Source organism: Streptosporangium sp. NPDC003464, from assembly GCF_053588315.1.
Window position 1 is genome coordinate 1 of the sequence record NZ_JBSFPS010000045.1, and the last position, 44,635, is coordinate 44,635.

The 44,635-nt window shown below is 71.8% G+C and carries 44 protein-coding genes and 1 pseudogene; 25 read left to right on the plus strand and 20 right to left on the minus strand.

The features are described 5' to 3' along the window. The first annotated feature begins 88 nt into the window (after positions 1 to 88). Complete coding sequence (locus ACWDS7_RS12895; protein WP_451929418.1) at positions 89 to 1,336, plus strand: PucR family transcriptional regulator; 1,248 nt, start codon at positions 89 to 91, stop codon at positions 1,334 to 1,336. A gap of 93 nt (positions 1,337 to 1,429) precedes the next feature. Here ACWDS7_RS12895 and ACWDS7_RS12900 read toward each other — a convergent pair whose 3' ends face one another. From ACWDS7_RS12900 to ACWDS7_RS12930, 7 genes are all read right to left on the minus strand, one after another. After that, positions 1,430 to 2,431: an adenosine deaminase gene (locus ACWDS7_RS12900; protein WP_451929419.1), complete on the minus strand. Its 1,002-nt coding sequence runs from the start codon at positions 2,429 to 2,431 to the stop codon at positions 1,430 to 1,432. A 2-nt stretch (positions 2,432 to 2,433) separates the two neighbouring features. Continuing rightward, positions 2,434 to 4,182 (minus strand): adenine deaminase, encoded by a 1,749-nt coding sequence (locus ACWDS7_RS12905; RefSeq protein ID WP_306856945.1) that lies wholly within the window; start codon positions 4,180 to 4,182, stop codon positions 2,434 to 2,436. A gap of 32 nt (positions 4,183 to 4,214) precedes the next feature. After that, on the minus strand, positions 4,215 to 5,576 hold the full coding sequence (locus ACWDS7_RS12910; protein WP_451929420.1) for a purine-cytosine permease family protein: 1,362 nt from the start codon (positions 5,574 to 5,576) through the stop codon (positions 4,215 to 4,217). Between the two features lie 122 nt (positions 5,577 to 5,698). Then, positions 5,699 to 6,577: a 1,4-dihydroxy-2-naphthoate polyprenyltransferase gene (locus tag ACWDS7_RS12915; protein WP_451929421.1), complete on the minus strand. Its 879-nt coding sequence runs from the start codon at positions 6,575 to 6,577 to the stop codon at positions 5,699 to 5,701. Positions 6,578 to 6,657: 80 nt separating this feature from the next. After that, the gene (locus ACWDS7_RS12920; RefSeq protein ID WP_306856950.1) at positions 6,658 to 7,269 is read right to left on the minus strand and encodes a GNAT family N-acetyltransferase; all 612 of its coding nucleotides are present in this window, start codon (positions 7,267 to 7,269) and stop codon (positions 6,658 to 6,660) included. Between the two features lie 132 nt (positions 7,270 to 7,401). Continuing rightward, the gene (locus ACWDS7_RS12925) at positions 7,402 to 7,995 is read right to left on the minus strand and encodes a CGNR zinc finger domain-containing protein (RefSeq protein ID WP_451929422.1); all 594 of its coding nucleotides are present in this window, start codon (positions 7,993 to 7,995) and stop codon (positions 7,402 to 7,404) included. Positions 7,996 to 8,058: 63 nt separating this feature from the next. Continuing rightward, entirely contained in the window at positions 8,059 to 9,471 is a 1,413-nt protein-coding gene (locus ACWDS7_RS12930) for an aminotransferase-like domain-containing protein (RefSeq protein ID WP_451929423.1), read from the minus strand. A gap of 1 nt (position 9,472) precedes the next feature. Between ACWDS7_RS12930 and ACWDS7_RS12935 the strand changes: the two genes are divergently transcribed. The 3 genes from ACWDS7_RS12935 to ACWDS7_RS12945 are packed head-to-tail and all read left to right on the plus strand — an operon-like array spanning position 9,473 to position 12,226. After that, complete coding sequence (locus ACWDS7_RS12935; RefSeq protein ID WP_451929448.1) at positions 9,473 to 10,423, plus strand: DMT family transporter; 951 nt, start codon at positions 9,473 to 9,475, stop codon at positions 10,421 to 10,423. Positions 10,424 to 10,481: 58 nt separating this feature from the next. Continuing rightward, positions 10,482 to 11,504, plus strand: coding sequence for a hypothetical protein (locus ACWDS7_RS12940; protein WP_306856955.1), 1,023 nt, complete (start codon positions 10,482 to 10,484; stop codon positions 11,502 to 11,504). Positions 11,505 to 11,509: 5 nt separating this feature from the next. After that, positions 11,510 to 12,226 (plus strand): YoaK family protein, encoded by a 717-nt coding sequence (locus ACWDS7_RS12945; RefSeq protein WP_306856956.1) that lies wholly within the window; start codon positions 11,510 to 11,512, stop codon positions 12,224 to 12,226. On the opposite strand, the gene ACWDS7_RS12950 is transcribed toward ACWDS7_RS12945, so the two are convergent. Beyond that, a complete protein-coding gene (locus tag ACWDS7_RS12950) occupies positions 12,188 to 12,997 on the minus strand; it encodes an SGNH/GDSL hydrolase family protein (RefSeq protein ID WP_451929424.1) in 810 nt (269 codons plus the stop codon). The two genes, ACWDS7_RS12945 and ACWDS7_RS12950, sit on opposite strands and share 39 nt — an antisense overlap. Positions 12,998 to 13,488: 491 nt before the next feature. Here ACWDS7_RS12950 and ACWDS7_RS12955 point away from each other — a divergent pair, with 491 nt between their 5' ends. The 3 genes from ACWDS7_RS12955 to ACWDS7_RS12965 all read left to right on the plus strand — a co-directional run bounded on the left by ACWDS7_RS12955 (position 13,489) and on the right by ACWDS7_RS12965 (position 15,052). Further along, complete coding sequence (locus ACWDS7_RS12955) at positions 13,489 to 13,917, plus strand: hypothetical protein (protein WP_306856958.1); 429 nt, start codon at positions 13,489 to 13,491, stop codon at positions 13,915 to 13,917. A gap of 229 nt (positions 13,918 to 14,146) precedes the next feature. Next, positions 14,147 to 14,623, plus strand: coding sequence for a peroxiredoxin (locus ACWDS7_RS12960; RefSeq protein WP_451929425.1), 477 nt, complete (start codon positions 14,147 to 14,149; stop codon positions 14,621 to 14,623). Between the two features lie 126 nt (positions 14,624 to 14,749). After that, positions 14,750 to 15,052 carry a putative quinol monooxygenase gene (locus ACWDS7_RS12965; RefSeq protein WP_306856963.1) on the plus strand — a complete coding sequence of 101 codons (303 nt, stop codon included), beginning with the start codon at positions 14,750 to 14,752 and terminating at the stop codon, positions 15,050 to 15,052. A gap of 81 nt (positions 15,053 to 15,133) precedes the next feature. Here ACWDS7_RS12965 and ACWDS7_RS12970 read toward each other — a convergent pair whose 3' ends face one another. Beyond that, positions 15,134 to 15,580 carry a type II toxin-antitoxin system VapC family toxin gene (locus tag ACWDS7_RS12970; protein ID WP_451929426.1) on the minus strand — a complete coding sequence of 149 codons (447 nt, stop codon included), beginning with the start codon at positions 15,578 to 15,580 and terminating at the stop codon, positions 15,134 to 15,136. Positions 15,581 to 15,585: 5 nt separating this feature from the next. Beyond that, positions 15,586 to 15,888: a hypothetical protein gene (locus tag ACWDS7_RS12975; RefSeq protein WP_451929427.1), complete on the minus strand. Its 303-nt coding sequence runs from the start codon at positions 15,886 to 15,888 to the stop codon at positions 15,586 to 15,588. Between the two features lie 223 nt (positions 15,889 to 16,111). Here ACWDS7_RS12975 and ACWDS7_RS12980 point away from each other — a divergent pair, with 223 nt between their 5' ends. From ACWDS7_RS12980 to ACWDS7_RS12990, 3 genes are read left to right on the plus strand one after another with little or no spacing between them, the layout of a single operon-like run. After that, positions 16,112 to 16,471, plus strand: coding sequence for a type II toxin-antitoxin system RelE/ParE family toxin (locus ACWDS7_RS12980; RefSeq protein ID WP_451929428.1), 360 nt, complete (start codon positions 16,112 to 16,114; stop codon positions 16,469 to 16,471). A 27-nt stretch (positions 16,472 to 16,498) separates the two neighbouring features. Beyond that, positions 16,499 to 16,909, plus strand: a complete 411-nt coding sequence (locus ACWDS7_RS12985; RefSeq protein WP_451929429.1) for a helix-turn-helix domain-containing protein — start codon at positions 16,499 to 16,501, stop codon at positions 16,907 to 16,909. Then, positions 16,909 to 17,349: a DUF6941 family protein gene (locus tag ACWDS7_RS12990; protein WP_451929430.1), complete on the plus strand. Its 441-nt coding sequence runs from the start codon at positions 16,909 to 16,911 to the stop codon at positions 17,347 to 17,349. Before ACWDS7_RS12985 ends, ACWDS7_RS12990 begins: the two co-directional genes overlap by 1 nt. Positions 17,350 to 17,561: 212 nt before the next feature. Here the strand turns inward: ACWDS7_RS12990 and ACWDS7_RS12995 are convergent, their stop codons facing one another. Next, complete coding sequence (locus ACWDS7_RS12995) at positions 17,562 to 18,710, minus strand: epoxide hydrolase family protein (protein WP_451929431.1); 1,149 nt, start codon at positions 18,708 to 18,710, stop codon at positions 17,562 to 17,564. Between the two features lie 62 nt (positions 18,711 to 18,772). Between ACWDS7_RS12995 and ACWDS7_RS13000 the strand changes: the two are divergent. Further along, a pseudogene (locus ACWDS7_RS13000) lies at positions 18,773 to 19,725 on the plus strand (helix-turn-helix transcriptional regulator). Positions 19,726 to 19,747: 22 nt separating this feature from the next. Here ACWDS7_RS13000 and ACWDS7_RS13005 read toward each other — a convergent pair. Continuing rightward, a complete protein-coding gene (locus ACWDS7_RS13005; RefSeq protein ID WP_451929432.1) occupies positions 19,748 to 20,236 on the minus strand; it encodes a GntR family transcriptional regulator in 489 nt (162 codons plus the stop codon). A gap of 97 nt (positions 20,237 to 20,333) precedes the next feature. Further along, positions 20,334 to 20,819, minus strand: coding sequence for a GntR family transcriptional regulator (locus ACWDS7_RS13010; RefSeq protein ID WP_451929433.1), 486 nt, complete (start codon positions 20,817 to 20,819; stop codon positions 20,334 to 20,336). A gap of 131 nt (positions 20,820 to 20,950) precedes the next feature. Between ACWDS7_RS13010 and ACWDS7_RS13015 the strand changes: the two genes are divergently transcribed. Further along, complete coding sequence (locus tag ACWDS7_RS13015; RefSeq protein ID WP_451929434.1) at positions 20,951 to 21,253, plus strand: hypothetical protein; 303 nt, start codon at positions 20,951 to 20,953, stop codon at positions 21,251 to 21,253. A gap of 394 nt (positions 21,254 to 21,647) precedes the next feature. Here the strand turns inward: ACWDS7_RS13015 and ACWDS7_RS13020 are convergent, their stop codons facing one another. Continuing rightward, positions 21,648 to 22,289, minus strand: coding sequence for a JAB domain-containing protein (locus ACWDS7_RS13020; protein ID WP_306856971.1), 642 nt, complete (start codon positions 22,287 to 22,289; stop codon positions 21,648 to 21,650). A 103-nt stretch (positions 22,290 to 22,392) separates the two neighbouring features. After that, complete coding sequence (locus ACWDS7_RS13025; RefSeq protein ID WP_451929435.1) at positions 22,393 to 23,022, minus strand: TetR/AcrR family transcriptional regulator; 630 nt, start codon at positions 23,020 to 23,022, stop codon at positions 22,393 to 22,395. A gap of 77 nt (positions 23,023 to 23,099) precedes the next feature. Between ACWDS7_RS13025 and ACWDS7_RS13030 the strand changes: the two genes are divergently transcribed. Beyond that, positions 23,100 to 24,650, plus strand: coding sequence for an FAD-dependent monooxygenase (locus ACWDS7_RS13030; protein WP_451929436.1), 1,551 nt, complete (start codon positions 23,100 to 23,102; stop codon positions 24,648 to 24,650). A 50-nt stretch (positions 24,651 to 24,700) separates the two neighbouring features. Here ACWDS7_RS13030 and ACWDS7_RS13035 read toward each other — a convergent pair whose 3' ends face one another. Further along, positions 24,701 to 25,426 (minus strand): GntR family transcriptional regulator, encoded by a 726-nt coding sequence (locus ACWDS7_RS13035; protein ID WP_306856974.1) that lies wholly within the window; start codon positions 25,424 to 25,426, stop codon positions 24,701 to 24,703. Between the two features lie 492 nt (positions 25,427 to 25,918). On the opposite strand from ACWDS7_RS13035, the gene dapA reads away from it, so the two are divergent. The 8 genes from dapA (at position 25,919) to ACWDS7_RS13075 (ending at position 35,608) form a co-directional block, all read left to right on the plus strand. Beyond that, positions 25,919 to 26,845: a 4-hydroxy-tetrahydrodipicolinate synthase gene (dapA, locus tag ACWDS7_RS13040; RefSeq protein ID WP_451929437.1), complete on the plus strand. Its 927-nt coding sequence runs from the start codon at positions 25,919 to 25,921 to the stop codon at positions 26,843 to 26,845. A gap of 165 nt (positions 26,846 to 27,010) precedes the next feature. After that, on the plus strand, positions 27,011 to 28,699 hold the full coding sequence (locus ACWDS7_RS13045) for a ribonuclease J (protein ID WP_451929438.1): 1,689 nt from the start codon (positions 27,011 to 27,013) through the stop codon (positions 28,697 to 28,699). Positions 28,700 to 28,959: 260 nt separating this feature from the next. Further along, complete coding sequence (locus tag ACWDS7_RS13050) at positions 28,960 to 31,515, plus strand: DNA translocase FtsK (RefSeq protein ID WP_451929439.1); 2,556 nt, start codon at positions 28,960 to 28,962, stop codon at positions 31,513 to 31,515. A 111-nt stretch (positions 31,516 to 31,626) separates the two neighbouring features. Then, the gene (locus tag ACWDS7_RS13055) at positions 31,627 to 32,382 is read left to right on the plus strand and encodes a helix-turn-helix domain-containing protein (protein WP_451929440.1); all 756 of its coding nucleotides are present in this window, start codon (positions 31,627 to 31,629) and stop codon (positions 32,380 to 32,382) included. Between the two features lie 115 nt (positions 32,383 to 32,497). Beyond that, positions 32,498 to 33,907, plus strand: coding sequence for a 30S ribosomal protein S12 methylthiotransferase RimO (rimO, locus tag ACWDS7_RS13060; protein ID WP_306856980.1), 1,410 nt, complete (start codon positions 32,498 to 32,500; stop codon positions 33,905 to 33,907). Positions 33,908 to 33,932: 25 nt separating this feature from the next. Next, positions 33,933 to 34,535: a CDP-diacylglycerol--glycerol-3-phosphate 3-phosphatidyltransferase gene (gene pgsA / locus ACWDS7_RS13065; RefSeq protein ID WP_306856982.1), complete on the plus strand. Its 603-nt coding sequence runs from the start codon at positions 33,933 to 33,935 to the stop codon at positions 34,533 to 34,535. Next, a complete protein-coding gene (locus ACWDS7_RS13070) occupies positions 34,535 to 35,038 on the plus strand; it encodes a CinA family protein (RefSeq protein ID WP_451929441.1) in 504 nt (167 codons plus the stop codon). The genes pgsA and ACWDS7_RS13070 overlap by 1 nt, the downstream gene beginning before the upstream one ends. A gap of 207 nt (positions 35,039 to 35,245) precedes the next feature. Continuing rightward, positions 35,246 to 35,608, plus strand: a complete 363-nt coding sequence (locus ACWDS7_RS13075; RefSeq protein ID WP_306856984.1) for a helix-turn-helix domain-containing protein — start codon at positions 35,246 to 35,248, stop codon at positions 35,606 to 35,608. On the opposite strand, the gene ACWDS7_RS13080 is transcribed toward ACWDS7_RS13075, so the two are convergent. The 3 genes from ACWDS7_RS13080 to ACWDS7_RS13090 are packed head-to-tail and all read right to left on the minus strand — an operon-like array spanning position 35,605 to position 38,553. Beyond that, a complete protein-coding gene (locus tag ACWDS7_RS13080; RefSeq protein WP_451929442.1) occupies positions 35,605 to 36,396 on the minus strand; it encodes an Fpg/Nei family DNA glycosylase in 792 nt (263 codons plus the stop codon). The two genes, ACWDS7_RS13075 and ACWDS7_RS13080, sit on opposite strands and share 4 nt — an antisense overlap. A 10-nt stretch (positions 36,397 to 36,406) precedes the next feature. Beyond that, positions 36,407 to 36,856, minus strand: coding sequence for an RrF2 family transcriptional regulator (locus ACWDS7_RS13085; protein WP_306856987.1), 450 nt, complete (start codon positions 36,854 to 36,856; stop codon positions 36,407 to 36,409). Positions 36,857 to 36,876: 20 nt separating this feature from the next. Continuing rightward, positions 36,877 to 38,553, minus strand: coding sequence for a condensation domain-containing protein (locus ACWDS7_RS13090; RefSeq protein WP_451929443.1), 1,677 nt, complete (start codon positions 38,551 to 38,553; stop codon positions 36,877 to 36,879). A gap of 327 nt (positions 38,554 to 38,880) precedes the next feature. Between ACWDS7_RS13090 and ACWDS7_RS13095 the strand changes: the two genes are divergently transcribed. The 3 genes from ACWDS7_RS13095 to ACWDS7_RS13105 all read left to right on the plus strand — a co-directional run bounded on the left by ACWDS7_RS13095 (position 38,881) and on the right by ACWDS7_RS13105 (position 42,289). Beyond that, positions 38,881 to 40,059 carry an ROK family transcriptional regulator gene (locus ACWDS7_RS13095; protein WP_306856990.1) on the plus strand — a complete coding sequence of 393 codons (1,179 nt, stop codon included), beginning with the start codon at positions 38,881 to 38,883 and terminating at the stop codon, positions 40,057 to 40,059. Positions 40,060 to 40,181: 122 nt separating this feature from the next. After that, on the plus strand, positions 40,182 to 41,591 hold the full coding sequence (locus ACWDS7_RS13100) for a hypothetical protein (RefSeq protein ID WP_451929444.1): 1,410 nt from the start codon (positions 40,182 to 40,184) through the stop codon (positions 41,589 to 41,591). Next, positions 41,588 to 42,289, plus strand: coding sequence for a PIG-L deacetylase family protein (locus tag ACWDS7_RS13105; protein ID WP_451929445.1), 702 nt, complete (start codon positions 41,588 to 41,590; stop codon positions 42,287 to 42,289). Before ACWDS7_RS13100 ends, ACWDS7_RS13105 begins: the two co-directional genes overlap by 4 nt. Before the next feature lie 172 nt (positions 42,290 to 42,461). Here the strand turns inward: ACWDS7_RS13105 and ACWDS7_RS13110 are convergent, their stop codons facing one another. Next, entirely contained in the window at positions 42,462 to 43,976 is a 1,515-nt protein-coding gene (locus ACWDS7_RS13110) for a glycoside hydrolase family 3 N-terminal domain-containing protein (protein WP_451929446.1), read from the minus strand. Between the two features lie 172 nt (positions 43,977 to 44,148). On the opposite strand from ACWDS7_RS13110, the gene ACWDS7_RS13115 reads away from it, so the two are divergent. Beyond that, positions 44,149 to 44,604 carry a condensation domain-containing protein gene (locus ACWDS7_RS13115; RefSeq protein WP_451929447.1) on the plus strand — a complete coding sequence of 152 codons (456 nt, stop codon included), beginning with the start codon at positions 44,149 to 44,151 and terminating at the stop codon, positions 44,602 to 44,604. The last annotated feature ends 31 nt before the right edge of the window (positions 44,605 to 44,635 follow it).

Genomic DNA, 44,635 nt, shown 5'->3' on the forward strand with positions numbered 1-44,635 from the left:
GGGTAGGCAATCCGGCCGCGCAGGGCCATCGTGCATGGGTCGACAAGCCAGTGGCGGGGGTCGTCCGCGTGGTACTCGGGGGCTGCCGATGCTGGCGCTCGGCGTCGACGTCTCCTTCAGCGCGCTCACCGAATACGTGCTGCGCGCCCTGATCGACGAGTTCGGCTCCGCCCCGAGCCGGCCGTACGGCTCCCGCAGGAGGCTGGCCAGCACGCTCGTGGACGGCGGGAGCCTGAGCAAGGTCGTCACCACGGTGGCGGGGGAGCTGGACGTGCCCTGCTGGGTGATGTCGGCGACCGGCCGGGTGGTCGTGGGCTCGCAGCCGCTGCCGGCCGGGGCGGGCGGGCGGCTGGCGCACGCGTTCCTGTCGGCGCGCTTCCTGCCCGGTACGGCGGCGCAGGCCGACGGCACGGTGCTGTCGGTGTTCCCGGTCAGCAAGGGGGCGCCGCACCGGATCGCCAACTGGTTCCTGGCCTACGCCGGGGAGCAGGTGCGGGCGGGCGGCGAGCACGAGGACCTGATCGTGGAGCTGGCCGCGCTGGTGGCCCTGGAGCGCTCCCGGCTGGAGGCGGCGCAGCGGATCGAGCGGCGGGTGCTGGACCAGCTCCTGGGACTGCTCGCCTCCGGCGACGCGAACCTGCCGGGCGTGGTCTCCCGGCTGCACACCCTGCACATCGAGACCGAGCACGGCCTGCTGGCCGTGGCGCTCGCGGTCGAGGGGGCCGACCGGGCCGAGGAGGTGGGCGTCGCCGTGCTCGACGAGCTGCTGCGCCCGCTGGCGCCGGGGGTGGCGACGGCGGTGGGCCGGGAGGCGGTCGCGCTCGTCCCGCTGGCGGGCAACACCGCCGCCGAGCTGACCGCCCACATGCTGGCCGGGGCGGCCACGCTGGAGGCCGGGCTGGGCCAGGCCCGGATCACGATCGGCGTCAGCAGCGTCACCACGGGACCGGCCGCGCTGAGCAGCCTGATCGAGGAGGCCCGGCACGCCCGCACGCTGGCCGAGCTGGGCGAGGGCCGGGTGTCGGCGATCACCGGCGCCGACGTCAGCTCCCACCGCTCGCTGATCGCGGCGATCCCGGGGGAGCTGCGCCGCTCGTTCCGGACGCGGCTGCTGGGGCCGCTGGAGGAGTATGACGCGGCCCACCAGACGGACCTGGTCGAGACGCTGGAGACGTTCCTGGAGGAGTCGGGTTCGTGGGCGGCGACCGCCGACCGGCTCCACGTCCATGTCAACACGTTGCGCTACCGGTTGAAGCGGATCGAGGAGCTGACCGGACGCTCGCTCAACGCCCTGGACGAGCGGGTCGACTTCCTGCTGGCGCTCAGGATGCGCTAGCCGTTCACGGCACGTCCTGAGCGCCCTGAGCGCCCTGAGCGGCGGCGCTCAGGGCGCGGGGGCGGGGAGGTCCCGGGACGTGGGGCCGGAGCCTCAGGGAGCGGCGTAGGCGTCGAGTTCGGCGAGGTAGGCGTCCTTCAGGTGGCGGGGGAGCCAGGTGATCTCGAAGGCGTTCCGCTCCAGCTGGACGAGGTCCTCCCGGGAGAGGTCGAGCGCGTCGGCGAGGGCGATGAGGTTCTCCTGGACGTAGCCGGTGAAGTAGGCCGGGTCGTCGGAGTTGACCGTGACGCGCAGGCCGAGGTCGAGCATCCGGCGGATGGCGTCGGCCTTCATCGAGTCGGTCACGTAGCCGTTGGAGATCGGGCACACGGTCAGGCCGAGGCCCCTGGCCTTGATCGCCTCGACGAGCGCGGGGTCCTCCAGGGCGTTGACGCCGTGGTCGATGCGGTTGACGCCGATCTCCTCGATGGCCTGGCGGATGTGCTCGGTGGAGTTCTCCTGGTCGACGTCGCAGTGCATCGTCAGCAGGTAGCCCTCCTGCCGGGCCCGCTCGTAGACGGCCTTGAACTTGACCGGGGGGTTGCCCTTCTCGTCGGAGTCGAGGCCGACGCCCACGATCCACTCGCGGTAGGGAAGGGACTCCAGCAGCGTCGCCATGGCGTACTCCGCCTGGAAGTCGCGCAGGAAGCACATGATGAGCTGCGCCCTCACCCCGAGCTGGGTCTCGGCGTCGATCAGCGCCCGGCGCAGGCCGCGGATCACGAGGTCGAACGGCACGCCGCGCGAGGTGTGGGCCTGCGGGTCGAAGAAGATCTCCGCGTAGCGGACGTTCTGCGAGGCGGCCTTGCGCAGGTAGGCCATGGCCAGGTCGTAGAAGTCGGGCTCGGTGCGGAGCACGTCCATGCCCTCGTAGTAGATCTTCAGGAACGACGGCAGGTCGTCGAAGGAGTAGGCCGCCTTGATCTCCTCGACGGAGGCGTAGGGGAGCTCGATGCCGTTGCGCCCGGCGAGCTCGAACTTGAGCTCCGGCTCCAGGGTGCCCTCGATGTGCAGGTGGAGCTCACACTTGGGCAGGCCCTCGATGAAATCCGTCATTGTCAGCTCCAGGAGAGGATCGGGTCGATGACCTCAAGTTTGACGCAGTCCACCAGGCCGAGGTCGGTGATGGCGTAGTCGGGGATCGCGGTGATCGACAGGAAGAACAGATACATGAGCGGGGAGGGCAGCGCGCAGCCCAGCTCGCGGGCGAGGTCGTCCAGTCGGCTCTCGGCCTCGGCCATCTCCCCGGCCGGCAGGTCGGAGACGATGCCGCCGACCGGCAGCGGCAGCAACTGCCGGACCTCGCCGTCCACGACGACGGCCTGACCGCCGCCGGCCCCGGCGACCGTGTTGACGGCCAGGGCCATGTCGGAGCGGGAGGCGCCGACGCAGATGATGTTGTTGTCGTCGGGGGCGGCGCTGGTCGCGATGGCGCCCCTGGTGATGCCGTAGCCGCTGACCAGGGCGACCGGCCGGTTGGCGGTCTTGCCGTACCGCTCGACGACCGTGATGTAGAGCGCGTCCTGCTCCACGGACGGCTCCACGATCCCGCCGGAGACCGGGAGCGTGACGTCGTGCCGCTTGCGCACGAACACCTGCTCGGGGGTCATCCTCATGGTCAGCGCGGTGACCTCGGTGGCGCCCTCGGGGGCGCGCAGCACGATGTCGCCGGCGGTCAGCTCGGGGACGGGGAAGGGCCGCACCTCGCCACGGGAGGGGGGCGTGGAGGGAGTGATCATCGCGCCGTCCCTGGCGACCAGGGCGCCGCCCGCCACGACCTCGCGCACCCGGAAGTCCGCCAGGTCGTCCACGATCAGCACGTCGGCGTACCGGCCGGGGGCGATGCTGCCGACCAGGTGGTCGATCCGGTACATCTCCGCGCAGTTGACCGTGGCCATCTGGATCGCGGTCACCGGGTCCACGCCCGCCTTGACCGCCATCCGGACCAGCTTGTCCAGGTGGCCCCCGGCGAGCACGTCGGCGGCGTGCACGTCGTCGGTGCAGAAGGCCACCCGGCGCGCGCCGACCTGGGAGACGACCTTGATGTTCTCCTCCAGGAAGTGGGCGACGCTCGACTCGCGCACGATGGCGTAGATGCCCCGGCGGAGCTTGTCGAGCGTCTCCTCGGCGGAGTAGGACTCGTGGTCCAGGCGGATCCCGGCGGCGGCCAGGCCGCTGATGCGGCGCGGGTCCGACAGCGGGGCGCAGCCGAAGACCGGCAGCCGGTGCCGCTCGGCCAGGTCGAGCGCCTCCATGACGGCCTCGTCGCCGTGCTCGACGAACTCCTGCACGGTCTCCCAGATGCCGACGCACTCGGGCCATTCGTGGGCCTGGCGGTGCTCGGCCGGGCCGAAGGTGTGCCCGACGGTCGACTCCGGGACGGTGTAGGGGGCCTTGGCGGGCGCGCCCCACCAGACGCGCATGCCGGTCCGGGCGGCCTCGTCCAGGAAGCCCCGCACGCCGGGCAGGCCGTCCACCACGAGGATCTGGTCCAGGCCGGAGACGACGCTGGTGGTGCCGTAGGGGACGACCAGGTCGGCGAAGCTCGTCACCGAGAGCTTGCTGCACTCGATGTGCAGGTGGCCGTCGATCAGGCCGGGGACGAGATAGCCGCCCGCGGCGTCGATGATCTCCGTCTCCGGGCCCCGGGGGAGGTCGGGGCCGACGGCGGCGACGCGGGTGCCGCTGATGCCGATCTCGGCGGGGTAGGTCTCGCCGGTCAGCACGTTGACGAGGACGCCGTTGGTGATGATCGTGTCGGCGGGACGCCGCCCGTAGGCGACGTCGAGCAGGGTGCGGTCGACCATTTTCGCGGTGATGCCTTTCGGATCGGATCGGGTCAGGCGGCGACGGGGACGGGGACGGGGCGGCGGTCGAGCGCGGCGTACACCAGGCCCGCCACGAGGAAGCCCGCGAAGATGCTGAAGTCGGAGCCGCCGGTGGCCTGGGAGAGCGGCCCGGTGAAGGCCGTGGAGTTGATCCAGAGCGCCGCCGCGACCATGCCCGTGACCTGCGCGGCGATGCCGTTCCAGCGGATGCCGCCGCTGCCGTGGTACGGCCCGCCGTCGGCGAACAGGCCCTCGGCGTCGTAGCGGCCCCGGCGCCGCAGCCAGTCGGTCAGGTAGATGCCCGCCCAGGGGGCCAGCCAGATGATCAGCAGGCCGAGGAAGGTGTTGAGCATCGTGTTGAAGGAGTCGGAGAACACCGCCACGCAGGTGATCGCGACACAGATCACCAGGTCGAGCACGACCGCGACGGACCGGCTCAGCCTGATCCCGGAGGCCTGCAGGTTCAGGCCGGAGGAGTAGAGGTCGGTGGTGTTGACCGCGAACAGCGTGACGATCGCCAGCAGCAGGTAGGGCACCACGAACCAGGACGGCAGCGCGCCGGGCAGGCCGGAGACCGGGTCGCCGGCGTCCTTGACCACGGTGGCGACGGCCGCGCCGAGCGTCATCAGCAGGATGTACGGCACGAGCCCGCCGAGCGTCGCGTAGCCGAAGACGGCCTTCTTGCTGGAGCCCGCCGGCAGGTAGCGCGAGTAGTCGCTGCCCAGCGGGGCCCACGACAGCCCGCCGGCCGACATCACCAGCGCCACCGCGATGGTGAACGTGGCGAAGTCGGCGCCGTCGCCCGGGGCGACCTGCACCTTCGGCGCGATGAGCACGCCCATGACGGCGAACATCGCGACGAACACCCAGGTGAAGTATTTCTGCGCCTTCATCACGGCGGCGTGCCCGATGAGCGGCAGCACGAGCTGGATCAGCGCCGCGACGACGATCACGGCGATCTTCAGGGCGGCGCTCTGGTCGGTGATCCCGGCCTGGTCGAGCAGGGCCAGGGAGGCGAAGGTGATCAGCACCATGCCGCCGGCCTCGAAGCCGACCATGTTGATCCAGCCGAAGAAGCTGAGCGCCCGGGCGCCCTTGGGGCCGAACGCGGCCCGGGAGACCGCCATCGTGGAGGTGCCGACCTCCGGGCCCTGCAGGCTGGTCAGGCCGACCAGCGGGAAGGCCAGCAGGTTGCCGATCACGATGGCCATGACGGCCTGCGGGAAGCTCAGGCCCAGGGAGACGACGACCGTGCCGTAGACCAGGGTGAAGATGCCGAGCGTGGTGCCGCTCCAGAGGAAGAGCAGATCACGCGGCCGGCCGTACCTCTCCGACGGCGAGACCAGCTCGATCCCGCGTTGCTCGACGGCCACGGAGCCTCCAACTTTGTCATTGAACATTCACGTTCAGTGAACCAAAGGGGAGGCCGTGCTCCTGTTGTCGAAGAGCACGAGTCTGGGGGAGCCCGCCTGTAGCGGTCTCCAAGGTGATCGTTCTACAGGGCCTGGAGCGCCAGGCCGGCGGTGAACAGCAGGCCGTAGACGAGCTGGAAGCGGCCGGTCTGCTGGAGCGTGGCGATCAGGGCGGGGCCGGTGGCGCCCTGCCTGACGGCCCGCACCGGGGCGATCGCGAGCGGCGCGGCGAGCACGGCCAGCGCCGCGAACGGCTGCCACGGCGTCATGGCCGCCGCGATGACCAGGGGCAGGACCAGGCAGAGGGTGTAGAGCGTCCGGGTGCGGCTGTCGCCGAGCACCACGGCCATGGTGCGCTTGCCGGCCGGGCCGTCGGTGACGATGTCGCGCAGGTTGTTGACCACCAGCATCGCGCAGGCCAGCAGGCCCACCGGGACCGCGGCCACCAGGGCCGTCCAGGGCAGCCGTTCGAGCTGCACGAACGCGGTGCCCGCCACCGCGACCAGGCCGAAGAAGACGAACACCGAGATCTCGCCGAGCGCGCGGTAGCCGTAGGGCCTGGAGCCGCCGGTGTAGAACCAGGCCGCCGCGATCGACACCGCGCCGACCAGCAGCAGCCACCACGCGCCGGTGGCCACGACCAGCACCAGCCCAGCCACCGCGGCGGCCAGGAAGCAGCCGAGGGCCGCGGCCAGGACCTCCCGGGGCGCGGCCGCCCCCGAGCCGACCAGGCGCATCGGGCCGACCCGCTCGTCGTCGGTGCCGCGCACGCCGTCGCTGTAGTCGTTGGCGTAGTTGACGCCGACCTGCAGGGCGAGCGCCACGAACAGGGCGAGCAGGGCCCGCCACCAGACCGCCCCGCCGTATCCGGCCGCGAGGCCGGTGCCGACGGCGACGGGGACGACGGCGGCGGGGAGGGTGCGCGGACGGGCTCCGGCGATCCACTGGCTCGGGGTGGCCATGGTGTTGCGGGTTCCTCTCGGACGGCCGCCGCCGGGCCGGGGCCAGCCGATGGCGCTGGCTCCGGCCGGCGGCCGCGGTGCTAGCTGATGTCGGTGGCCAGGCGGATCATCCGCACCGGCCGGCCCATGTTGAGGACCCGTTCGGCTCCGTCCTCGCCCCAACCCGCCGACTCCAGGAACCCGAGCGGGCCGTGGTTGTCGGCGAACACCCACGTCACGATGGTGTGGTAGCCGTCGTCGCGGAGGTAGTCGACCGTCGCGTTGAGCAGGCGGCTGCCGTGCCCGCGCCGGATGTGGTCGGGGTCCACCAGGAAGGTGAGCATCTCGGCGGTGGTGGTCGGGTCGAGGTCGGGATCCTCGGCGGGGGCGTGCGAGGCGAGGCCCACCACGCGTTCGGCGCCCCGCATCGCCGCGGCGGCCTCGATCCCGCCGGGGCCGAGGGCGGGGAAGGCGTCGGTGTCGAGGACGACCTGCTCCACCGCGACCAGCACACGGTGCCGCGAGGACGGCGGGGTGATGATCGCCTCGTCCCACTGGCGCCGCCACATCTCCTCGGCGGCCGGGCCGGTCATCTGCTCCAGCGGCCCCTCGGGCAGGAAGTCCCGATAGCCGTATTTCCAGGCGCGGATCTGGGTGCTCGTCACCGCGGCGACATCATCGTGCCGAGCCGCCCGCACGCCTACGTCTGCCATCTCGGCCCGCTCCTTCTCTGCCGTCTGCCGTCGCCTCAGGAAGCACTGTCTCGCGGGTCTCGTGCCACGCGAGCGGGCATCAGGCGGGTGGATCCCCGAGACAGGCTCCTACACCGTATCGGGGAATCCGACTCAGAGATGACGCGAGCCTGTCTCGGTCTGTCGACGAGCCCGATATGCCCGAGTCTTGGTGCGGTTGCCGCAGACCCTCATGGAACACCAGGACCGCGAGCGGTTCTTGGAGGAGTCGACGAACGCCCACTGGCAGGTGCTCTCGGTGCACACCTTCAGCCTCGGCCACATCCCGTCGGCGTGCGCGCCCATCACCGCGGCCGCGATCCTGGCCAGCCCGCCGGGGACCCCGGCCGAGACCGGTTCGAGGACGGGGCCGGCGGCCGTCAGGGTGACCCGCAGGGGGAGGGCGGCGAAGGAGGGGGGCTGCTCGGGCTCGCGGGCGCGGCCGCCGTGGTCGTGGTCTCCGGAGCCCTCGTGGTCGCGGCCGTCGCGGGCGCGGCCGTCGTGGTTGCGGCGCAATGCCTCGCGCAGGGCCTCGCGCAGGTCGACGGCCAGGGCGAGGTCGGCGTCGTCGGCCGTCTCTCCCGGTCCGATCAGATCCCGCCGGCCGAGCCAGGCGGCCAGCGCGGCGGGGGACGGGATCGCGTCGGCCCCGCTCTCGACGTCGTAGCTGTTGACGAAGTCGCACACCAGGTCGGAAGGGCTGTTCATCTGTTCGGTCACCTCTCCGTAACCACTGTATGTCATTAGGGGGTGGTGTTCAGTGAGACGCCGTCATAATGCTTTGAGCGGTGTCTGTTCGACCGCCGTCGCCAGCCGCCGGACCCCCTCCGTCAGCTCCGCCAGGTGGACGGCCGAGGAGTGGGTCACCCGGATGTGGGGGCCCGGAGGCTCGGCCGGGTAGTAGATGCGTCCCGGGCTCACCAGCACGCCCACCCGCCGGGCCGTCTCCACCACGGCGTCCTCGTCACGGTCGGGCGGCAGCCGTACCCACAGGTGCAGGCCGCCCCTGGGGACGAGATGGATCTCGGCGGCGGGCAGCCGGGCGGCCAGCGCGGCGGCGAGCGCGTCCCTGCGGACCGCCAGCTCGGCGCCCACCGCGGCCAGGTGGCGCCGCCAGGCGGGCGAGCCGACGAACTCCAGCGCCGTCTCCTGCAGCGGCCTGGCCACGAAGAACGACTCCACCACCTGGCTCGCCCGCAGCCGCCGCGCCGCCGGGCCCCGGGCGACGACCCCGGCGACCCGCATGCTGGGCGACAGGACCTTGCTGAGCGAGTTGACGTGCACGACCGTGCCGTGGGCGTCCAGCGTGACCATCGGCGGCGGGGCGGGGGCGGTGGTGAAGTATCGGGCGTAGTCGTCCTCGACGACGAACGCCCCCGCCGCCCGGGCGATCGCGAGCACCTGCCGGCGCCGTTCGAGCGTGAGGGTCGCGCCGGTGGGGTTGTGCAGGGTCGGCTGGCAGAAGAAGACCCGCGCGCCCGTGACGGCGAACGCCTCCGCCAGCAGCTCGGGCCGGACCCCGTCGCGGTCCGTCGGCACGGCCGTCGCCCGCAGTCCGGCCGCCCGGGCGGCGGCGAGTGCGCCCGGGTAGGTCGGGGTCTCGACGAGGACGGGGGTGTCCGGGGCGGCCAGGGCGCGGAAGGCGTGGGTGAGGGCGGACTGGCCGCCGCTGACGACGAGGACGTCCGAGGCGGTGACGCCGCCGCCCACCTCCCGGGCGAACCACCCGCGCAGCTCGGCCAGGCCGGTCAGCGGCGGCAGCTCCCAGGCGCCGGGGCGGCGCAGCGCGCGGGAGGCGGCCGCGGACAGGGCCCTGGCGGGGCGCAGGGCCGGGGTGAGGTAGCCGCCGGTGAGCGGGATGACGCCGTCCGGCGGGGAAGCCAGCAGGCCGCTCACCGTGGCGTCGTCCACCACCCGGTCGCCCAGCGCCACCGTCTGCCAGGACAGGTCCGCCGTGTCGCCGGAGCGGGGGGTCGCGGGGGCGACGTAGGTGCCGCTGCCGGGCCTGATGACCACCCGTCCCTCGGCGGCGAGCTGGCCGAGCGCCCGTGAGACCGTGACCGGGCTCACGCCGTGCAGCCGCATGAGCTCCCGGCTCGACGGCAGCCTGTCCCCGGGCCGCAGGCGCTCTGTCACCTCCCGGATGATGGCCGCCAGACGGACGATACTGCTATCGTCATTCATGATGGATAAGAGTAGCGCTATTGTCCCGAATCGAGTAGCGGTCGCCCCGGTTGCGGGCGTCGGGACCGGTCCGTCCGCCTCTCCGGGCACGGCGTGGCGCGGGACCCTGCTGGCCGGCCTCGGTGTGCTGTCGTTCTCGGGATCATTCCCGGCGACGGTCTTCGCGATGGAGGGGTTCGACCCCTATCTCGTGGCGATCGGCCGCGCCGCGCTGGCCGCGGCGGCGGCGCTGGCCTTCCTGCTGGTGGCCCGGGGGCCGCTGCTGCCGCCCAGGTCCCACCTGCGGTCCTATCTCGTCATCGCGGCCGGCGTGGTGTTCGGCTTCCCCGTCTTCAGCGGGCTGGCGCTCGACGCCGGGGCCAGCACCTCCCACGCCGCGGTGGTCATCGGGCTCCTGCCCGCCGCCACCGCCGCCTGCGCCGTGCTGCGGGGCGGGGAGCGGCCCAGGCCGCTGTTCTGGGTGGCCTGCGGCCTGGGGGCCGTGGCGATCACGGCCTTCACCGTCAGCCGCGGCGGCGGCCACGTCACCGGGGCCGACCTGCTCCTGGTGGGCGCGCTGCTGTCGGCCGCGGTCGGCTACACCGAGGGCGGCCGCCTGGCCCGCGAGACCCCCGGCTGGCGGGTGATCTCCTACGCCCTCGTCGTCGCCGCGCCGCTCACCGTCCCCCTGACGGTCGCGCTGGCGCTGACCACGGACCCGCGGCCCAGTGCGGTGTCGCTGGCCGGATCCGCCTATGTGGGGCTGGTCTCGATGTTCCTCGGCTTCATCCCCTGGTACGCGGGCCTGGCCGCGGGCGGGATCGCCCGGGCCGGGCAGACCCAGCTCGTGCAGCCGCTGCTGACGCTGCTGTGGGCGTGGCTCCTGCTGGACGAGCGGTTCGGCCCGGTGACGGTCGCGGCCGCGCTGGCCGTGCTCGTGTGTGTCGCCATGAGCCAGCGGGCACGTTCTTGAAGGATGTGACATCCAGGCGCAGGATGTGAGCTGTAGCTGTCACAAAAGGGGTGAAAGCATGGCGGACCTATCGATTCCCGAAGGTGGCTTCTGGCCCGCTCCGGAGATCCCCCAGCCGAACATCTACCCGATGGAGTGGCGGGTCGAGACGGACAAGCTGGCGGCCATCTACGAGAAGTCCAAGCGCATGGTCTGGAACCCCGCCGACCTGCCCTGGGACGGCCTCGACCCGGACGACTTCACCCCCGAACAGCGCCTGGGGATCATGTACTGGTTCGCCGTGCTGGCCAACTTCGACGCCTCGGGCCCGGCCGTCTTCGCCCGGGCCACCATCCAGGCGTTCGAGAAGCACGAGGAGGATCCGGTCCGCAAGTGCTTCTTCTCGATCACACGTGACGAGATGAACCACGAGGAGTGCTGCCAGCGCACCATCGCCAAACTCTGGCCGGGCGGGCCGCTCGACTGGAGCCCCGCCACCGACCTGGAGAGGGCCGCCCACAACAACATCGGCTGGCTCTACCACAACGGCGGCCGCTACTGGACGGGCTACAGCGGCGCGGTCGGCAAATACACCCTGCCGGTGCTGTTCACCAGCTTCATGATGGGCGAGATGGCCGCCTCCACCCTGTTCCGCGGGATGGCCACCGGCACCACCCACCCGGTCTTCGGCGAGATGTTCCAGCGCATCGGCCGTGACGAGTCGCGCCATCTCCAGATCTGCATGACCATCCTGGAGAACGAGTGGCCCGGCCTCACCGACGACACCCGCACGCTGATCACCCGCCAGCTCCGCGCCGGGTTCGTCTTCCTCTCCATGATCCTCTGGGAGCCGCCGGGCGGCTTCTGGGAGCTGCCCCCCTACTTCCTGCACAACCACCGCGTCCTGATGGACCACGCCCGCGACGCCGGACTCGGCGTGCTCTCCTACGAGGAGCAGGCCGACAACTGGCGCGTGGCGATGGCCCGGATCCGCGCCATCGTGGAGCGCTGGGGCATCGAGTTCCCCGCCATCCCCGAGCTCGACATCGAAGGCGTCGAGGTCGACTTCCTCGACCCCGAGGACATCATCCCGGTCTTCTGACCCCGGTGACCACCATCGGCGGCGGAGCGGCCGCGGCGGCGCGGCGGTGGAGCTACGCCGTCCTGGTCCTGCTGACCCTGGCGGCGGGCGCGATGGACGCGGTCGCCTTCCTGGCGCTCGGAGGCGTCTTCACCGCCAACATGACCGGCAACCTGATCCTCGTGGCCCTCGTCGGCGGCGAGGACTGGCAGCTCCGCGCGGTGCGTTCGGGCACCGCGTGCGTGATCTTCTGTGTCGGGCTCCTCGCCGGTTTCGCGGCGCCCGGACGCGGCCGGCCGGGCGAGGCGTGGCCGCCGGCCGTCACCGGCCTGCTCCGGGCCTGCCTCGCGCTCCACGCCGTCTTCCTCGCCGGCTGGATGCTCTGCGACGCCGTACCCGGAGCGGCTTGGACGCTCCCGCTGATCGCGGTGGCCTCCTGCGCCATGGGCCTGCAGGCGGCCGCGGCCCGGCGCGTCGACGTCGCCGGCATCACCGCCACCTTCGTCACCGGCACCCTCACCTCGCTGATGCGCTCGCTGGCCGGGCGCAGCACCGTCGACGCCGCGCACCGCGCGGTGGTCGTCCTGGCCCTCGTCGCCGGCGCGCTCTGCGCCGCGCTCCTGCTGCGCCTCGCGCCGCTCTGCGCGGGCGCGCTGCCGCTGCTGTTCACGCTCCTCGCGCTCGCCACGGTCGCGGCGGGCCGGTCAGCCCGCCGCGGAGGCGACGGCCGGCAGGTAGCCTGAGGACTGCCCGCGCTTGTTCGGGTGGTAGGACTGCCAGGCGTCGTCCGGCGTGATGCGGGTGACCCACTCCCGGCCGATCCCGCCGAGGGCGCACACCCCGTGCCCGGCGAAGGCCTCACGCACGTCGACGTAGTGGAAGCCGGCGCTGCCGGCCTGCTCCCGGATGACCGCGTTGACGCGGTCGGCGAGCTGGTTCACGCCCCTGCGCCGCCACTCGGCGACGGCGCAGTCAGGGGTGTGGTCCGGCTCGAACAGCCGCGGGTAGCCGACGACGAGGACCTCCGCCTCCGCGGCGGCCGCACGGACGGCCCGGTAGGTCCAGGCGAGTTTGCCGGGGAGCTCCTGCTCGGTGAACCGGCCGGCGTCGCCGAGGGCGCGCTCGCAGTCCCCGGCGTCGCCGTCGGCCACGACGCAGTCGACGACGGCCGCCTCGAAGCCGGCGTCGTCGCCGCCGATCGTGAGGGTGACCAGAGTGGTGTCATCGCTCAGGGCGTCGGGGATCTGCCTGTACACCACGTCGTCGGTGACCGCGCCGCCGCAGGCGCCGTACTCGAAGGTGTCGGGGCGTTGGGCGCGGGCCCACAGGACCGGGTAGGAGTTGGCGCTGCGACGGCACAGCCCGCTGTCGGGGTCGTAGTCCCCGGCGCCGGAACCGGAGGAGAAGGAATCTCCCAGAGCCGCGTAGTGCTCCGCCGCGACGGGTCCGGCGGAGGCGGCTCCGGAGGCGATCAGAGGGGTGGTGGCAAGGACTGCGAGAAACTGGTGACGCACGGGATTCTCCTGTGACCAATGCGAGTGATCATAACGATCATCAATGTATTCGTCACTTTGCGCCGCGTCGCCTGGGCGCGCGGGCGGAGCGGCGGCCCGCCGCCGCGGAGAACGGATCCGCCGGATCGGGTGCCGTGCGAGAACCGGGGCGGCGTCGATCATCCGACGGGCGGAACCGGTTTTATCTGATTAATTTTCCGGCAAATTCATCGTCAAATATCTTCCGCCCCGACGGCGTGCCGGGTGATCGGTCGAAGTACCTTCCAGGCCAGTTGAGAGGCCTGATCGGGCGATGTCCGGCTCCATCGGAGGTTTCCGCGGCCCGCGGCCGTGCGCCGACGGCCGCTCGGCCCGCCGGACATGGGTGTCGGCGGAAACTCAAGAACACGCAAAAGGCAGTTATGCTTTCGCGTATTAGGAAATCCTGACATGTCAACCGAATCGGGGCAAATCAAAACAGGTGACAGTGCCTGCCATCGAAAGGTCGATCAATGAACAACGACGCCGTGTGGGTACGGGGCGTAACGGGCATACAACTGCACCACACCACAGACCTCCAGGACGCCGGCCGGTTTCTCGGCAATGCGGTGATGGCACTGCGGGCCGCGCACGTACGGACCGGTGACGACCGGTACTCCGGCCTCGCCGCTCAGATCAAGACCATGGTGGCGGAGGCGCGGGTGCTGGAGAGCCAGGCCCGGACGAGCATGGAGGGACTGCACTCGGCGGACCCCGAGCGGTTCGTCCGCTGCCGCGACGGCGAGGAGCCCTGGCCCGACGAGATCCAGCCGGGATTCGTCCCGCGCCACACCTGCAGGGACCAGTGCCTGTACCACGACCACGATGTCCTCGACGCCATCTTGCAGTGCATCTGCGGGCGGCCCCCGTGCCGGGCGTGCGCCATCGACGGCCCGGCCTGAGCCGGACCCGCGCCGGGTCCGGCGGCGGGCGCGGCGCGCCCCCGGCCGCCGTTCACCGCGATGCCCGCCTACGGCCTGACCGGACAGGTCCGCTGCGATGAGAACGCCGGGGAACTGTTCCTGGAGTGACGATCTCTCCCACAATGGGGGGTCGGGACACCAGCCCCGGTCCCGCCGCCCGCGGAGTTTCCGGGTGGGGAGGCTCTTCGGTGACACAGGAGGAAATGTCGTGAGTGGAAGTCCCGCGGTCGGAGACGTGGTCGAGGATTTCGAGCTTCTCGACCAGACCGGGACCCCGCGCAGGCTCACCGATCTCCTGGCGGACGGCCCGGTGGTGCTGTTCTTCTACCCGGCCGCCATGACGTCGGGGTGCACGGCCGAGAGCTGCCACTTCCGGGACCTGGCCGACGAGTTCGCCGCGGTGGGGGCGGTCCGGGTCGGGATCAGCCGCGACGCGGTCGACCGGCAGCGGCGCTTCGCCGAGACCTACGAGCTGGGCTTCCCCCTGCTGTCGGACCCCGACGGCACCGTCGCCCGGCAGTTCGGCGCCCGGCGCAGCATCGCGGTGGGCCCCTTCCTCACCCGCCGCATGACCTTCGTCGTCGACGTGGACCGCCGTCTCCTCGAAGTGATCCACAGTGAGACCGGCATGCAGGCCCACGCCGACCGGGCCCTGGAAGTCTTGCGATCACGGGCCGGAGCGTGACCTGGCGGGGACGGTCACGCCTTTTTGCGTAGAGGTCCCAGGACAGCGCGCGGTGTAGCCGTGACCCAGCGCCGGAGACGCTCAGGGGAGACAGCCGAACCTTCCCTGGATCCGGCAGGAGGATGCATGGTCAGCCTGGGATTTCTCGTTCCGCTCGAAGCCAAGCCCGGCAAGGAGGCGGAGGTGGAGCGCTTCCTCGACGAGGCGCTCCATCTCGCCGAGGCGGAGCCCGAGACCGTCGCCTGGTTCGCGATCCGCCTGAGCCCGTCGCTCTACGCCATCGTCGACTTCTTCCCCGACGAGTCCGGCCGTGAGACCCACCTGTCCGGCGAGGTCGCCAAGGCCCTCATGGAGAAGGCTCCGGACCTCTTCGAGAAGGCGCCGAACATCATCAGGACCAACGTCATCGCCGCCAAACTGCCGGGGTAGCCCCCGGCGGAAGCCCCACCGTCGGTGACCGACCCGGTGCCGCCGTGCCCCGCGTCATGCCACGTGCGGACGCGGGTGGCCTCACACCGGGGTGAAACCGAGCGCGGCGGCCGCCTGGGCCTGAGCGGTGTCCCGGCCGGCGAAGCCGAGCTTGTCTCCCGGATCTTCCAGAAGCGGCACGGCCGCCAGTTCGGCCATGGCGAGATGGATTCCGTCGAGCGCGCGTAGTCCGTGAGCGTAGACGATTTCGACGGCCCTGCGTTCCACGGAATCACGCGGGGCCGCCAGCAGCGTGACCGGACCGTCTTCTCCGAGGTCGGCGGCCATGACGGCGAGAACGGCGTCCAGGTCGATCAGGCGGTGGGAACGGGCGGCGCGCACGAGCACGCCGGTGACCTCCACCACGGTCAAGGTGCCCGTGACGAGAAGGTGGTCGCTGCTCTCGATGAGGTCGCGTGCTCTGGCGTGCCCCGGTTCGGCCCGGAGGTAGGCACAGGCCAGAACGGAAGAGTCGACGTAGGTGAGCACGCTGGTCAGCGTCCTTCTGCCCAGAGTCCGTCGAGGATGGGCCCGATGCCCTCGGTGCCGGCCAGCGCACGCTCTCGCCGTGCTTCGCTCACAGGAGGAGAGCTCACAGGAGAAGAGGGGGATTCGGCGAGAAGGTTGAGGCGCCGCGCACGGGCGCGTAGTTCCGCCCGGGCGTCCAGAGCCTCGTCCGAAACGCCGCGGGCGAGGATCTCCCCGGCGGTGACATTGATCGAGCGGCCGGTGCGACGGGCCCTGCGCGTTATGCGTTGGTGCAGGTCGTCGTCGATGCGGAGCAGCAGCTGCTTCATGTCCCAAATGCTATCAATAGGCTTCGGTAAAGTGATAGCAGTTCCTGTTGCGTCTCCGGTCCCGTCCTTGGGTGGCATCCGGGCCGAGTTTTGCGGTGTCGCCGTTCCTGTTGCCGTGCCGGCCTGCCGGGCCGCGGCCGCGTCGATGCGTGCCGGGGCCGGGGCGGAGCGTTACATTCGGCACCTCGGTCTCGATCGGCGCGGCCATGGGACGGGGGCGGGTGTGGACAAGCCGGAGGCCACCTGGCTGCTGTACGTGTCCGCCTCCGGCGAGCCCGTGGTCAGCAAGGAGGTCCGCAAGGTCCTGGGGGGCGGTCCTCCGCTGAAGGAGCTCGGCGCGTTGATGACGCGGATCCAGCTCGGGAAGGCGCTGCCCCGCGACACCGGTTCCCTGGGCGGGGGGCTGTACGAGGCCCGGCTGAGCCACGAGGGGACGGAATACCGGCTCTACTACGCCCTCGGCCCGCAGCGGGAGCACGTGCTGCTCGGGCTCGCCTTCCACAAGAAGGGCGGGCGGGGCGCTCAGGAGCGGGTCAAGGAGCTTGCCGGGAGGCGGCTGGCCGACTGGTTGCGGAGGATATAAGGTTGAACCGATACGAGGAGGCGGACCGTGACCGACCCGCAGGTCGCCGAACTGCTCGGCATCGATCTGGACGATCCCGAGGTGCGGCGCGAGAACGAGGCCATCGAGCGTGACATGCGCCTCATCGAGACCCTGGTACGGCTCCGCAAGGCACAGGGGCTCACCCAGGCGCAGGTCGCCGAGCGCATGGGCCGCAGCCAGCCGGCGGTCTCGGACTTCGAGCGTCTGGGGGGAGACCCCCACCTGTCCACGGTCCGCCGCTACGCACTGGCCGTCGGCGCCGACATCGCCCACCTCGTCCGGACCTCGGGTGGTCCGCGGGCGCAGACTCAGGCCGCCCCCGCCCGGATCCACCTCGACGGCGCGGGCGGCACCACGGCCGCCCGGGGCGCGACGGGCGGGGTCGTCAGCCTGGACCTCACGCAGGCGGCCGGCTGATGCAGGGGTTCCTGGTGCTCTGCGACTCGGCGAGCACCGACCGGGCGACCGGGAAGATCAGCATGCTGGGCGCCGGATGGTCGCTGACCGGGCCGGAGCTGCCTTCCACGGCCATCGCGGGCTTCCTCCGGGTGCCCTGGGAGGAGGCCAGGGGGGACCTCGACTTCACGCTCGGCCTGGTCGACGAGGGCGGAGAGCCGGTCATGGTGCCCGCGGCCGAGGAGGAGCGGCCGCTGCGCTTCAGCGGGCAGCTCGCGGTCGACCCGGCCGACGCCGAGCTCGACGGGCTGGCCAGGAGCCTCGACATCCACTCCAGCTTCGCCATCAACGTGCACTCGCTCTCGCTCGGGCCCGGCCGCTACACCTGGACCCTGGAGGTCGACGGCCAGGAGCTCGCCTCGGTCACCTTCGGCGTCCGCCCCGACCCGGCCGCCGGATAACCACCCCGCCCCCGCACCCCCGCCTGGCGCGAGTCACGCCGGAGGCGGGCTGCGCTCCGTTCATGGCGTACATCGGGCGCACCCGCGCGGCGATGAGCCGGTGGGCCGTGATCAGCGGATCCCGGCCCGTCCCGGCGCCCGTGTCCTGGACTTCGGCCGCCAACTCCAGGATCCGGGGATGCCCCCGGTCGATGGGCATGGCCGCCTGGGCGCTACCGGGGGCGCACCGTCCGGAAGAACTGCCGGATGTCCGAGACCAGCAGGTCCGGAGCCTGGAGTGACGCGAAGTGCCCGCCGTGGGAGAACCGCGACCAGTGGATGATCGTGTTCGACAGCTCCGCCAGCCCGCGGATCGCCCGGTCGCCGAGGAAGTTCGCCACACCCGTGGGGACCGGTGAGGGCGCGGGACGCCGGCCCCACGCCTCCGATCCGGCCTCCAGGTAGAGTCGCGCGGCCGAGCCCGCGGTCGCGGTCAGCCAGAAGATCGTGACGTTGGTCAGGACGGTGTCCCGGTCAACGGGGGGCCGCTCCGTCCGGGTGGGATCCCAGTCCACGAACCATTCCAGGTTCCACGCGAGCTGTCCGGCCGGGGAGTCGTTGAGCGCGTAGGCGATGGTCTGCGGCCGGGTGGACATCTGGGTGGCGTAGCCGGAGTGGCCGTACCACCATCTCTGGTTCTGCGCGGCCTGTTCCCGCTCCGCCGCGGAGAGCGTGTCCAGTTCGCCGGGGTCGACCGGGGTCGCGGCGTTGGCCAGCGCGTTGACATGGACGCCGATGACGTGTTCCCGGTCGATCCGGCCGAGCTCCGGGGAGACGATGCTGCCGAAGTCGCCGCCCTGGGCGCCGTAGCGGTGGTATCCCAGCCGCCGCATCAGCTCGGCCCAGGCCCGTGCCGTACGGTTGACGCCCCAGCCGGTCTCCCGCGTCGGCCCGGAGAACGCGAAGCCCGGCACCGAGGGGGCGACGACGTGGAAGGCGTCCGCCGGGTCCCCGCCGTGAGACCGGGGGTCGGTCAGCGGTCCGAGGATGTCGAGGAAGTCGTACACCGTGCTCGGCCACCCGTGTGTGACGATCAGCGGGACGGCGTCCGGCTCGGGCGAGCGCACGTGCAGGAAATGCACGTTCTGGCCGTCGATCTCCGTGGTGAACTGCGGGACCCTGTTGAGGCGGGCCTCGTGCCCGCGCCAGTCGTAGCCGGTGCGCCAGTGCTCGACCAGCTCGACGAGGTAGTCCTTGTTCACTCCGTAGGTCCAGCCGGCGCCGGGGAGCTCGTCCGGCCAGCGGGTGCGGGCCAGCCGGTCACGCAGGTCGTCGAGTCCGGCCTGCGGGACGTCGATGCGGAAGGGCTCTACTGTGCTCATGCCGCCCACGATGCGCCCTGTGTAGGACAGCTCCGGTCCTGTACATCGGCGACAGTGGAGGAATGCTGGAGACTTCCGCTCGACTGCTGCGGCTGCTGTCGTTGCTGCAGATGCGCCGTGACTGGTCCGGCACGGAACTCGCCGGGCGGTTGGGCGTCACGACCAGGACGGTCCGCCGCGACGTCGACAGGTTGCGTGAGCTGGGATACCCGGTGCACGCCTGGAAGGGCCCGGTGGGCGGTTACCGGCTCGGCGCCGGCGCCTCGCTGCCCCGTTGCTGCTGGACGACGAGGAGGCGGTAGCGGTCACGGTCGGGCTGCACACCACGGCGGCGGGCCATGTGGCGGGGGCCGAAGAGGCCTCGCTGCGCGCCCTGGCCAAGATCGAGCAGGTGCTGCCGTCCCGGCTGTGGCCCCAGGTGGCCGCGCTGAAGGGCGCGGTGGTCACGATGCCGCCGGGGAGCGAGCCCACCGTGGAGGCGGCGGCGCTCACCGCGATCTCGGCCGCGATCCGAGCCGGTGAGCTGCTGCGTTTCGACTACGTCAGCCACCACGAGACCGAGTCCCGCCGCGCCGTCGAGCCGCATCGCCTGGTCTGCTGGGGGCGGAGGTGGTATCTGGTCGGGTGGGACGTCGAACGGGCGGACTGGCGCACCTTCCGGGTCGACCGGATCTCGCTGCGGACGCCCAACGGTCCTCGGTTCGCCCACCGCGAGCCCCCCGACGGTGACGTGGCCGCCTACCTGCGCAGAACGATGGGCTTCGAGATGTGGCCGCTGCGCGCGCGGTTGCGGGTGCACGCCTCCGCGGCCGAGGTCAGCGCGCGCGTCAACGGAATGGTGACCCCCCTCGACGACCACACCTGCCTGCTGGAACTCGCCGCGGACTCCTTCGGCCCCGTCGTGCTCGTGCTGAGCATGCTCGACGCCGACTTCGAGGTCGAGTCACCACCCGAACTCGCCCGGCACATCCGCAAACTGTCCACCCGCTTCGCCGACGCGGTCACCCACGACTGACCGGGAACCCGGGGGTGTTTCTTCATCGCGCCGAGTTGGGCCGGTCTTCGGCAGGTGACACGTACGTGCCGCGATGGGGCACGGTGTAGACCCAACCCTGTTCCCGAAGGAGACCGACCGCGCGACGCGCCGTCTCCCGGGCGACGCCGTACTGCTGCATCAAAGTGCTCTCGCTCGGTATGGGGCGCCGGGTTTTGAGGTCGCCGCGTCTGATGCGACCGGCCAGGTCGTCGGCGATCGCCCGGTAGAGCGGTGCTTTCCTCGGTTCACGCCGGGCCTGGCCGGGCGGGCCGACGAACGTACCCTCGCCCTGTGCCGTATGGATGAGCCCCTCATCCCGGAGCATCCTGACCGCTCGCCGGGCGGTCGTCCTGGCGACGCCGAACTCGCTCCGCAGTTCGGCCTCACTCGGTACGGCATCGCCGAGAGCGAGCTGTCCTCCAAGAACGCGTCGTCGAATGACGTCGGCTATCTGAACGTACAGATGGGTGTCGCCCTCGCGATCCAGCACAGCCACACGGTAGCGGGGCGGTCCGAGCCATGGGGTGGTGAACTCCACCAATTGATATGAGTGCTAGACCTATGGTGACCGCTTTGCGGGCGTCTGGTTATTTTGTCGGGCCGGGCCAGTTTTCGGCGGGCGACACATACGTGCCGCGATACTCCACGGTGAACACCCACCCCTGATCGCGCAGGAAGGCCATCGCCTGGCGCACCGTGGCCTTCGCGACACCATGCTTGCGCATCAGCTCCTTCTCGCTGGGGATGCGCCGGTTCGGTAGCAGTTCGCCCGCCTCGATCTGGCTCCGAATCCCCGCCGCTATCTGCTGATACACGGGAATCTGGTCGGCCGGTCGTGGAGTTCCCGGCTCGCCGACGAAGGTGCCTTCTCCCTGGACTGTGTACGCAAGACCTTGCTCTCGGAGTTCTCGCGCGACTCGGCGTGCCGTCGTCTTGGCGATGCCGTACTCGATCTCGAGTTCGGTCTCACTGGGCACGGCTTCGCCGGGTCCGAGGTCGCCGGCCACGATGCGCGTGCGGATCATCTCGGCGACCTGCTTGTACACCGGCACTGGGCCCTCACGGTCAAGCATGCCCCGCATGATAGACCAAAAGGTACGTCTAGCCAGAATCTAGACGTCTGGTTGACTAATGAATAGGTGTAGTGGACCACTAGGATTAGGGTGAACTAAGCTGCCTACGAGGTCGCACGAGGAAGGCGGTGGTGGGGACGGTGACCGGGGCGTCGGGAGAGCGGCATCACGGGCATCATCTCGGGCCGTTGCAGGCGGTGCACGAGCTGATCGACTGGCGGCCGGAGCGGCCGAGGGCCGATCGGGTGCGGGTGAAGGAGCACACCTGTGACTGCCGGGCGACCTTCTACGAGCTGTGTCAGGCAGGCGGGTTGATGTTCGTACGGCGGACGCATCGGCTGAGAGGAGCGGTGACCGTGCACGAGTCGCCCTGGGCGCTCTCGCGCCAGGTGGAGGAGCTGTGGCTCCGTCTGTTGATGGGCAGCGCCCGTTGACGGCCGGACGGCCGTGCTCGGTGGCGGGGCGTGCGTCGCTCCGTCCGGGCATCCCATGAGCTCCTTGCCTCTCCGACGGGCCATGACGGTCGGGGAGGCAGGGCGGTGGTCCCCGCGTCCGTTGAAGGGCGGACGCGGGACCACCACGTGAAACTCCCCGGTGGGCTTCCCTTCCCATCACCCGCCGGGGTGCTGTCCTCAGCGGGCATCCCACAATCCGACCGCTGAGGGCCGGCGGTGGTCCCGTGCCAACCGGGTGGCACGGGATCACCGCCAAGCGAGACCCATCAAGCGAGACCTCATATGGAACCGCCCTTCGGGAGGCCGGCTCCCACCCGGGCCGCCGGCCACCCGGAACGACGCCGGGGCGGGCAGGCTCCCGGCCGGGCCGCCGTCAGGCGGCGATGCGGCGCCAGGCGGTGTCGGTGACGATCACGTGGTCGAGGAGGCGGATCCCGACGGTCTCGGCGGCCTCGCGGAGGCGGACGGTGACCTCCAGGTCGGCCGGGCTGGGTTCGAGGGAGCCGCTGGGGTGGTTGTGGGCCAGGCCGAAGGAGGCGCCGCCGGAGGTGAGGACGGTGGTGATGATCTCCCGGACGGGAGCCGGGGCGTGGTCGCTGCCGCCCTCGCTGGCGATCGCCCTGCGGGTCACCGCGCCGCTCGGGTCGCAGACCACGACGACCACGCGCTCGTGGCCGAGGCCGCGCAGCAGCGGGGAGGCGACGGCGGCCAGGTCTCCCGAGCAGGTGATCCGGCGGCGCTCCGGCTCCGACTGCGCCTGCCGTACGAGGTGGAAGGCGGCGACGACCCGGGCGGCCTTGGCCGGGCCGATGCCGGGGACCGACATCAGGCGGTGGGCGTCGGAACGGGCCAGGCCGCGCAGGTCGCCGCAGTGGGCGATCAGGTGGGAGGCGAGCTCGACCGCGTTGGTGCCCCGGCTGCCCGAGCCGATCAGCAGGGCGAGCAGCTCCCGGTCGGCCAGCGCGGTCGCGCCACCGGACAGCAGCCGCTCGCGCGGCTGGTCGCTGGGGGGCATGTCCTTGACGCGCAATCGGCACCTCCGGCTTGGAAAACCAGCTCGGTTGTACCAGGCGGCACCGACATTCCGCCCCGGCCGGGGCGCGGGGGCCGGGGAGGTCTCAGCGGGCGGCCAGCGCCCGTTCCAGGGCGTCGAAGGAACGGTTCAGCAGGGCGATGTGGTCGTCGATGACGTCGTCGAAGCTCTCGCCGGCGAGGATCCTGCGGGCGGTGGTGATGTAGGTCGTGCGGTAGGCCGAGACGACCAGCGCCGCCGCCACCCGGGGCCACGGGTCGCCGGGACCGGCCCCGGAGGTCTCGGCGAACAGCGAGCCGAGCAGGTCCTCCAGGCCGTCCACCAGCTCCCTGGCCCGTGCCTGCAGAGCCGGGGAGTCGAGTATGACCTGCCAGAAGAACTGGTAGCCGTCGCCGACCCCGCCCAGGGGATGGCGCCGCTCCAGCAGGTCCAGCAGCATGCGGCGCAGCGCGGCCAGCGGCTCCTCGCCCTCGGGGCGCTCGCGGACCGCGCGGGTGATCAGCTCGGCGGCCTCGGGGAACCGGTCGAGGAAGAGGTCCTCCTTCTTCGGGAAGTAGTTGAAGACCGTCTTCGTCGAGACGTCGGCCGCCTCGGCCACCTCGGCGACCGTGACGTTGTCGAACCCGCGCTGGATGAAGAGGCCGGAGGCCACGTCCGAGATCGCCTTGCGGGTCTGCTGCTTCTTCCGTTCGCGGAGTCCAGGCTCATAGCTCACGGTAATCACTATAGTTGATAAAAAGTTTTAGTCGCAGTAAGTTTTTAGCGACGGTAGTGATTTCTCCGGGAGGTGGCATGTCGTACGACGTTGACGTGGTGGTGGCCGGGGGCGGCCCCGTGGGGCTGATGCTCGCCTGCGAGCTGCGGCTCGGCGGTGTCTCGGTCGTGGTGCTGGAGCGGTTGACCGAGATGGACCCCATCATCAAGGCCGGCGCGCTGAACACGCCCAGCGTGGAGGCGCTCTACCGGCGCGGTCTGCTGCCCGCGCTGCAGCGGGCCCAGGAGGAGAACCTGGAACGGTACGCCGCGTTCATGCGGCAGCGGCTCCCCGAAGGGCAGCGGCTCCCCGAAGGAGAGCCCGCCAAGGCGCCGCCGAGGTTCGCCGGCCACTTCGCGGGGATCATGCTCAGCGGCGACCGGCTCGACCCGTCCGACCCGGAGCTGACCGGGCACGGCCCCGCGGACCTCGTCGGCATGGTCAATCAGCAGCAGCTTGAGGAGCTCCTGGCCCTGCGCGCCGCCGAGCTCGGGGTCGAGGTGCGCCGGGGCGTGGAGCTGACCGGCCTGGAGGCCGACGCCGACGGGGTGACCGTCATGACGGACGGCGGGCGGATCCGGGGCCGCTGGCTGGCCGGCTGCGACGGCGGCAGGAGCACGGTCCGCAAGCTCGCCGGCTTCGACTTCCCCGGCACCGGCCCGGAGATCACCGCCTACCAGGCCATGGTGGAGATGGAGGGCTCCCAGGCGCTGGGGGCGGGCTGGCAGGCCACCCCCACCGGCGTCTACGCGCACGGCCCGATGCCCGGCCGCGTCCTCACCGTGGAGTTCGGCGGCGCTCCGGCCGACCGGGACGCCCCGGTCACCGCCGATGAGCTGCAGGCGTCCATCAGGAACGTCAGCGGGGTCGACGCCGTCGTGACCGGGGTCAGGACCGCGACCCGGTTCACCGACAACGCCCGCCAGGCGACCACCTACCGGCTCGGGCGGGTGCTGCTGGCCGGTGACGCGGCCCACGTCCACTCGCCCTTCGGCGGCCAGGGTCTGAACCTGGGGATCGGGGACGCGATGAACCTCGGCTGGAAGCTCGCCGCCACCGTGCGCGGCCGGGCTCCGGAAGGTCTGCTGGACACCTACACCGCCGAACGCCACCCGATCGGCGCCTGGGTGCTGGACTGGACGCGCGCCCAGATCGCGCTGATGCGCCCCGATCCGCACGCCCGGGCGCTGCGCGAGGTGGTGGCCCAGCTGGCGGAGACCGTCACCGGGACCACCTACTTCGTCAAGAAGATCTCCGGGGTCTGGCAGCGCTACGACCTTCCCGGCGACCATCGGCTGATCGGCGGCAGCGCGCCGGACCTCGGGCTGGCCGACGGCTCCAGGCTCGCCGACCACCTGCACGACGGCCGGGCGCTGCTGCTGGACCCGGCGGGGGAGCTGCGGGCGGCGGCCGGCGGCTATGGCGACCGGTTGAAGGTGGTCACCGGGGCCCTGCCCGACCGGCCCGAGCTGGCCGGGCTGCTGGTGCGGCCGGACGGGGCCGTCGCCTGGGCGGCCGACGCCGGCCGGGCGGACCCCGGCGCGCTGGAGGCGGCCCTGCGCGCGTGGCTCGGCGCGCCGACCTCCTAGGGCTGCGGGGAGGCGCCGGCCTCCTAGGGCTGCGGGGAGGCGCCGGCCTCCTAGGGCTGCGGGGAGTGGGCGTAGACCAGACGGAAGCGGTCGCCGGGGATGACGATGTCGCTGGTCTCGACCGGGCGGTCGCCGGCCCAGTGGGTGCGTTCGACGTGGAGGACGTGGACGCCGGTCGGCAGGGCGAGGGCGTCACTCTCGGTGGGCTGGGGGACGCGTGTGTAGACCTCCTCCACTATTTCGGTGATCTTGACGCCGAGCGCGGACAGCCGGGCGATCAGGCCGCGGGGGTGCTCCTCGGCGGCGGGCTCGCTGAACTCGACGGGCTCGTAGGAGGTGGCGAGCTGGACCGGTCTGCCGTCGCCCCGGAAGACGTGGCGGGTGCGGGTCACCGGGGCGGAGTCGTCCAGGCGCAGGCGCTGGGCGATCTCCGGGGTGGCCTCCGCGGGCTCGGCCCGCCGCTCCCAGGAGGCGCGGGGACCCTGCGACTGGATCTCGGCGCCGAAGGGGGAGTGGTGGTCGGGCAGGCGCCAGCGGTGCAGCGGGAGCAGCACGGGCTGGGCCCGGACGTAGTGGCCGGAGCCGACCCGGCCGACGACCAGCCCTTCGGCGGCGAGCACGCGCAGCGCGTGGCGGGCGGCGGTCTCGCCCACGCCGTACTTGCGGGTGAGCTGGGCGCGGGAGGGGATCGGCGCGCCGGGGGAGAGGGAGCCGTCGACGATCTGACGGCGGATGTCGGCGACGACGCGCAGGTAGACCGGATCGGAGGTTGCCACGTGTCCATCCCTGGGTTCGACAGGCGTCGTCCCATCCTGTCGTATTCGATGGACAACTCAGGGTAATGGCCCCGGTTTGGAGCTCCAACTTTGCGGGGGCCCGGAGAAGTGCCCGAAAATATCTCAGAGACCGTGTAACACCCGCGTAAGCGCCCGCGATTCAACGGTAGAGGCCGCCGATGTGTGTACCCCCGAGCACATATCGGCGGCTTCTTTCATGTCCGCGGAGGGTGTCGGCCGACTGGAAGCGGACATGAATCCTGTAACTACTTTTTTTGCCCTTATGGGGACAAAATTGTGATCCTCGTTGCCCTCCCGGCGGTCGTGCTCGCCGGAAGGGGGAGCGGCGTCGCTGTTTGGCACGTTATATCCGCCTTTACGGCGTGAAACGAGGCGTCTCAGGGGATATCAACCCTTGAGTGCATCGGTGTACCGAGGCTAGACGGGGTGGCGGGGTCCACCGTATGGGTGGATCCGGGTACCGTTCGGTCTATGGCAGCGCCAACTGGAACCTCCGACGCACCCTTCGGCCGCATGCTGACCGCCATGGTCACGCCGTTCACCGATGACGGCGCGGTCGACTACGAGGGAGCGCAGCGCCTGGCCGCCTACCTGGTGGACGAGCAGCGGAACGACGGCCTCGTGGTGAGCGGCACCACGGGCGAGTCCCCGACCACCTCCGACGCCGAGAAGGATCGCATCCTGCGCGCCGTCGTCGAGGCGGTCGGCGACCGCGCCGCCGTCGTGGCCGGAGCGGGCAGCAACGACACCCACCACAGCGTCGAGCTGGCCCGCGGCGCCGAACGCGCCGGGGCCCACGGCCTCCTGCTGGTGACGCCGTACTACAGCAAGCCGCCGCAGGAGGGCCTCTACCGCCACTTCACCGCCGTGGCCGACGCCACCGGCCTGCCGGTCATGCTCTACGACATCCCGGGCCGCAGCGGCGTGCCGATCGAGACCGGCACCCTCCTGCGGCTGGCCCGCCACGAGCGGATCGTCGCGGTGAAGGACGCCAAGGCCGACCTGTTCGCCGGATCACAGGTGATGGCGGCCGCCGACCTGGCTTTCTACTCGGGCGACGACACGCTCAACCTGCCGTGGCTGTCGGTCGGGGCCGTCGGATGCGTCAGCGTCGTCGGGCACGTCGTCGGCGCGGAGATCGCCGCGATGATCGCGCTGTACCGCTCGGGCGACGTCTCGGGCGCGCTCGACATCCACCGCAGGCTGCTCCCGGTGATCTCCGGGATCATGACGCAGGCCGGTGGTGCGATCATGGCGAAGGCGGCGCTGAAGCTGGTGGGGCGGTCCGCGGGACCGGCGCGACTGCCGTTGGTGGAGGCCACCGAAGAGCAGGTCGCGCGGCTGAGAGAAGACTTGATCGCGGGCGGCGTGAAGCTGTCCGACGGGGTTGTGTCATGAGAAGGCATGAGAAAGCACGTAGCGGCCGGTACCGGCCGCAGTGGGGAGGAACGGGAGTTTGAGCGACAGAGGACACAGCGGTCCGCTGGAGACCGGAGTGCTCGGCGAGGGAGCATTCCTGCCGGACAGAGGCTCCGCCGACGCTTGTGAGAGAGGTGTGGCCGCATGAGTCACCCCCACCCCGAACTCGGGCCGCCGCCGGCGCTGCCCGAAGGCGCGCTGCGCATCGTCGCGCTGGGCGGTCTCGGTGAGATCGGCCGCAACATGGCGGTGTTCGAGTACGAAGGCCGCCTGCTGATCATCGACTGCGGGGTGCTGTTCCCCGAGCCCGAGCAGCCCGGCATCGACCTGATCCTGCCCGACTTCGAATACATCCGGGACCGCCTCGACGACGTCGAGGCCGTGCTGCTGACCCACGGGCACGAGGACCACATCGGCGCCGTGCCGTACCTGCTGCGCGAGCGCGCCGACATCCCCGTCGTGGGGTCGAAGCTGACGCTGGCGCTGGTGGAGGCCAAGCTCACCGAGCACCGCATCCAGCCGGCCAAGATCGAGGTCGTCGAGGGAGAGCGGCGCCGGTTCGGGCCCTTCGAGTGCGAGTTCCTCGCGGTCAACCACTCCATCCCGGACGCGCTGGCCGTCGCGGTCCGCACGCCCGCGGGCATCGTGCTGCACACCGGCGACTTCCGGATGGACCAGCTGCCCAGCGACGGGCGGCTGACCGACCTGGGCGGATTCGCCAGGCTCGGCGCCGAGGGCGTCGACCTGCTGATGTCCGACTCGACGAACGCCGAGGTGCCGGGCTTCGTCACCAGCGAGCGGGAGATCGCGCCGGTCATCGACGAGGTGGTCCGCACCGCGCGGAAGCGCGTGATCGTGGCGAGCTTCGCCTCCCACGTCCACCGCGTCCAGCAGGTCATGGACGCCGCGCACAAGCACGGCCGCAAGGTCGCGCTGGTCGGCCGCTCCATGGTCCGCAACATGGGCATCGCCCGCGACCTCGGCTACCTGAAGGTGCCGACGGGCCTGATCGTCGACTCCAAGGAGATCGAGACCTGGCCGCCGGAGGACGTGGTGCTGATCTGCACCGGGTCCCAGGGCGAGCCCATGGCGGCGCTGTCGCGCATGGCCAACCGCGACCACCCGATCAGGGTCGCCGAGGGCGACACCGTGCTGCTGGCCTCCTCGCTCGTGCCCGGCAACGAGAGCGCCGTCAACAAGGTGATCAACGGGCTGGCCCGCTGGGGCGCCCGCGTGGTGCACAAGGGCAACGCGAAGGTGCACGTCTCCGGGCACGCCGCCGCGGGCGAGCTGCTCTACGTGCTCAACCTGACCCGGCCGTCCAACTTCATGCCGGTGCACGGCGAGTGGCGGCACATGCGGGCGCACGCCAAGATCGCCGCACTGTCCGGGGTGCCCGACGACCACATCGTGATCGCCGAGGACGGCGTCGTGGTCGACCTGCTCGACGGCCGCGCGAAGGTCGTGGGAGCGGTCCCCGTCGGTTACGTCTACGTGGACGGCACCTCGGTGGGCGACGTCACCGACTACGCGCTGAAGGACCGGCGCATCCTCGGCGAGGAGGGCTTCATCTCCATCGTCATCGTGGTCGACACCGCCACCGGCAAGCTGACCGGCGGCCCGGAGATCCACGCCAGGGGGTCGGGTATCGACCCCGACCGGCTGGAGGAGGTCATCCCGCAGATCGAGAAGGCCGTGGAGGAGCACGCGGCCGCCGACGGGGTGGTGGACGTCCAGCAGATCCGCCGGGTGGTCCGCAGGACCGTCGGGCGCTGGGTGAGCGACACCTACCGCCGCCGACCGATGATCGTCCCCGTGGTGATCGAGGTCTGACCCTCCCGCCGTACGGTGGCCCCACCGGCCGCCCACGGCCCGCCGCCGCCCCACCGCGGGCGGCGGCTCGCTCCTCGTGAGGCGGTGCCGCCGGCAGCCCGCCTGCGCCACCGCCCCGGGCCGGGCGGTCCGACCCCCGCCGCCGCCGTACGGCCCGACCGTGTGGCGACGGTCGATCCGTCACGCGGTCCGGGGGCGGTCCGTGCCGTTCCCGGCGAGCCTCCGCGCGATCCACCATCCGTCTCGTTAGCCTCACTATCATGGCCACCCGTACGTCTAAAGGCGCCTCAGGTAAGACCCCCGCCAAGGGGTCCGCTGGCAAGGGGTCCGCTGGCCGGTCCGGACCCCGCCCGTCCCGTACGGCCCCCGCCAGGCGGCCCTCCACCGCGCGGGCGAGGACGACGGCCCCGGCCCGCAGGTCCGCCACGCCGAACCAGGACCCGATCGGCTGGGTCTTCACCATGATCGGCAAGCTGTTCATGGGGATCTGGATGCTGCTCGCCGGTGGCATCGGCAGCGCGGCGCGCGCCCTCGGACAGAACGCGCGGGAGCTCGACCCGGTGCACCGCCGCGACGGGCTCGGCCTGGCGGTGTTCTCCGGGGCGATCGTGCTGGCCGCGATGACCTGGCGGGAGAGCACGGGCACGGTCTCGGCGGTGGTCAACGCCGTCATGCGCGGGGTGTTCGGATCGCTGGCCTGGCTGATCCCGATCCTGCTGGCGCTGCTGGCCTGGCGGCTGCTGCGCCACCCGGACCAGAACGCCGACACCGGCCGGATGAGCATCGGGTGGTCCGCGCTCACCGTCGGCGTCCTCGGTGTCGTGCACATCGTGCACGACACGCCGTACCCCTCGGGGGGCGGACCCAACGGCATGGACAAGGTGTCGGCCGCCGGCGGCATGATCGGCTTCGTCGTCTCGGCGCCTCCGGCGAGCATCCTGCCCGCTTTCGTCACCATCCCGCTGATGCTGATCCTGTCCGGCTTCGGCGTCCTGGTCATCACCGCCACCCCGGTGCACCGGATCCCGGAGCGGCTGGCCGAGATCAAGCACATGCTCTTCAACCGCGACCTCCCGGCCAAGCCCCGCGAGCCCCGCAAGCGGACCGCGCGCAAGAAGCCGGAGGAGGGGCCGGAGGTCGGCGACAACGTCAAGCCGTACGACACCCCGGTCGTCACCGAACCGCAGGGCAGGCGGCCGGCCGAGCCCCCCGAGCCCGCCGACCACTCCCCGGAGATCGTGCCGGGGCTGGTGGGGGAGGACGAGGAGGCTCCGGCCCGCAGGTCCGAGCCGCCCGAGCCGAGCCCGGCGCCGCGCAAGGTGGAGCAGCTCGTCCTGTCACCGCAGGCCGGTCCCTACACGCTGCCCGACTCGCAGCTGCTGCGCCCGGGCAGCGCGCCCAAGCCGCAGACCAAGGCCAACACCGTCGTGGTCAACGCGCTGACCAGCGTGCTGGAGCAGTTCTCCATCGACGCCCAGGTGATCGGTTTCACCCGCGGGCCGACGGTGACGCGCTACGAGATCGAACTCGGCCCGGCCGTCAAGGTCGAGAAGGTCACCGCGCTCACCAAGAACATCGCCTACACGGTCAAGTCCGCGGACGTGCGCATCCTGAGCCCGATCCCCGGCAAGTCGGCCATCGGCGTCGAGATCCCCAACACCGACAAGGACCTCGTGTCGCTGGGCGACATCCTGCGCTCCCAGGTGGCCCAGGCCGACCAGCACCCCATGATCGTCGGCCTCGGCAAGGACGTCGAGGGCCGCACGATCGTGGCCAACCTCGCCAAGATGCCGCACCTGCTCATCGCGGGCGCCACCGGCGCCGGCAAGTCGGTCTGCGTCAACGGCCTCATCTCCTCGATCCTGATGCGCGCCACCCCGGACGAGGTCCGCATGGTGCTGGTCGACCCCAAACGGGTCGAGCTCAGCGTCTACGAGGGCATCCCGCACCTCATCACGCCGATCATCACCAACCCCAAGAAGGCCGCCGAGGCCCTGGAGTGGGTGGTGGGCGAGATGGACCGCCGCTACGACGACCTGGCCGCCAGCGGGTTCCGGCACGTCGACGACTTCAACAAGGCGGTGCGCGCCGGCAAGCTCGTGCCGCCGCCGGGCAGCGAGCGGGTCTACCAGCCCTACCCCTACCTGCTGGTCATCGTCGACGAGCTCGCCGACCTGATGATGGTCGCCCCGCGCGACGTCGAGGACTCCATCGTCCGCATCACCCAGCTCGCCCGCGCCGCCGGCATCCACCTGGTGATCGCCACCCAGCGCCCGTCGGTGGACGTCGTCACCGGCCTGATCAAGGCCAACGTCCCCTCCCGGCTCGCCTTCGCCACCTCCAGCCTCGCCGACAGCCGGGTCATCCTCGACCAGCCGGGCGCGGAGAAGCTGGTCGGCCAGGGTGACGCGCTGTTCCTGCCGATGGGCGCCAGCAAGCCCATGCGGCTGCAGAACGCCTTCGTCTCCGAGAAGGAGATCACCGAGGTCGTCGCCCACTGCAAGGCCCAGATGCAGGTCGAATACCGCGACGACGTGGCCGCCGCGGCGACCGCCAAGAAGGAGATCGACGAGGACATCGGCGACGACCTCGACCTGCTGGTCCAGGCGGCCGAGCTGATCGTGACCACCCAGTTCGGCTCGACCTCGATGCTCCAGCGCAAGCTGCGGGTGGGCTTCGCCAAGGCGGGCCGCCTGATGGACCTGCTGGAGAGCCGGAACGTGGTGGGGCCGAGCGAGGGGTCGAAGGCCCGGGAGGTGATGGTCAAACCCGACGAGCTCCCCGGCCTCCTCGCCGACCTGCGCGGCGGAGAATGACCCCCACCACGACTGACCTGCGCGGAGAACGACCCCCACCGCACGAGCCCCTTTCGATTACTGGTTGAATAGGACCCACTACGCAACGTCGGGGGCTGGGGGGCGTGCGCTATGAGCATTGGCAGCGATCTGGCAGAGGCGCGTCGGGCGGCGGGTCTGACCGTCGGACAGTTGAGCGCGCGCACGCGCGTTCGCGAGGCGCTGATCCACGCGATCGAACGGGATGACTTCTCCCAGTGCGGGGGAGACTTCTACGCGCGCGGACACGTCCGCAACATCGCCAAGGTCATCGGGCTCGATCCGGAGACCATGGTGCACAGATACGACGAGCTGCACGGGGGCGTGCCGCTGCCGGTGCGGGCGGCCAGCGTCTTCCAGGCCGACACGCCCATCAAGATCCGCGAGAGCCGTTCGCCCAACTGGACGACCGCGATGGCGGTCGCGCTGGCCATCGTCGTGGTGTTCGGCGTGGTGAAGATGATGGGCGGCCAGGAAACACCCACGGCTGAGGTCCGTCCGGCCGCGGTGCCGGCCGTGCCGCCGCCGGCCGCGTCGGCCGCGCCCAGCCCGTCGCGCCAGGCGGCGTCGCTGGCGACCGGCAAGAAGGGCGAGGTGGTCGTCTTCCAGGTCAGGGCGGAGCGTTCGTCCTGGATCGACGTGACGGAGGCGGGCGGCCGCAAACTCTTCTCCGGCATGCTGGAGGCGGGTAAAACCTCCGTCTGGAAGGCGAAGAAGGGGGTGAAGGTCACCTTCGGCGACGGCGGAGCCTTCCTCCTGCGGGTGAACGGGAAGAACCTCGGCACTCCCGGCCCTTCCGGACAGGTCCTCACCCGCTCCTACGGGGCCCCCGCGCCCCGGTCGCGCTAGGTCCGCGGCCCGGTCCGCCGCGGCGCTCTCCACAGGATGGTGGCCGGTCCGCAGCGAGCTTGTGATGGGGGAGGTGCATCGGTGGTGGCCAACTCCCGATACCGTAGTGTTCACCATGTCATCCCGCCGAACCGCATCGCTGATAACACTGGGCTGCGCGCGCAACGAGGTCGACTCCGAGGAGCTCGCCGCGCGTCTTGAGGCTGCCGGTTGGCAGGTGGGCGACGACGACCCCGATGTCATCGTCGTCAACACCTGCGGCTTCATCGACTCAGCGAAAAAGGACTCCATCGACACGCTGCTCGCCGCGGCCGACTCCGGGGCCAAGGTGGTCGCCGCGGGCTGCATGGCCGAGCGCTATGGCGATCAGCTCGCCGACGCGCTGCCCGAGGCGTCGGCCGTCATCTCCTTCGACGACTACACCCAGATCGGCACGCGCCTGGACGACGTACTGGCGGGCAAGCCGCTGGTCCCGCACAGTCCCCGTGACCGCAGGACCCTGCTGCCCATCTCGCCGGTCGAGCGCGCGGCCGCGCCCAAGACCAACATCCCCGGCCACGGCGAGCTGCCCGAGGGGCTGGCCCCGGCCAGCGGCCCCCGGCCGCTGCGCAAGCGCCTGGCCGACGGCCCGGTGGCGTCGCTGAAGCTGGCCTCCGGCTGTGACCGGCGCTGCACGTTCTGCGCCATCCCGGCCTTCCGTGGCGCCTACGTCTCGCGTGCTCCGGAGGAGCTCCTGGGCGAGGCCGCGTGGCTGGCCGGGCAGGGCGTCAAGGAGCTCGTGCTGGTCAGCGAGAACTCCACCTCCTACGGCAAGGACCTCGGAGACCTGCGGGCGCTGGAGAAGCTGCTGCCCTCCCTGGCCGCGACCGAGGGCATCGAACGGGTGCGGGTCAGCTACCTGCAGCCGGCCGAGCTCCGCCCGGGCCTGCTGGAGATGATCGCCTCGACCGAGAGCGTGGCCCCCTACTTCGACCTGTCCTTCCAGCACGCCAGCGGCTCGGTGCTGCGCCGGATGCGCCGCTTCGGCGACCCCAGGCGCTTCCTCGACCTGCTGGAGGCGGTCCGGGCGATCGCCCCGGAGGCGGGTGTGCGCTCCAACTTCATCGTGGGCTTCCCGGGCGAGACCGAGGAGGAGTTCGGTGAGCTGACGTCCTTCCTCCAGGAGGCCAGGCTCGACGTGATCGGCGTCTTCGGCTACTCCGACGAGGAGGGCACCGAGGCGGCCGAGCTGCCCGGCAAGCTGGCGCAGGAGGTCGTCGACGCCCGCGTCGCCGCGCTCACCGAGCTGGCCGAGGAGCTCATGGCCCAGCGAGCCGAGGAGCGGATCGGCACCGAGGTGGACGTCCTCATCGAGGAGGACCTCGGTGACGGCGGCTACGAAGGCCGCGCGGCCCACCAGGGGCCGGAGGTCGACGGGTCCGTGACGGTCCAGGGCATCGGCCTGGTCCCCGGCCAGATCGTCCGGGCCGTCGTGGTCGACTCCGAGGGGGTCGACCTGATCGCCCGCATAAAGGTCGCACCATGAGCGCGCCGCCGGGCCGGGAGAGCGTATGACCAACACGCCAGAGACCGGCACTGACGCGACCGCGGCAGCCGCGCGCCCCAAGGTGAGCGCGTGGAACATCGCCAACGTCGTCACAGTGATACGGCTGGCGATGGTCCCGTTCTTCGTGGTCTGCCTGTTCCTGCCGGGGGCCGGCTGGCGGGTCACGGCCCTGGTGGTCTTCCTGGTCGCCTCGCTCACCGACCTGCTCGACGGCGAGCTGGCCCGCCGCTACGGACTGGTCACCGACTTCGGGAAGATCGCCGACCCGATCGCCGACAAGGCGCTGATCGGCGCCGCGCTGATCAGCCTCTCGGTCCTGGACGAGCTGCCCTGGTGGGTCACCGCCGTGATCCTGGGCAGGGAGCTGGGCGTCACCCTCCTGCGGTTCGCCGTCATCAGGCACGGCGTCATCCCCGCCAGCTACGGCGGGAAGGTGAAGACCGTGCTCCAGATCGCGGCGATCGTCTCCTACATGTGGCCGGAGGTGCCCGAGCCGATCCGCTGGGCCGTCATGGGCGCGGCGGTCGTCGTGACCGTGGGGACCGGGCTCGACTACGTGGTCCGCGCGGTCAAACTGCGGCAGGTGGCGAAGCGGGCGCGGGCCTGATGAGTCACCGCCTGCTCGCCGCCACCAACGTGCTCTCCCTGCTCGTCCGCCGGGGCGAGACGGTGGCGGTGGCCGAGTCGTTGACGGCCGGGCTGATCGGCGCCGCGCTCACCGCCCCCTCGGGGGCGTCCGCGGCCTTCGTGGGCGGGGTCCTCTCCTACTCCACCGACCTCAAGCACCGCCTGCTGGGGGTCCCCGCCGACCTGCTGGAGCGTGAGGGGGCCGTGCACCCGCGGGTCGCCGCGGCGATGGCGGTCGGCGTGCGCGAGCTCACCGGCTCCACGTACGGCCTGGCCGCCACCGGCGTGGCCGGCCCCGACCCGCAGGACGGCAAGTCGGTCGGCACCGTGCATCTGGCTGTTAGCGGGCCAGATGGGCGGGTATGGCACCGGGACCTCCGTCTTGACGGGACTCGTGAGGAAATTCGGCAATCGACGGTGAACGAGGCTGTGGACCTACTTCAAGGTGTGCTCGAGACGAACTTGGGGGAACATTCCGGGTGATTACCGCGTTACGTCCCCAGCGAACATGCTCATCACGGTCTGCCGCGGTGTTGGTCGATACAGGTACGGTGGAGATGTGAGTGAGGTAAAGGTCAAGCGATGATGACGGCGAGGAGTATGTACCAAGGGTCGAGTTCGAAGAACGGGCGGCACGAACCGATCGCGCGGAGTGTTGTGCAGACGCCCGCGCCGGGGAGGGAGCGACAGATGGTCCTGCTGCGTCAGCTGCTCGGTGACGTGTTGCGGCGGCTGCGCGTGCGGCAGAGCCGCACGCTGCGTGAGGTGTCCACATTGGCCCGTGTCTCCCTTGGATACCTGTCCGAGGTGGAGCGCGGCCAGAAGGAGGCATCTTCTGAGCTACTCGCGTCAATCTGCGGCGCCCTCGGTGTGCCGCTTTCACAGGTGCTCCGTGAGGTTTCCGACCAGTTCGCGCTGGCCGAGCTCCAGCACGCCCCGGTGCTTGCCGGCGACGTCCCCGAACGGGAGCGTCTGCCGATCGCCGAGACCGTGCCCGGCGGCGCCCTCCCGGAATCCGTTTTCCCCGAGGTCAACGACATGGTCGCCGCTTAGCCGGTCGGTTCTCCCGGCTGGCAGTGACGGCACCAGAAGATCAGCCGTTCTTGCGGCTGTGCACCCATCTCCCCGCGACTGATCCGTTGTCCGCAGCGCAGGCAAGGCCGTCCTGCCCTGCCGTATACCCAGCTGCCCCGTCCCGGGCCGAGGTCGCCCGTCGTCACGCGTTCAGGCCGCTCCCTGTTGGCGTGCATCAACCGCTGCGCGAGCGTCACCACTCTCCCGACATCCTCGACCGCCCCCACCGGCCGCCACGGCGAGACCCCCGCGAGGAACAACGTCTCGGCCCGATAGATGGTGCCGATCCCCGCCAGATTGCGCTGATCGAGCAGCGCCTCCCCGATGGCCGTCCCCGGTCTCTCTAACAGCCGCCGCACGGCCTCCGCCGGATCCCAGTCCGGTCCCAGCAGGTCGGGCCCGAGATGCCCGACGAGCCGGCGCTCCTCATCGGTCGCCACCAGGTCGACCACGCCGAGCCGTACGCCCACCGCCTGCCATTCGGCGTTGGCGAGCACCAGCCGGACCACGTCGCCCGGGGGCGGGCGGCGGCCGGCGGGTGAGATCTGCCAGCTCCCGTCCATGCGCAGATGGGTGTGGACGGTCAGGCCGCCCTCGATCCGGGTGAGCAGGTGTTTGCCGCGCGAGACGTTCTCCAGCACGGTCCGGCCGGTGAGGTCGGCCGTGGCGTGGCGCGGCACACGGAAGTCGGAGCGGGTCAGGACCCGGCCGTCGAGTGCCCGGCCGAGCCGTCCGGCAGCGCGGTAGACGACGTCGCCCTCGGGCACGGGAGCCCGCTCAGTCCCAGGCTGCGGGGTCGGCGGCGAGCTGACGGACCCGCTCGGGGAGCGCGCCGGTGGCCACGCTGTCGAGCGTGACCTCCTCAAGGATCGCCCGCTCGCTGGCCCGCAGCGCGATCCACACCTGCTGCAGGGACTCGGCGGGGCCGCGGTAGTCGACATGCTCGGGCCGCTCGCCCCGCACGTTGGCCAGCGGGCCGTCCACGGCGCGGATCACGTCGGCCAAGGTGATCTCGGTCGCCGGGCGGGCCAGCACGTAACCGCCCTCGGGGCCACGCTGGCCGCGGACCAGGCCGGCCCGGCGCATCTGCAGGAGGATGTTCTCCAGATACTTGGGCGGCATGTCCTGCTCTTTGGCCAGCTCACCCACAGTGGTTGGTCCGTCGCCGGCGGCGGCGAGTTCGGCGGCGGCACGCAGGGCATAGTCGACACGAGCGGATAGACGCATGTAATCGATTATCCCGCTTGCTATTGACTGCTTATGCGCGCGGTTATGGAAGAACCGAGTCGGCGCCCGTCACCCTCGGTCACCACGGGGCCGTCCAGCGGGCTCTCCCCGGGGGCGGGCCGGTGGACGACGTAGTGGTGGGGTGTCATGGCGGAGGTGCGGCCCGGCAGCAGGGCGAGGCAGGCGGCGTGGATCTCCTCCGGGGTCCCGGAGGTGACGTGACAGGTCAGACGTCCGTCGGCGCCGTAGGTCACGCGGTGTGGCCGTCCGCCGACGGCCTCGCCGACCAGCCGGTCGACCTCGGCGAGGCTCACCCAGCAGGAGTCGGCGTGGACCCATCCGGGGCCGTGCTCGACGGGCGTGACCCCGGAGACGGCCGGGATCTCCACGGTGGGGATCGTCCGCTCGCCCGCCTCGATCAGCAGTCTGACGAGTCCGGTCCCGAAACCCTCCGCCTCCTCGCGGGACATCACCTGCGGATCGATCCAGAACGTCAGGTCCACCTCCTCCTCCAGCCGGTTGGCCCAGAGGGCGAGATGCGCGGGGAGCGAGGCCTCGGGGAGCCAGCCGTGCTCGATGTCGGTGGCGGGCGGAGCCTCCCGGCCGGCCACGGCGACGCCGCTCATGTCGTTGAAGACGCAGTCGCGGGCGAAGTTCACCCCCCGCTCGGCATTGACGGCCTCGATGACCTCCCAGAGAGCGGTGGAGTCGAACCGGCTGTGCTGGTATCCGGCCAGGGAGGCGGTGCGGAAGCGGCGGACCGCGTCGTCGAAGGTGGGGACGTCGAGGTCGGTGGCCATCAGCGCGTCCTGGGCCAGTGGTCCGACGTAGTCGCGCAGCTCGGGGCGGACCCGGTTGCTCGACAGCGAGGCGATCACGCAGGTCCGCTGCGCGCTGCGCAGGCCGATCAGCACGCCCAGCGCGGCGAGCGTCACCACCGAGCGGCTCGCCCCGGTGCGGCTCGCGACGGCGCCCAGCGCTCTGCCCGCCACGGCCGAACGGACCCTGAGCCGCGGCCGGATCGCGCCGGTGTCGGCCGCCTCGCGGACCGCGAACATGGCCTGCGGCGCCCTTCTGAGCTGGGTCTCCCAGTGCCGTAGCGCCGCCGTGCTGCGGCGCTGGGCGAGCGGGGTGGCCTCGGCCGCCGCCAGGTCGAGCGGCTGCGTCGGGCACGGGGTGGGCACGGTGTCGCCCCGGATCAGGCGCTCCCACTCGCGCATGACGGTGGCCAGGCCGATCGCGTCCACCGAGGTGTGGGGCAGGACGAAGACCACCCGGCGGGGCGCGTCCCGTTCGGTGATCACGGCGATCCGGATGGGGAGCTCGGCCTCCACGTCGAAGCGGGTGCCCTGCATCCGCAGGCCGACCTCCTCGGCGAGCCCGTCCAGGTCGTGCTCGGTGGCGCCCGCCCCGGCGCCGTGCACCTCGATGGGGCAGACACCCGTACCGGGCACGTTCTGGACGCCGGCGTGGATGGTGGCCCGGAGGCTCTCGTGCCGGGAGAGCAGCCGGCCGACCGCCTCGGAGACGGTGGCGAAGGTCGTCTGCGCCGGGAGGTGCTTGGTGACGCGGAAGTTCATGTGCAGCGGCGGGTCGCGGAGCACGCAGCGCGCCATGTTGGCCTGCCCCATGGTGACGGGTCCGCTCCGGGTCGGTCGCCCCGCGTAGTCGGCGGCGATCCTGATGATGGTGTCCATGTCGAGACCTGCCTCGCACACGCGGAAGGGCTTTAACTGAAAAGAACCTTTACCGTTTCCGGGAGTGTTCCACGCGACGGGCGGGCGTCGCAAGCCTCGATTTCCCGGCGCCTGCGGGGATCCGGGCGGAGATCGCCCGCCGGATCCGGGTGGAGGGTGGCGGGGACGAGAGTGCGGCGGGGAGGGGCGCGGCGCGCCGCGGGCACCCGGGGCCCCCGGGAGACCCCTATGGGGCTAAACTATCAGGAAGCTTTATTAATGAATAGAACCGCTATTCTTGGCTGAATGTAAAAGCGACGGGGAAACGGCGAACAAGAGAGCATGCATATGGAGCGACGTCCTGGCGTGCCCAGGCTATTGAGGGAGATCAACGACCGGGCCGCCCTGGAGCTGTTGCTTGACTCGGGGCCGCTGACGCGGGGCCAGATCGGGGAGCTCACCGGCCTTTCCAAGGTGACGGCGTCGCAGACGCTCGCCCGCCTGGAGGAGCGCGGTCTGGTCGAGGTGGCTGGAGAACAGGCCGGCGGGCGAGGGCCGAATGCGGCGCTTTATGGAATTATCCCGTCCTCTGCCTATGTCGCGGGACTGGACGTCGGCCCGGAATTCGTCACCACCGCCATCGCGGATATCCACGGTGAGATCGTCGCTGAGGTGACGGTCGCGCCGAACGGACACGACGATCCGGTCGCCCTGGTGCACAGCGCGGTCGTCAAGGCGTGCCGGTCGGCCAAGGTCGCGCTCTCCAAGCTGCGGGCGGTCGTCATCGGCACCCCGGGCGTGGTCGACCCCCGGACCGGGGACGTGCGCTTCTCCTTCGACCTGCCGGGCTGGCACGAGGGCATCCACGAGGCGCTCGCCCGTGACCTGCGCCGCGACATCAAGATCGAAAACGACGTGAACCTCGTCGCCGTCGCCGAGCGCACCCTGGGCGCGGCGCGCGGCGTCGACGACTTCGTGCTGCTCTGGGTGGGCCGCGGCATCGGCCTCGGCGTCGTGCTCGGCGGCCGGCTGCACCGCGGCCGGTCCGGCAGCGCGGGCGAGATCGGCTACCTCCCGGTGCCCGGCGTGCCGCTGGCCGCCGACGTGCGGGCGGTGCCCGGCCGGCTGCCGTCGCTGGCGGGCGGTCTGCAGTCGCTGGTCAGCGCGGAGGCGGTGGCCGAGCTCGCCGCCACCCACGGTTTCGAGGGGGGCAGCGCCGCCGAGTGCGTGGCGGCGGCCGTCGCGGCGGGGGAGCGGGGAGAGCCCCTGCTGGATGAGATCGCCGGACGGCTGGCGCTGGGCGTGGCCTCGGTCTCGGTCGTGCTCGACCCCGGGCTCGTGGTGCTGGCCGGAGAGGTCAGCCAGGCGGGCGGAGGTGCGCTGACCTCCCGGATAGAGGAGGCGGTGGCCCGGATCTGCCCGGTCCGCCCGCAGGTGGTGGCCAGCGAGGTGGAGGGGAACCCGGTGCTGCGCGGCGCCGTCCTCGCCGCTCTGGAGCAGGCGCGGGAGGAGATCTTCGCGTCCTGAGGGCCCGATGAGACAGGCGATCCTTCTCGGTCCGTACCCGTTGCGGTGCCGGGAAGATCGTCTATGCTGGCGCGGAAATGTCATGGAAAAGACATCCTTCTGTGATCAGGGATCGGGGATCTATGGCAGTCGTCATCGCCGTGCTGCATGCCGAGGACGTCGCTCTCGAGTTCGTTTCCGTCCTGAGGCGCCATGCCGATCGGGACATCCGGGTGATCGTCGGGCAGTCGGGGGCCGGGGTGACCCTGCCGGCGGGGCTGTCCCCACGGGAGCGGTTGCGGCTGCTGGCCCCCCTCGTCGAGCCCGGCGGCAACACCGCCGCGCTGCCGTCCCCGGAGGAGGTGGCCGGCTGGCTGGACGGGCCGCCCGCCGAGGTCTGGACCCACTCGCCGGCCGACCACCGGATCCGCCGGGCCCGGTTCGGCTGGACCGTCTCCCGCGCCGTCCCCGGCCTGACCGTGACGTATTCCGTCGGGGACAACCCGTTCCTGCAGACGGTCCCCGGCGAGGTGGCCGCGCTCACCGGGGCCGAGGCCGACATCAAGATCGACTTCATCAACCGGCACGCCGGGGAGCTGCTGCGCAGCAGGGTGGCCGACCGGCTCGTCACCACCGACCGGGTCCCGGTGGTCGAGCGCTTCTTCGCCGCCGACGTGACGCAGGCCAACCGGCTGTACGCGCTGATCTCCAGCCTGGGTGACGACGCCGCGGTGGCCGACGACCCGTGGGAGTTCGGCCGGTCGGCGTACGAGGCCGACCGGCTCGACGCGACGGCGGCCTGGGTCACCCGGTGGTGCTCGCCGGACGACGGGCCGATCGTGGAGGTGGGGGCCTGCGAGGGCGAGCTGACCCGGCGGCTGGCCGGCAAGGGCTACGCGGTCCACGCCACCGAGCCCAACGCCGGGTTCCGGGCCCGGCTGGCCGGGCGGATGAGGACGGGAACAGGCTCCGGTACCGGTGTGGAGGCGGGCGCGGGCTTCCCGGGTACGGCAGGGCCGATCGAGGCCGACGCGGGCTCCGGTACCGGTACGGCCGGATGGGGGGAGGCGGGCGCGGGCTCCGCTCCGGGTACGGCAGGGCGGGTGGAGGCGGGCGCGGGCTCCCCGGGTACGGCGGGGCCTGCGGAGGGGGGTGTGGGTTCCCCGGATATGGCGGGGGCTGTCCCCGGGGTGGCGGGGTGGCCCGGGGTGGAGGGGTGGCCCAGGGTGGAGGTGTCGCCGGACAGCCTGGAGGACCTGGCCGCCCGCCGGGACCGCCCGGCGGCGGCGTACCTGCTGATCGAGATGCTCTACTACGACCAGGACCTGGCGCTGCTCGACGCCCTGCCGACCGACCGCGTCCTCATCGCCCTGGAGAGCGGCCGGCTCAACGACCTGGTCTGGCCGTGGCTCCGCGGGCAGTCGGTCTGGCGGGTGGCCGAACGCCTCGAACTCGCCCCGCCGACGCTGGAGTCCGTCTGCGACGGCCTGGCCTACCTGCGTAAACGGGGCAGCCGCGGGCTCGTGCTGACCAGGGCCGGGGCCGCGGGGTGAGCCGGCGGACGGTCGTGGTCTCGCCGCACTTCGACGACGCGGCCCTGTCGGTGGCGGGAGTGCTCGCGCGGGACGGGGGACCGGCGGTGATCGTCACGGCGCTGGGCGGGGTGCCGGGCGGGCAGGTCTCGGCATGGGACCGGCTGTGCGGGTTCGCCTCCGCCGAGGAGACGGCGCGGGAGCGGCGGGCGGAGGACGCCCGCGCGTGCGAGATCCTCGGGGCGGACCAGGTGGCGCTGGCCCATCCCGACGTCCCGGCGGCCGGGCTCCGGCTGCGGGAGCTGGAGGACTTCCTCGCCGCGCACGTCACGCCGGATACGCGGGTGCTGGTCCCGATGGGGATCGGTAACGTCGACCACGAGGCGGTCCGGGACCAGGCGCTCGAGGCGCTGTGGCAGGCCGGCGTCCAGGAGCCGTGGGTCTACGCCGACCTTCCGTACGCCGCCGCGGCGCGTGAGTGGGGCACCGCCTCGGCGGATCGGGCACTGGCCGCCACACCGCCGGTCCGGGCCCTCGCGGAGCGGCACCGGATCCGCCCCGTGCTGCGGATCCGGCTGGAGGGGGCCGAGTGGACGGTCAAACGGCGCGCCGTGCTGGCCTACGCCTCCCAGCTCGCGCCGCTCGCCTGTGACTACGGGGAGTTCCTCGCCGTGCCCGGGCCGCTCCAGCACGAGCTGGTGTGGGCCGTCGAGAGGTGATCCGGCCGCTCCGGCGCGGGTCCGCGGGGTCCGCCGGGTGATCGGGCCGTCTCGGCACGGTCCGGCGGGGGCTCCCTGGAGCGGCGGCCGGGCCCACGGGGCCGCGGGGTCCGTCGGGAGGTGACCCGGCCGCTCCGGCGCGGTCCGCGAGGATCCCGGCGGGGCGGCCGGGTCAGTGCGTGCCCGCGGGGACCCCGGCGGGGTGGCCGGCCAGGAGTTCGGCCGCCGCCTGGCCGCACGCGCTCGTCGCGCCGTAGGTGGTGATGTGCGTGCCGCCGGGCGTCGCGGGGCCCGGCAGGCCCATCTCCACCACGACCGCGTCGGGCCGCCGGGACAGCAGCGCGTCGAGCCGGGCCGAGACCCAGGCGTGCCGGTGGGCGTCCCGCACCACGACCACCAGCGGGCGTCCGCCGGTCAGCGGCGGGTCCGGGTCCTCGGCGCCGAGCCGTACGGCGCTCGTCCCGGGGAGCAGCGCGGCCAGCGGGGCGGCGACGCCCCAGGGGGTGGCCCGGTCGATGGCGATGTTCGTCTCCGACACGAACTCGATCACCTGTGGCGCCGAGGTCAGCGGCAGGCCCTCGCCGTGGACCCGGAGGGCGCGCCGGGCCGCCGCGAGACCGGCCGGGGCCGGCGCCGGCCGGCCCGTCGCCCAGGCGGCCCGGCGCTGCCCGGCCGACCAGGCCGCCAGGCGGCGCACCCGGGCGGCGGCCTCGGCCAGACGCTCCTCGGGGAGGGTGCCGTCGATCACGGCGTTCACGATGGCGTTGCGCATGAACCCGACCACGCCGGCGCCCTTGCGCTCGCCGCCCACGCAGACGGCGTCGGCCCCGGCGGCCAGGGCGCGGACGGCCGCGCCGGTCACGCCGTACCGCTCGGCGACCGAGGGCATCTCCACGCCGTCGGTCACGATCAGGCCGTCGAAGCCGAGCTCCTCGCGCAGCAGCCCGACGAGGAGGCGGCTGCTCATCGTGGCGGGGGCGGCGGGGTCGTAGGCGGGGACGAGCAGGTGGCCGGTCATCACGGCCTGGACGCCGGCCTCGATGGCGGCCCGGTACGGCGGGAGCGTCGTGGCGGCGAGCTCCTCGGCGGAGTAGGACACGGTCGGCAGGTCGTTGTGGGAGTCCACGGCGGTGGCCCCGTGGCCGGGGAAGTGCTTGGCGCAGGCGGCCACCCCGGCCGACTGCAGGCCGGTGACCCAGGCGCGGGCGTGCCGGGCCACCAGCCAGGGGTCGGAGCCGAACGCGCGGGTGCCGACGACGGGGTTGTCCAGGTCGGAGTTGACGTCGACCACGGGGGCGTAGTTCAGGGTGATGCCGGCCTCGGCCATGTCGTGGCCGATCCCGCGGGCGACCTCCTCGGTCAGCTCGGCGTCGTCCACCGCGCCGAGCGCGAGGTTGCCCGGCCGGGAGCTGCCGGTGAGCGCCTCCAGCCGGGTGACGTCGCCCGCCTCCTCGTCGGTGGCGATCACCACGTCCGGGTTCTCCGCCCGCAGGGCCGCGGTCAGCGCTCTGACCTGCGCGCCGTCCACGATGTTCCGGGAGTAGAGCGCGACCCCGCCGAGCCCTTCGGCCAGGCGCCTGCGCAGCCAGTCGGGCACCTCCACCCCCACGAACCCGGGTTGCAGGACGGTGTCGGCAAGCCCGGCCAGCTCGGGGCTCATGCCCGCCGGCCCGCCGCGAACGATCATCAAATGCCTCCAGCTCGGTTCATCACGAGTCGCTTGTTTCAGACGTACCACATGTGTACCATTCGGGTTGCGTAAATAGACAGGAAACTTTCCTAATAAATGTCTGTCCGGGGTGACCCATGCCCCCCGTCACCTGCCCGAAGAGAAGTCACCCACGAGGGAGACGGACAGGATGTCGCACGCCTCTTTCGACCGGCGGGGGATCCCGCTGGTGCTCCACCTGAACGGCCCCCTGGACGTCCCGGCGCTCCTCGGCGCGTGCGCCGCCGTCGCCGCGCGGCACCCGGTCCTCGGCCCGGTCCGGGTCGCCCGGACCGAGACGTCCGACCGGCGCTATCCGGAGGTCGCCGCCGCCGAGGTCACCCGCCCGTTCGACCTGGACCAGGGCCCGCTCGCCCGGTTCACGCTGGTCACGCTGGGACGCCGGAGCAGCCGGCTGATCTTCACGGCGCACGGCCGGGTGTTCGACGGCGGCTCCAAGGACCTCCTGCTCCACGACCTGGCCGACGCCTACTTCTCGCGGGCCGCGCTGCCCCCGCTGGCCGTGCCGTACGGCGAGCGTCCCCCGGCCGACGGCGCCGAGGCGTTCTGGGCACGGCGCTTCCACAAGCCACCGCCGGATCACTAGTCCCAGCTTTCGCTCCTGCTCGACCCGTCGG

Bases quoted from the DNA above. Each gene is read 5' to 3' on its own strand.
- ACWDS7_RS13075 (WP_306856984.1), top strand. From the start codon at position 35,246: ATGGTCCTGCTGCGTCAGCTGCTCGGTGACGTGTTGCGGCGGCTGCGC.
- ACWDS7_RS13045 (WP_451929438.1), top strand. From the start codon at position 27,011: ATGAGTCACCCCCACCCCGAACTCGGGCCGCCGCCGGCGCTGCCCGAA.
- ACWDS7_RS12920 (WP_306856950.1), bottom strand. From the start codon at position 7,269: ATGGCAGACGTAGGCGTGCGGGCGGCTCGGCACGATGATGTCGCCGCG.
- ACWDS7_RS12900 (WP_451929419.1), bottom strand. From the start codon at position 2,431: ATGACGGATTTCATCGAGGGCCTGCCCAAGTGTGAGCTCCACCTGCAC.
- ACWDS7_RS12930 (WP_451929423.1), bottom strand. From the start codon at position 9,471: ATGAATGACGATAGCAGTATCGTCCGTCTGGCGGCCATCATCCGGGAG.
- ACWDS7_RS13070 (WP_451929441.1), top strand. From the start codon at position 34,535: ATGAGTCACCGCCTGCTCGCCGCCACCAACGTGCTCTCCCTGCTCGTC.
- ACWDS7_RS13115 (WP_451929447.1), top strand. From the start codon at position 44,149: ATGTCGCACGCCTCTTTCGACCGGCGGGGGATCCCGCTGGTGCTCCAC.
- ACWDS7_RS12955 (WP_306856958.1), top strand. From the start codon at position 13,489: ATGAACAACGACGCCGTGTGGGTACGGGGCGTAACGGGCATACAACTG.
- ACWDS7_RS12935 (WP_451929448.1), top strand. From the start codon at position 9,473: ATGGATAAGAGTAGCGCTATTGTCCCGAATCGAGTAGCGGTCGCCCCG.
- ACWDS7_RS12905 (WP_306856945.1), bottom strand. From the start codon at position 4,182: ATGGTCGACCGCACCCTGCTCGACGTCGCCTACGGGCGGCGTCCCGCC.
- pgsA (WP_306856982.1), top strand. From the start codon at position 33,933: ATGACCAACACGCCAGAGACCGGCACTGACGCGACCGCGGCAGCCGCG.
- ACWDS7_RS13050 (WP_451929439.1), top strand. From the start codon at position 28,960: ATGGCCACCCGTACGTCTAAAGGCGCCTCAGGTAAGACCCCCGCCAAG.
- ACWDS7_RS13020 (WP_306856971.1), bottom strand. From the start codon at position 22,289: ATGCCCCCCAGCGACCAGCCGCGCGAGCGGCTGCTGTCCGGTGGCGCG.
- ACWDS7_RS12925 (WP_451929422.1), bottom strand. From the start codon at position 7,995: ATGAACAGCCCTTCCGACCTGGTGTGCGACTTCGTCAACAGCTACGAC.
- ACWDS7_RS13090 (WP_451929443.1), bottom strand. From the start codon at position 38,553: ATGGACACCATCATCAGGATCGCCGCCGACTACGCGGGGCGACCGACC.
- ACWDS7_RS13100 (WP_451929444.1), top strand. From the start codon at position 40,182: ATGGCAGTCGTCATCGCCGTGCTGCATGCCGAGGACGTCGCTCTCGAG.
- ACWDS7_RS13055 (WP_451929440.1), top strand. From the start codon at position 31,627: ATGAGCATTGGCAGCGATCTGGCAGAGGCGCGTCGGGCGGCGGGTCTG.
- ACWDS7_RS13085 (WP_306856987.1), bottom strand. From the start codon at position 36,856: ATGCGTCTATCCGCTCGTGTCGACTATGCCCTGCGTGCCGCCGCCGAA.
- ACWDS7_RS12895 (WP_451929418.1), top strand. From the start codon at position 89: ATGCTGGCGCTCGGCGTCGACGTCTCCTTCAGCGCGCTCACCGAATAC.
- ACWDS7_RS13010 (WP_451929433.1), bottom strand. From the start codon at position 20,819: ATGCTTGACCGTGAGGGCCCAGTGCCGGTGTACAAGCAGGTCGCCGAG.
- ACWDS7_RS12990 (WP_451929430.1), top strand. From the start codon at position 16,909: ATGCAGGGGTTCCTGGTGCTCTGCGACTCGGCGAGCACCGACCGGGCG.
- ACWDS7_RS12975 (WP_451929427.1), bottom strand. From the start codon at position 15,888: ATGAAGCAGCTGCTGCTCCGCATCGACGACGACCTGCACCAACGCATA.
- ACWDS7_RS12915 (WP_451929421.1), bottom strand. From the start codon at position 6,577: ATGGCCACCCCGAGCCAGTGGATCGCCGGAGCCCGTCCGCGCACCCTC.
- ACWDS7_RS13110 (WP_451929446.1), bottom strand. From the start codon at position 43,976: ATGATCGTTCGCGGCGGGCCGGCGGGCATGAGCCCCGAGCTGGCCGGG.
- ACWDS7_RS12995 (WP_451929431.1), bottom strand. From the start codon at position 18,710: ATGAGCACAGTAGAGCCCTTCCGCATCGACGTCCCGCAGGCCGGACTC.
- ACWDS7_RS13030 (WP_451929436.1), top strand. From the start codon at position 23,100: ATGTCGTACGACGTTGACGTGGTGGTGGCCGGGGGCGGCCCCGTGGGG.
- ACWDS7_RS12940 (WP_306856955.1), top strand. From the start codon at position 10,482: ATGGCGGACCTATCGATTCCCGAAGGTGGCTTCTGGCCCGCTCCGGAG.
- dapA (WP_451929437.1), top strand. From the start codon at position 25,919: ATGGCAGCGCCAACTGGAACCTCCGACGCACCCTTCGGCCGCATGCTG.
- ACWDS7_RS12965 (WP_306856963.1), top strand. From the start codon at position 14,750: ATGGTCAGCCTGGGATTTCTCGTTCCGCTCGAAGCCAAGCCCGGCAAG.
- ACWDS7_RS13095 (WP_306856990.1), top strand. From the start codon at position 38,881: ATGGAGCGACGTCCTGGCGTGCCCAGGCTATTGAGGGAGATCAACGAC.
- rimO (WP_306856980.1), top strand. From the start codon at position 32,498: ATGTCATCCCGCCGAACCGCATCGCTGATAACACTGGGCTGCGCGCGC.